Origin of the sequence: Actinokineospora auranticolor, from assembly GCF_002934265.1 — a bacterium.
Classification (GTDB): domain Bacteria; phylum Actinomycetota; class Actinomycetes; order Mycobacteriales; family Pseudonocardiaceae; genus Actinokineospora; species Actinokineospora auranticolor.
Map to the genome: position 1 here is coordinate 57,672 of NZ_PTIX01000024.1, position 51,491 is coordinate 109,162.

Annotated in this window: 48 protein-coding genes and 1 pseudogene (1 of these 49 only partly in view); 26 read left to right on the forward strand and 23 right to left on the reverse strand. The window is 71.2% G+C overall.

What is annotated here, in order from left to right:
- On the reverse strand, positions 1-30 hold the beginning of the coding sequence (locus CLV40_RS37515; protein WP_146108298.1) for a hypothetical protein. The gene continues 300 nt to the left of window position 1, outside the view; 30 of the gene's 330 nt are visible here — the first part of the coding sequence; its start codon is at positions 28-30; its stop codon lies off the left edge, out of view.
- 367 nt (positions 31-397) lie between these two features.
- Between CLV40_RS37515 and CLV40_RS30270 the strand changes: the two are divergent.
- Positions 398-589 (forward strand): annotated as a pseudogene (locus CLV40_RS30270) (DUF3072 domain-containing protein).
- Between the two features lie 49 nt (positions 590-638).
- Here the strand turns inward: CLV40_RS30270 and CLV40_RS30275 are convergent.
- A complete protein-coding gene (locus CLV40_RS30275) occupies positions 639-1,364 on the reverse strand; it encodes a hypothetical protein (RefSeq protein ID WP_146108299.1) in 726 nt (241 codons plus the stop codon).
- Between the two features lie 667 nt (positions 1,365-2,031).
- Between CLV40_RS30275 and CLV40_RS30280 the strand changes: the two genes are divergently transcribed.
- Entirely contained in the window at positions 2,032-5,202 is a 3,171-nt protein-coding gene (locus CLV40_RS30280) for a S8 family serine peptidase (RefSeq protein ID WP_146108300.1), read from the forward strand.
- Positions 5,203-5,625: 423 nt separating this feature from the next.
- Here CLV40_RS30280 and CLV40_RS30285 read toward each other — a convergent pair whose 3' ends face one another.
- The 3 genes from CLV40_RS30285 to CLV40_RS30295 form a co-directional block, all read right to left on the reverse strand.
- Positions 5,626-6,534, reverse strand: coding sequence for an SDR family NAD(P)-dependent oxidoreductase (locus CLV40_RS30285; protein ID WP_219824151.1), 909 nt, complete (start codon positions 6,532-6,534; stop codon positions 5,626-5,628).
- Positions 6,531-7,718 carry a zinc-dependent alcohol dehydrogenase gene (locus CLV40_RS30290; protein ID WP_104482428.1) on the reverse strand — a complete coding sequence of 396 codons (1,188 nt, stop codon included), beginning with the start codon at positions 7,716-7,718 and terminating at the stop codon, positions 6,531-6,533. Before CLV40_RS30290 ends, CLV40_RS30285 begins: the two co-directional genes overlap by 4 nt.
- 323 nt (positions 7,719-8,041) lie before the next feature.
- Positions 8,042-8,512, reverse strand: a complete 471-nt coding sequence (locus CLV40_RS30295; RefSeq protein WP_104482429.1) for a DUF3995 domain-containing protein — start codon at positions 8,510-8,512, stop codon at positions 8,042-8,044.
- A 336-nt stretch (positions 8,513-8,848) separates the two neighbouring features.
- Here CLV40_RS30295 and CLV40_RS30300 point away from each other — a divergent pair, with 336 nt between their 5' ends.
- Entirely contained in the window at positions 8,849-9,412 is a 564-nt protein-coding gene (locus CLV40_RS30300; protein ID WP_104482430.1) for a dihydrofolate reductase family protein, read from the forward strand.
- A gap of 83 nt (positions 9,413-9,495) precedes the next feature.
- Here CLV40_RS30300 and CLV40_RS30305 read toward each other — a convergent pair whose 3' ends face one another.
- Positions 9,496-10,503 carry an RNA polymerase subunit sigma-70 gene (locus tag CLV40_RS30305; RefSeq protein ID WP_104482431.1) on the reverse strand — a complete coding sequence of 336 codons (1,008 nt, stop codon included), beginning with the start codon at positions 10,501-10,503 and terminating at the stop codon, positions 9,496-9,498.
- Between the two features lie 144 nt (positions 10,504-10,647).
- On the reverse strand, positions 10,648-10,791 hold the full coding sequence (locus CLV40_RS38455; RefSeq protein WP_181043829.1) for a hypothetical protein: 144 nt from the start codon (positions 10,789-10,791) through the stop codon (positions 10,648-10,650).
- Positions 10,792-11,629: 838 nt separating this feature from the next.
- Between CLV40_RS38455 and CLV40_RS30315 the strand changes: the two genes are divergently transcribed.
- The 3 genes from CLV40_RS30315 (at position 11,630) to CLV40_RS30330 (ending at position 13,475) form a co-directional block, all read left to right on the forward strand.
- Positions 11,630-11,947 carry a hypothetical protein gene (locus CLV40_RS30315; RefSeq protein WP_104482432.1) on the forward strand — a complete coding sequence of 106 codons (318 nt, stop codon included), beginning with the start codon at positions 11,630-11,632 and terminating at the stop codon, positions 11,945-11,947.
- A 446-nt stretch (positions 11,948-12,393) separates the two neighbouring features.
- Positions 12,394-12,963, forward strand: coding sequence for an RNA polymerase sigma factor (locus CLV40_RS30325; protein WP_181043830.1), 570 nt, complete (start codon positions 12,394-12,396; stop codon positions 12,961-12,963).
- Positions 12,964-13,139: 176 nt separating this feature from the next.
- Positions 13,140-13,475 carry a hypothetical protein gene (locus CLV40_RS30330; RefSeq protein WP_146108301.1) on the forward strand — a complete coding sequence of 112 codons (336 nt, stop codon included), beginning with the start codon at positions 13,140-13,142 and terminating at the stop codon, positions 13,473-13,475.
- A 55-nt stretch (positions 13,476-13,530) separates the two neighbouring features.
- Here the strand turns inward: CLV40_RS30330 and CLV40_RS30335 are convergent, their stop codons facing one another.
- From CLV40_RS30335 to CLV40_RS30345, 3 genes are all read right to left on the reverse strand, one after another.
- The gene (locus tag CLV40_RS30335) at positions 13,531-14,220 is read right to left on the reverse strand and encodes a hypothetical protein (RefSeq protein ID WP_181043831.1); all 690 of its coding nucleotides are present in this window, start codon (positions 14,218-14,220) and stop codon (positions 13,531-13,533) included.
- Between the two features lie 263 nt (positions 14,221-14,483).
- The gene (locus tag CLV40_RS30340; RefSeq protein ID WP_104482436.1) at positions 14,484-15,857 is read right to left on the reverse strand and encodes a protein O-GlcNAcase; all 1,374 of its coding nucleotides are present in this window, start codon (positions 15,855-15,857) and stop codon (positions 14,484-14,486) included.
- A 15-nt stretch (positions 15,858-15,872) separates the two neighbouring features.
- The gene (locus CLV40_RS30345; RefSeq protein ID WP_104482437.1) at positions 15,873-16,415 is read right to left on the reverse strand and encodes a glycoside hydrolase family 20 zincin-like fold domain-containing protein; all 543 of its coding nucleotides are present in this window, start codon (positions 16,413-16,415) and stop codon (positions 15,873-15,875) included.
- Positions 16,416-16,489: 74 nt separating this feature from the next.
- Between CLV40_RS30345 and CLV40_RS30350 the strand changes: the two genes are divergently transcribed.
- From CLV40_RS30350 to purN, 10 genes are all read left to right on the forward strand, one after another.
- Positions 16,490-16,894 (forward strand): hypothetical protein, encoded by a 405-nt coding sequence (locus tag CLV40_RS30350; RefSeq protein ID WP_104482438.1) that lies wholly within the window; start codon positions 16,490-16,492, stop codon positions 16,892-16,894.
- A 730-nt stretch (positions 16,895-17,624) separates the two neighbouring features.
- The gene (locus tag CLV40_RS30355) at positions 17,625-18,488 is read left to right on the forward strand and encodes a bacteriocin fulvocin C-related protein (protein ID WP_181043832.1); all 864 of its coding nucleotides are present in this window, start codon (positions 17,625-17,627) and stop codon (positions 18,486-18,488) included.
- 136 nt (positions 18,489-18,624) lie between these two features.
- Positions 18,625-19,158, forward strand: a complete 534-nt coding sequence (locus CLV40_RS30360; RefSeq protein WP_104482440.1) for an RNA polymerase sigma factor — start codon at positions 18,625-18,627, stop codon at positions 19,156-19,158.
- On the forward strand, positions 19,155-19,922 hold the full coding sequence (locus CLV40_RS30365) for a zf-HC2 domain-containing protein (protein WP_104482441.1): 768 nt from the start codon (positions 19,155-19,157) through the stop codon (positions 19,920-19,922). The genes CLV40_RS30360 and CLV40_RS30365 overlap by 4 nt, the downstream gene beginning before the upstream one ends.
- A gap of 6 nt (positions 19,923-19,928) precedes the next feature.
- The gene (locus CLV40_RS30370) at positions 19,929-20,699 is read left to right on the forward strand and encodes an ABC transporter ATP-binding protein (RefSeq protein WP_104482442.1); all 771 of its coding nucleotides are present in this window, start codon (positions 19,929-19,931) and stop codon (positions 20,697-20,699) included.
- Positions 20,696-22,039 carry a hypothetical protein gene (locus CLV40_RS30375; RefSeq protein WP_104482443.1) on the forward strand — a complete coding sequence of 448 codons (1,344 nt, stop codon included), beginning with the start codon at positions 20,696-20,698 and terminating at the stop codon, positions 22,037-22,039. The genes CLV40_RS30370 and CLV40_RS30375 overlap by 4 nt, the downstream gene beginning before the upstream one ends.
- Positions 22,039-22,611 carry a hypothetical protein gene (locus tag CLV40_RS30380; protein ID WP_104482444.1) on the forward strand — a complete coding sequence of 191 codons (573 nt, stop codon included), beginning with the start codon at positions 22,039-22,041 and terminating at the stop codon, positions 22,609-22,611. The genes CLV40_RS30375 and CLV40_RS30380 overlap by 1 nt, the downstream gene beginning before the upstream one ends.
- Positions 22,612-22,894: 283 nt before the next feature.
- On the forward strand, positions 22,895-24,208 hold the full coding sequence (locus tag CLV40_RS30385) for a caspase family protein (protein ID WP_146108303.1): 1,314 nt from the start codon (positions 22,895-22,897) through the stop codon (positions 24,206-24,208).
- A 336-nt stretch (positions 24,209-24,544) separates the two neighbouring features.
- Positions 24,545-26,482, forward strand: coding sequence for a hypothetical protein (locus CLV40_RS30390; RefSeq protein ID WP_104482446.1), 1,938 nt, complete (start codon positions 24,545-24,547; stop codon positions 26,480-26,482).
- 120 nt (positions 26,483-26,602) lie between these two features.
- Positions 26,603-27,217: a phosphoribosylglycinamide formyltransferase gene (gene purN / locus CLV40_RS30395; RefSeq protein ID WP_219824153.1), complete on the forward strand. Its 615-nt coding sequence runs from the start codon at positions 26,603-26,605 to the stop codon at positions 27,215-27,217.
- Positions 27,218-27,471: 254 nt separating this feature from the next.
- Here the strand turns inward: purN and CLV40_RS30400 are convergent, their stop codons facing one another.
- The 3 genes from CLV40_RS30400 to CLV40_RS30415 all read right to left on the reverse strand — a co-directional run bounded on the left by CLV40_RS30400 (position 27,472) and on the right by CLV40_RS30415 (position 30,849).
- On the reverse strand, positions 27,472-27,732 hold the full coding sequence (locus CLV40_RS30400) for a hypothetical protein (RefSeq protein WP_104482447.1): 261 nt from the start codon (positions 27,730-27,732) through the stop codon (positions 27,472-27,474).
- A 311-nt stretch (positions 27,733-28,043) separates the two neighbouring features.
- A complete protein-coding gene (locus tag CLV40_RS30410) occupies positions 28,044-29,324 on the reverse strand; it encodes a cytochrome P450 family protein (protein ID WP_104482449.1) in 1,281 nt (426 codons plus the stop codon).
- 325 nt (positions 29,325-29,649) lie between these two features.
- Entirely contained in the window at positions 29,650-30,849 is a 1,200-nt protein-coding gene (locus CLV40_RS30415) for a cytochrome P450 (protein WP_104482450.1), read from the reverse strand.
- A gap of 137 nt (positions 30,850-30,986) precedes the next feature.
- Here CLV40_RS30415 and CLV40_RS30420 point away from each other — a divergent pair, with 137 nt between their 5' ends.
- Complete coding sequence (locus CLV40_RS30420) at positions 30,987-34,106, forward strand: ATP-binding protein (protein ID WP_104482451.1); 3,120 nt, start codon at positions 30,987-30,989, stop codon at positions 34,104-34,106.
- Here the strand turns inward: CLV40_RS30420 and CLV40_RS30425 are convergent.
- Positions 34,090-34,842 (reverse strand): ABC transporter permease, encoded by a 753-nt coding sequence (locus CLV40_RS30425; protein WP_181043833.1) that lies wholly within the window; start codon positions 34,840-34,842, stop codon positions 34,090-34,092. The two genes, CLV40_RS30420 and CLV40_RS30425, sit on opposite strands and share 17 nt — an antisense overlap.
- Positions 34,839-35,798 carry an ATP-binding cassette domain-containing protein gene (locus CLV40_RS30430; protein WP_104482452.1) on the reverse strand — a complete coding sequence of 320 codons (960 nt, stop codon included), beginning with the start codon at positions 35,796-35,798 and terminating at the stop codon, positions 34,839-34,841. Before CLV40_RS30430 ends, CLV40_RS30425 begins: the two co-directional genes overlap by 4 nt.
- 182 nt (positions 35,799-35,980) lie before the next feature.
- Between CLV40_RS30430 and CLV40_RS30435 the strand changes: the two genes are divergently transcribed.
- From CLV40_RS30435 to CLV40_RS30455, 5 genes are all read left to right on the forward strand, one after another.
- Positions 35,981-36,595 (forward strand): hypothetical protein, encoded by a 615-nt coding sequence (locus CLV40_RS30435; RefSeq protein ID WP_104482453.1) that lies wholly within the window; start codon positions 35,981-35,983, stop codon positions 36,593-36,595.
- A gap of 471 nt (positions 36,596-37,066) precedes the next feature.
- The gene (locus tag CLV40_RS30440; RefSeq protein WP_104482454.1) at positions 37,067-38,623 is read left to right on the forward strand and encodes a M4 family metallopeptidase; all 1,557 of its coding nucleotides are present in this window, start codon (positions 37,067-37,069) and stop codon (positions 38,621-38,623) included.
- A 420-nt stretch (positions 38,624-39,043) separates the two neighbouring features.
- Positions 39,044-39,364: a DUF6355 family natural product biosynthesis protein gene (locus tag CLV40_RS39140; RefSeq protein WP_245931662.1), complete on the forward strand. Its 321-nt coding sequence runs from the start codon at positions 39,044-39,046 to the stop codon at positions 39,362-39,364.
- Positions 39,365-39,475: 111 nt separating this feature from the next.
- Positions 39,476-40,102 (forward strand): ClpP family protease, encoded by a 627-nt coding sequence (locus tag CLV40_RS30450; RefSeq protein WP_104482455.1) that lies wholly within the window; start codon positions 39,476-39,478, stop codon positions 40,100-40,102.
- Positions 40,099-40,689 (forward strand): ClpP family protease, encoded by a 591-nt coding sequence (locus CLV40_RS30455; RefSeq protein WP_104482456.1) that lies wholly within the window; start codon positions 40,099-40,101, stop codon positions 40,687-40,689. The genes CLV40_RS30450 and CLV40_RS30455 overlap by 4 nt, the downstream gene beginning before the upstream one ends.
- A 221-nt stretch (positions 40,690-40,910) precedes the next feature.
- On the opposite strand, the gene CLV40_RS30460 is transcribed toward CLV40_RS30455, so the two are convergent.
- On the reverse strand, positions 40,911-41,210 hold the full coding sequence (locus tag CLV40_RS30460) for a helix-turn-helix domain-containing protein (protein ID WP_104482457.1): 300 nt from the start codon (positions 41,208-41,210) through the stop codon (positions 40,911-40,913).
- Positions 41,211-41,299: 89 nt separating this feature from the next.
- Here CLV40_RS30460 and CLV40_RS30465 point away from each other — a divergent pair, with 89 nt between their 5' ends.
- Entirely contained in the window at positions 41,300-41,623 is a 324-nt protein-coding gene (locus tag CLV40_RS30465) for a PadR family transcriptional regulator (RefSeq protein ID WP_104482458.1), read from the forward strand.
- On the opposite strand, the gene CLV40_RS30470 is transcribed toward CLV40_RS30465, so the two are convergent.
- Positions 41,620-42,234: a hypothetical protein gene (locus CLV40_RS30470; RefSeq protein ID WP_104482459.1), complete on the reverse strand. Its 615-nt coding sequence runs from the start codon at positions 42,232-42,234 to the stop codon at positions 41,620-41,622. The genes CLV40_RS30465 and CLV40_RS30470 overlap by 4 nt on opposite strands.
- 297 nt (positions 42,235-42,531) lie before the next feature.
- On the opposite strand from CLV40_RS30470, the gene CLV40_RS39145 reads away from it, so the two are divergent.
- On the forward strand, positions 42,532-42,786 hold the full coding sequence (locus tag CLV40_RS39145) for a hypothetical protein (RefSeq protein ID WP_146108304.1): 255 nt from the start codon (positions 42,532-42,534) through the stop codon (positions 42,784-42,786).
- Between the two features lie 28 nt (positions 42,787-42,814).
- Here CLV40_RS39145 and cydC read toward each other — a convergent pair whose 3' ends face one another.
- The 4 genes from cydC to CLV40_RS30495 all read right to left on the reverse strand — a co-directional run bounded on the left by cydC (position 42,815) and on the right by CLV40_RS30495 (position 48,389).
- Positions 42,815-44,467 (reverse strand): thiol reductant ABC exporter subunit CydC, encoded by a 1,653-nt coding sequence (cydC, locus tag CLV40_RS30480; protein WP_181043834.1) that lies wholly within the window; start codon positions 44,465-44,467, stop codon positions 42,815-42,817.
- A gap of 85 nt (positions 44,468-44,552) precedes the next feature.
- Positions 44,553-46,172, reverse strand: coding sequence for a thiol reductant ABC exporter subunit CydD (gene cydD, locus CLV40_RS30485; protein WP_104482462.1), 1,620 nt, complete (start codon positions 46,170-46,172; stop codon positions 44,553-44,555).
- Entirely contained in the window at positions 46,172-47,134 is a 963-nt protein-coding gene (locus tag CLV40_RS30490) for a cytochrome d ubiquinol oxidase subunit II (RefSeq protein WP_104482463.1), read from the reverse strand. The genes cydD and CLV40_RS30490 overlap by 1 nt, the downstream gene beginning before the upstream one ends.
- 10 nt (positions 47,135-47,144) lie before the next feature.
- Positions 47,145-48,389 carry a cytochrome ubiquinol oxidase subunit I gene (locus tag CLV40_RS30495; protein WP_104482464.1) on the reverse strand — a complete coding sequence of 415 codons (1,245 nt, stop codon included), beginning with the start codon at positions 48,387-48,389 and terminating at the stop codon, positions 47,145-47,147.
- Positions 48,390-48,514: 125 nt separating this feature from the next.
- On the opposite strand from CLV40_RS30495, the gene CLV40_RS30500 reads away from it, so the two are divergent.
- Together CLV40_RS30500 and CLV40_RS30505 are read left to right on the forward strand one after the other, a co-directional pair.
- Positions 48,515-49,579 carry a M48 family metallopeptidase gene (locus tag CLV40_RS30500; RefSeq protein ID WP_104482465.1) on the forward strand — a complete coding sequence of 355 codons (1,065 nt, stop codon included), beginning with the start codon at positions 48,515-48,517 and terminating at the stop codon, positions 49,577-49,579.
- A gap of 168 nt (positions 49,580-49,747) precedes the next feature.
- Positions 49,748-50,515, forward strand: coding sequence for a methyltransferase (locus tag CLV40_RS30505; RefSeq protein ID WP_104482466.1), 768 nt, complete (start codon positions 49,748-49,750; stop codon positions 50,513-50,515).
- On the opposite strand, the gene CLV40_RS30510 is transcribed toward CLV40_RS30505, so the two are convergent.
- Entirely contained in the window at positions 50,467-50,835 is a 369-nt protein-coding gene (locus tag CLV40_RS30510) for an ADP-ribosylglycohydrolase family protein (protein ID WP_104482467.1), read from the reverse strand. The two genes, CLV40_RS30505 and CLV40_RS30510, sit on opposite strands and share 49 nt — an antisense overlap.
- 29 nt (positions 50,836-50,864) lie before the next feature.
- Positions 50,865-51,278, reverse strand: coding sequence for a tyrosine-protein phosphatase (locus tag CLV40_RS30515; RefSeq protein WP_245931660.1), 414 nt, complete (start codon positions 51,276-51,278; stop codon positions 50,865-50,867).
- Positions 51,279-51,491 lie beyond the last annotated feature (213 nt).

The window sequence follows — 51,491 nt, forward strand, 5'->3', positions numbered from 1 at the left end:
ATCATCACCCGCACCGCGGACGAAGGTCACCTCGATTCCCCGTTGCCGGCCTCGTGATCACCATTTGCTTCCGGGACCGCAGCAGGTCCGTGTACTCGGCCCACGCGCGCCGTTGGCTTGCCCATCGTTGGCGCAAGTGCTTTTGTACCAACCGAATCCCGGTTGATCTCTCCGTCCTAATCAGGCGGACAACTCTCCTGGGGTCCTGACCGTCTCCAACCTCGCCGGTCGTGGTGGGCGGCCGGAGGTGGTGTCTGCGTGACGACCCCTGCCGACGCCGGCGCACTGTTCGCCATGCGCGCCGAGGTCCACCGCACCCGTCAGGGGGACACCCCGCGTTTGCGGCGAGCGTGGCGGGGGTATCTGCACACGTGTTCGAGACGAGAGGAGCAACGCCGTGACGGAGCGCACCCCGGAGAAGGACCCTGCCGACTGGACGACCGGCGACGAGCCGATGACCGGTCCGCAGGAGTCCTACCTGAACACCCTCGCCTAGGAAGCCGGGGTTGAGGTGGCCGAGGAGTTGACCAAGGCCGAGGCGTCCCGGCTGATCGATGAGCTGCAGGAGCGCACCGGCCGCGGTGTGTGACCGGGCACGGTGTCCGCTCACGGTGCATCGGGTCTGGAACCTCACGCGGTCACCCCGAACGCGGACGACGGCGTGCACCCAGTGACCGCCACGGCCACCTGCGTGCTGGAGGTGCGCTGATCGGTCTGGCGTAGCTGAGCACGGGCCGCGTGTGCGCCACGGCGGGAACGAACCGTTCTGGGACGTCCACCACTGCGGCGAGCGCCTCGTGGGCCTCGTCCGGCCTCATCTCCGACGGGTAGGTCACGTGCAGGGGAACGCAGTCGTGGAGTTCGGCGCGGAAGGCGTACTTGTACTCCTCGTCTCCCGCGTAGACCAACGCGATGCGGGCCGTCCAGTCGATGCGGTGACGGCCGTCCGGCTGGCGGGTGACGACGAAGCGGTGGTCCGCGCAGGTGTCGTGGCCGAGCAGTTGCAATTGGAACGCGTGCCGGGTATTCGGCGGCTCGGGCAGGGGGTCGAGCGTCAGCACGCGGGGTTCGGCGGCCGTGAGGCTGAACGGCGAGCCGGGGGTGGCAACGGGGAAGCCGTGGTAGTCCAAGGGCTCCATCAGACAGCCCACGTAGCCCGACCACAACTCCGGTGAGTCCCATTCCCGTTTGTCGTCGCTGTCCGGCGGTTCCGGCGGCATCCGCTCCGCGTCGTAGTTCCTGGTGATCAGGAGCGGATCGAACCAGAGGGCACCCTGTTCGTCCAGTCCCCAGACCCACTCGAAAGTCCTGATGCGATGGCCCTCCGACCACGGGTTGCCCTCAAACCACATGCGTCCGTGCACCGAGCCACTCTATACCCGATGATCACACCCGGCGTCGAGAATGGCCGCTACGTCCCCGTTCTCGGCCATCGCGAGTAGATCCGGATTCCCGACGTGGTGCGCTGCCCGAGTTCCACGTCGGGTTGCGGTGTTGATCTGTTCGAGTGATCGGGGGAACGCCGCAGCGACAACGGTGTCCCCAGTGCCGTCGGTCCCGGTCGGGACGTCCGGGTCGAGGGCGGGTTGGTCCTGGTCAAGAGCAAGCCGCTCGGCGCACCTGTCCCCGACCTCGTCCTGGACCCGCCGACGGCCGTCAACTCTGGGTGAGCCCGGGGACCACCACCAAGCGGGTCCGACTCGTCGACGACGTCGTGCTGATCTCCCACGACTCCGAGACCGTCGTGCTGGAGCGGAAAACCGGCGCCGAGCTGTGGCGGACCCATCACGAGTTCGGATGTCGATGTGCTGGTTGTGCTGTGCCCCAACGGCCCTGGCCGCAGGGCCGCCTACAGGCAGAAGCCGATCATTTCGTCGGTCGGGGCAACCTCGCGGCGCACTGGTGCGTGCCGTTGGTGGGCGGATCGCAGACTGTCCACGCGGTGGACGGCTCTTCCGCCATCGGGGTCCGGCATGGGGGGAACCGGCTTTCGGGTCCTCTGCTGTCGCCCGCTCACGACCGGAGGTATTCGTGCGAAGGCGCACGCATGTGGTCATCGCCAGCACCGCGGTGACACTCTTGTCCACGGGCCTGCCCGCCGCCTCGGCACCCGCGGTGGCGGTGGGTGGCTCGTCCGACCTGGCTCACACCGTGACTCTCCTCAGCGGTGACCAGGTACAACTGTCCGCTCCCGGCGCGCGGCCGGTGGTGCGGGCCGCCGCCGGGCGCGAAGGCGTCGCGTTCCGGGTCTTCACCGAGAACGGTCACCTGCACGTCATCCCGGCGGACGCGCAGGGGCTGCTGTCGGCGGGCAGGCTCGACCCGCGGCTGTTCGACGTCACCGGCCTGCTCGACCAGGGCTACGACAACCGGCGCGGCGACCTGCCGCTGATCGCGACCGGACCGGCGCCTCGCGCCGCGATGGCGGGGGTGCGCGCCACACGTGACCTACCCGCCGTGGGTGCCCGCGCGCTCAGCGCGGAGAAGTCCGCCCTCGCGGGTTCCTGGCACGCGCTGGCCTCGACCGGGAAGGTGTGGCTGGACGGCAAGGTGACCGCGGGCCTCGACCGCAGCGCCGCGCAGATCGGCGCACCACAGGCGTGGCAGGCGGGGGTGACCGGGCGGGGCGTGACGGTCGCGGTCCTCGACACCGGCGTCGACCAGACCCACCCCGACCTGGCGGGCCAGGAGATCGGCGAGCACAACTTCACCGACAGCGCGGACAACGTCGACCGGGTCGGGCACGGCACGCACGTCGCCTCGATCATCGCGGGCACCGGCGCCAAGTACCGGGGCATCGCGTCCGGGGCGCGGATCCTCGACGGCAAGGTCCTCGACGACCACGGCTACGGCTTGCAGTCCTGGATCGTGGCGGGCATGGAGTGGGCCACGGCGCAGGGCGCGGACGTGGTCAACCTGAGCCTCGGCGGCGCGGACACCCCGGGGATCGACCCGGTGGAGGAGGCCGTCAACCGGCTCTCGGCCAGTACCGGCAAGCTCTTCGTCGTCGCCGCGGGCAACAACGGCGCGGCGCGGACGATCGACTCCCCCGGCAGCGCCGACGCCGCACTGACCGTCGGCTCGGTGGGCCGTGAGGACAAGCTCTCGTCGTTCTCCAGCCGCGGGCCCCGCATCGACGGTGCCCTCAAGCCGGACATCACCGCGCCCGGCGAGAACATCGTCGCGGCCAAGGCCGCCCAGGCGACCATCGGCGACCCGGCCGAAGACGGCTACATCGCCCTGTCCGGCACCTCGATGGCCACACCGCACGTGACCGGGTCGGCCGCCCTGCTCAAGCAGCGGCACCCGGACTGGACCGGTCAGCAGCTCAAGGCGGCGCTGACCGCCTCCGCCCGGCCCGCCCCGGGCCTGGACGGGTTCGCCCAGGGCGCAGGCCGCGTCGACGTGTCCGCGGCGCTGGCGGCGACCGTCACCACCGAGCCCGCCTCGGTCAGCGTGCCGACCGCCCGGTGGCCGCACACCGACGACACCCCGGTCGCCCGGGCGATCACCTACTGCAACAGCGGGACCGCGCCGGTCACCCTGACCCTGACCGCGGACGTCCTCGGCCCGGACGGCAAGCCCGCCCCGGCGGGCCTGTTCACGGTCAGCCCGGCGCGGCTCACCGTTCCCCCGGGCGGCACGGCGGCGGCCACGGCCACCGTCGACACGCGGGTCGGCACGGCTGACGGGCTCTTCGGCGGCGCGATCGTCGCCACCGGCGGCGGTCAGACCACCCGGACCGCGATCGGCGTCGACCGCGAAGTCGAGAGCTACTCGGTGAAGGTGACCCTGATCGGCCTCGACGGCAAGCCGACCGCCAACGCGGGAGCGAACCTGTTCAACTACGACGGCGTGGGCGTCTACAGCGGCGGCGACCCGACCGGCGTGTTCACCCTGCGCCTGCCCAGGGGCAAGTACGAGTTCGACGCGTTCCTGGTCGACTCACCGACCAACACCGTGCAGACGGTCGTGTACCCGGCGCTCGACCTCACCGCCGACACCGAGATCGTCGCCGACAGCCGCACCGCCAAGCCGATCGACGTTCGGCCGCCCGACGCGGGCGCGACCCAGGTCGGGGGCACGGTCGGGCTGACCGGGAAGACGGCACGCGGCGACTACGGCACGTACACGACGGTCGACGACTTCAGCAGGATCCGCACCGCCAGGATCGGCCCGAACCCCCAGAACCCCCCGGCGGCCTCGTTCGTCGAGGGCACGTACACCTCGGACAAGGGCTTCTACGACCTGTTCTACGCCTTCCCCGGCGACTACCCGACCGGGCTGACCAGGCACCCCCGCGCGACGGACATCGCCACGGTGAAGACCACGTTCGCGAACGCGGCCCCGGACTCCTCCCCTTCCGTCAGTCCGTACGCCTCGGTCCCCGGCGTCGTGTCGTCCGGGGTCCAGACCGTCGTCCCCGCCGCGGTCACCGGGACCACGCAGTTCGCCAACACCGACGGTGGCGTGCTGTGGGCGACCTACGCCTACCTCGGTGGTCGGCTGCCGAGGGAGTACTGGACACCGCTGCTCAAGCTGACGCCGGGCACGACCACCCAGCGTCGGATGAACGCGGGGATCGTCGGCCCGACCGCGCAATCCGGTCCCCGGTTCGGGATCACCCGGTCCCAGGGCACCCTCCTGGTGTACCCCGGGCTTTTCGGCGACGGTGCGGGCAACTGGGGGTCCAGCGACTACACGGGCGCGACAACGCTGTCGAAGGACGGCACGCGCATCGGTGAGAACCCCGGGGGTGGCCTGAGCCGGTTCCCCGTCGGCGACGGCTCCGGCACCTACACGGTGGCCGCGACCGCCGACCGCGACCGGGGCTACGACCTGGCCACGCACGTCGACGCCACCTGGACGTTCAGGTCCGGTCCGGACAACGAGGCCGTCCCGGTCTCCGCGGTCCGCTTCAAGGGCGTGCTCGACGCGGCGGACACGGCTCCGGCTGGCCGCTACTACCTGCCGGTCACGCTGGAGAAGGAGACCGGCCAGGTCGAGCTCCCCAGGACCCTGACCGTCGAGGTCTCCTACGACGAGGGCAAGACCTGGGCCGCGGCCCCGGTCGTCGCCAAATCGCTCGTGGTCCTCGACCACCCGAAGGGCGCCGGTTCGGTGTCGCTGCGGGCCGCCGCGGAGGACTCCCGGGGCAGCACGGTGAAGCAGACGGTCATCCGGGCCTACAAGCTGCGGTAGCGCACCGACACCGATCGGTGCGGGGCTCGCCGACCTGACCCACCGGTCGCGACCACGGCGAGAGCCGAAGCGAACCGGGGACGGCAGCGGTCCGGGCGTGGGAGGACGCCCGGACCGCGCTGAACCCGGCCGAACCGGCTGCGGGAGGCCATCCCCGCACGCCGCGTTGGCGGCCACGCGGACAAGGATCGGCCTCCGGCGGCCAGGCGAGTGTGGGGGTCGCCTGGCCGCCGCTCCGCGCGGGTCGGGTCACCCAGGCGGACGAGGGTGTGGACAGCGAAATCGCGGCAGCACGGCCAGGCTGCCGGTGGGGCGTCGAAGAGTGCCGGCATGTGGAATGGTTCCCATCGGACGAGGCCGTGAGTCGCCACCGGCGCGACTGACCGCTACTTGGGCAAAGTTCGCCAAGCAGCGGTCGTGGCCTCAGCGGGTCCGACGTGATCCGCGCTCGGGTTCGGGCCAGCGCCCGTGGACGCGTTCTTGCCCCGGGACGGGTTCGTGGACGTTGCCCGGTGACGCCTGCCGCCCCTCTCGCGTCAGGGCCGCCAGGCGGAACAGCGGGTTGACCAGGAGGTCGAAGAGGAACGGCAGGAAGCGGAAGCCCGCGATGATGAGCGGGTTGGCAGGCCCGACCGCCGCCGAGACGTGCTTGCGCGGCTTGTCCGCCAGTTTGACGACGGCCGAGGCCACCCGCTCCGGGGAGAGGACGGGCCACGGCGGACGTGCTTCCCGTCCGGTGTAGTTCGCGCCTTGGTAGTAGACGGGGGTGTTGGTGCTGCCCGGACTGACGATGCAGACGTTCACCCGGGGCGCGTCGCGCGTCTCCTGCTGGAGGGTGCGCAACACGGCGCGCTGGCCCCATTTCGCGGTCGAATAGGCACCCATGCCGGGCACGGTGACGGAGCCGAGCAACGAGTTGACGCCGATGAACGTGCCCTTTCCCGCGCGCCGCATGACGGGCAGAACCGCACGCGCCAGATACAGGGTGCCATGCACGGCGGTGTCGACGATGGTGGTGAAGACGTCCGCGGGCATCGTCTCCACGGTGCCGTAACCCATCACCGTCGCGGTGTGCACGACGACGTCCAAGCGCCCGTGGCGTTCAAGCACTCGGGCGACGATTCGACCGGCAGCGCCCGGGTCGGCGATGTCGTCGGGGACGGCGTCCACGTGGGCTGCACCCGCGTCCCGGCAAGCGGCCGTGGCGACGGTGAGGGCGTCGGCGCTGCGCGAGACCAACACCAGGTGATCACCGCCCTCGGCGAAGGCGACGGCCGAGGCCAAACCGATGCCGCTGCTGGCACCGACGACGAGCACGACCCGGGCGGTCACGGTGCCAATACCACTTTCACGCAGCCGTCGCGCTTGTCGCGGAACATCTCGTAACCCGCCACCGCGTCGTCCAGCGGCAGGCGGTGCGTGGTGAGGTCGAGGGTGCCCAGTGGATCGGCGGGGTCGAGGACCAAGGGCAGGATCTCGTCGGTCCACCTGCGCACGTGCGCTTGGCCCATCCGCAACTGGATGCCCCGGTCGAACATCTCCATCACCGGCAACGGGTCGACCTCGCCACCGTACACACCGGACACGGACACGGTGCCGGCGCGCCGCACGCCCTTGAGGGCAGCGCGCAGGGCATCGAGCCGGTCCACGGCCACCCTGTCGGTGACCTTCTGGGCGATGGCGTCCGGGAGCAACCCGGTGGCCTTCTGCGCCAGCGCCACCAGTCGACCACCGTGCGCCTCCATACCCACGGCGTCGATGGTCGCGTCCGGACCGCGCCCGTCCACCATCTCGATCAGGGCGGCGGCGACGTCGTCCACCTCGTCGAGGTCCACCGTCTCGGCGCCGTGCCTGGCGGCCAGGGCCAGTCGCTCCGGCACGCGGTCGACCCCGATGACGCGGGACGCCCCGAGGTGCTTGGCGATGCGGGCCGCGAACTGCCCGACGGGACCGAGGCCCAGCACGGCAACCGATCCACCATCGGGCACGTCGGCGTAGCGCACGGCCTGCCACGCGGTGGGCAGGATGTCGGACAGGAAGAGGAACTGCTCATCGGGTGTGCCGTGGGGGATCTTGATCGGCCCGAACTGGGCCTGCGGCACCCGAAGGTACTCCGCCTGTCCACCGGGGACGGACCCGTAGAGGGAGGTGTACCCGAACAGGCTCGCTCCCTTGCCCTCCACGCGCACCTGGGTGGTCTCGCACTGCGCGAACAAACCCCGACCGCACATCCAGCAGTGCCCGCAGGAGATGTTGAACGGCACCACGACCCGGTCCCCGAACGACAGGTGCCCGGCCGCTTCCGGACCGACCTCTTCGACAACGCCCATGGCCTCGTGCCCCAGCACGTCCCCGGGAGAGAGGTAAGGGCCGAGGACCCCGTAGAGGTGCAGGTCGGAGCCGCAGATGGCGGTGGAGGTCACGCGGATGATGGCGTCGTTGGGCTGCTCGATGCGCGGGTCGGGGACCTCGGTGACCTCGACCTTCTCGTTGCCCTGCCAGGTCAGTGCTTTGATGTCGACTCCTCGATCGCCGGTGTGGGACGCGCCCCCGGGCCGTGGCCCGGGGGTGAGCGGGGTGGTCGGGACACAGCGCGGCCGCTCACGGCCGACGTCGGACCACCCATGTCCTCTGGTACCCGGCCTCCGCAGGCGGAAACCGAACTCCCCCGGACAGATGGCCGCACCCGCCTGAACTCGCTGGGAAACGGGTCAGCGCCCAGCAGCGGCGGAGCCGGTACCCGGACTTCGTCGAAAGCCACATTGGACAGACCGGAACCGCCGGTCGCGCGGAAGCGCTCGGTGGTCCCGGCCGAGGAGGACCTCGTCGAGCGGTGCGGTCACCGCCCCCGAGTCGCGCGCTGGTAGCCGAACGCGGCGAGCCCGGTCAGGACGCCGCCGACGAACCAGTACGGCTCGTAGCCGAAGAAGCTGAACCGCTCCGGAGCGGTCAGGGTGTCCGCGTCGCCGCTGACGAGCAGGAGCGCGGCCTGCAGCACGGCGGGCACCGAGTGCACCAGGCACAGCACGCTCATCCCCCAGGCGCCCACCAGCAGCGGTTTGCGGGCCAGTCGAGCCCCGAACGGGCGGACCAGCGCCAGCGCCAGGACCCCGCCCGCCACGCACATCGGCACCGCGATGACGTCGATCACAAACAGCGGGGTGTTGCCCCGCACCGATAACCCGGGTGGCAGCCCCAGGGACCCGCCCACCGCCCAGTACACGTGGACCGCGGCGAATGCGAACGCCCACGCCGCGGTGGCGTAGGCGAAGAACGTGGTGCGGCCGGTGGTGGCCAAGCTTCGCGGCATCGAGGTCCCCTTAGTCTCGTACCGGTGCGACACGGTCGGTGTCGCCCTGGGACAATTCGTTGTCGCCCCATGACAATAGGACGGCGAGCCCGGCGACGGTCGTACGCCTTCCAGCCACCGCAAAGCGCGGGCTACCCGCCGTCGGTGATGGCCAGTTGAGACTGAGCGGAGAGCACGGGCTCTCGACCACCATATCCGCCGAGCGGAAAGACCCGTCCGTGCTCCACGCAGGCGTCCGGAACCGGGGCTTGTCGGCAGACGCGGAACGCACACCGATGAGGTTTGCGCGCCGCGGCCGTCTGTACGGGTGAGATCGACTAACTGGAGGCGGGCACGATGCGGAAACTGATCTTCGGCATGAACGCGACCCTGGACGGCTACATCGCCGCGACCGGCGACGACATCGGCTGGAGCGTGCCGAGCGACGAACTGTTCCAGTGGTGGCTCGACCAGGAGTTGGGGATCGACACGATGCTCTACGGGCGGAAGCTGTGGGCGGCGATGAGCTCCTACTGGCCGACCGCCGACCAGCAGCCCGACGCCACTGCGGCGCGGCGCGAGTTCGCGCGGAACTGGCTGGACACGCCGAAGGTGGTCTTCTCATCGACCATCGACGGGGTCGGGTGGAACGCTCGTCTGGTCACCGGCGACGCGGTCGCGGAGATCACCCGGCTCAAGGCCGGGGACGGCGGGCCGATGAGGGTCGGTGGCGCGACGCTCGCCGAGGCGGCCGTGCGTGCCGGACTGGTCGACGAGTACGAGATCGTCACCCATCCGGTCCTGGTGGGCGGCGGTACGCCGTTGTTCACCGCGCTGGACAGCTGGGTGAACCTGAACCTCGTGGAAACCCGGACGTTCCCCGGCGGCGCGGTGCTGACCCGGTACGAAACGAAGCGATGAGCACGCGCCGCGTTCCGAGCGAGCCGTCGACCGGCTCGCTCGGAAGCAGGACGACGGCGTCGTCGTTCGCGCGCCCTGTGTGGTCACAGCGTCGGGGGCAGGTCCAGCCAGGGTTTGTCCGTGGCGTCGAACCCGGTCAGCTCGGCGATCTTCCCGTCGACGACGCGCAGGGCCGCGATGGCGAACAGCCGGTACTCCGGGGCGTCGGAGGTGCGCAGGTACAGCGCGGCGGCGGGCATGTGGTTGACCATGGTGGCGACACCGCGCCAGTCGTCGTGACCGCGCTGGAAGAGCCCACCGGAGACCCAACCGTCCACCGCGTCCCGGGCCGTCGTGGTCAGGGTGCCCGCCTCGGGCAGCATCGCGAAGCGCAGGTCGTCGCGCAGCAGGGACGTCAGCGCGTCGAGGTCGTTGCGCTGATGGGCGTCGATGTACGACTTCACCGCACCGCGCTCGTCGTTCGACAGCTCGTGGACGGCGGGTCGGCGCCAGTCGAGGCGGCGATCGGGCAGTTGCTCGCGCATCGTCACCCGCGCCCGCTGCAGTGCACTGGTCACCGATGCGGTGGTCAGCCCGAGGGCGTCGGCGGCCTTCGACGCAGGCCAGCCGAGGACGTCGCGCAGGATGAACACCGCCCGCTGCCGCGGCGGCAGGTGCTGGACGGCGACGACGAACGCCAGCTCGATCGTCTCCCGCACCACCACCGATTCCTGCGGATCCTCGGGGAGCATCCGGTCCGGGTACGGCTGCAGGTACAGCACCTCGAACCCGGCGTCCGGCAGCTCCGCGGGCACGGGTACGCGGTCTTCCCGCTTGTCCAGGAAGTCCAGGCAGGCGTTCGTCGCGATCCGGTACAGCCAGGTCCGCAGCGCGGCATCGCCCCTGAACGACTCCCGCTTGTTCCACGCCCGCAAGAAGGTCTCCTGCGTCAGGTCCTGGGCATCTTCGTAGTTCGCCAGCATCCGGTAGCAGTGCACCCGCAGCTCACGCCGGTAGCGCTCCGTGATGAGCGCGAACCGCGACGCGTCGCCCGAGCGCGCCGCCGCGATGAACGTGGCCTCGTCGGCGCCCAGCGGCCTGGCTTCGGTCATGGTCGTCAATCCTTCCACCGGTAAGAGGGGGTACGAGAACTGACGACGTGACGGGGGATTCCTGATCGGTGAAGCTGGTCACGGGTCCGTTCACCACACTGGACCGAGGTCGATCCAGGGAACGCGCAGCGGGTCCAGTGCCCGTCACCGGTCGGTTGGAGCCGTGATGCCTGCGGAACGCAGCAAGGCGGCGAAGGTCGCGTAGGTGCGGTCGAGGTCGACGGCTTCGGGGGCGACGCGCCACTGCTGGTGGATGCCGATCACGACCCCGAGCAGGACGGTGCCCAACTCCTCGGCGCCGACACCGTCGGGTAGCGGGAGTCAGGTGACGCAGGCGCGGACTTGGGCGCGGATGGCTGTGCTGGTCGAAAATGCTGTCACTGGCTGTGAGCTGCGGGTTCAGGCGGCTTACTGGTAGTGGTTGAGCAGTCCCGCGAGTCGTTGTGTGCGTCTGATCCGGTTGGTCGGGGTGGGCCAGGTGATCACTTTCGGGTCGTCGTCGGGTGGTCATAGTTTCATGCCGTGGCCTTGGTGGCTGCGGTTGGCGTTGTGGTGCTCGACGCAGGCGTCCAGTACGCACTTGAGTGTGATCGTGTCGACGTGGAAGAAGTCGATCGCGAGAAGGCCGTCGGCCTAGGCACGCAGGAATGCGCGCCATGCGTCACCGCGGCCCGAAGGCGGCGGAACACGACGAGTGCGCAGGATCCGACGGATGGTCGAGGCGCGAGACGATGCCCGAGTCGCCGCAGTTCGCCCTGGATTCGGACCACGCCCCAGGTCGAGTTCTCCCTCGCCAAGCGGACGACCAGCGTGATGATCTCGTCGCTGATCGGCGGACGGCCCGACGGTTTCGGTTGGCGCCATTTCCTGGTCAGTAGCCTGCGGTGCCACCGGAGCAAGGGCGCGGGCGTGACGAGCCGACGGGCCCGCAAGGACCTCGGCAGCAGCCGAGACGGGGCGGCGAGCACCGTCCGATCGACCCAGTCCAGCCGCAGGCGGGGGTTGGTACGACGCAGAACCGCCACCTCGTGGCGTAGCGCGAGTATCTCCGCGTGCTTGGAAACGGAGTCCCGACACAACAACGTCAGCCGGCGCAATACCTGGACCACGAGCCCGTACAACGGGCGTGGTCCTGCCGCGGGCACTCGCCACCGATGCCGAACACGAGTACCTGGTGCGCTTCACCTTCACCGACCGCGTCACCATGTCGCCGTACTACTTCTGCACGCCCCGGTACCCGTGCGCGCGGTTCGACCTGCACGTCCGGTTCGACCGCGACCGCCTTCCCGGCAAGGTGTGGCGGATCGATGGCGGGTACCCGATCGAGGTGGACGATGTCACCTCGCCGCGCCACCCGCTCGACGTCGACCCGGCGGGTGAGGTGCACCTCGCCTTCACCAACCTCATCCCGCGCCTGTCCTTCGGCGCCGCCTGGCAGGACTGAGTTCACCGCAGCCGACCTGCGGGGCCCAAGAGCGCGTTTGAGATCTTCACGTGGTGAGTGGGCGTGGTCCGGGGCGGGTGGCGGCGTGTCCGCGGGTGATGCGTCAGGTCATGGTGGTGATGGCGGCCCAGCGGATGATGGCCTCGGAGGTGGCGGGGTGGCGTTCCTGGTCACGGGCGAGGCGTCGGTGAACTATACGCGCGTTGACCTGTCGAAACCGCATTTCGACAGGTCAACGCAATATGCCGTACATAGTTCACGCCGGGTGGAACTCGGTCGTGTGTCTGCTCGACCGTGTCCGCATACCCGAGGACTCTTCCGTCTGGCCTCGCTGGTCCTGCGCGGCCGGACGGCCGGGGTGCTTCGGTCTCGGTCGTGTGCCGGGAGCAGGCTCGGAAGGGTGGGCGTGGTGGAACTCTTTGGGGTGGTGCCGGATATTTCCTCACGTGAGCAACGACGTGCAGGCCGGGCTTGGCTCGGACGCGGACCTGTGGGTGAGGGTCCGTGATGGCGACATGGTGGCGTTTCGGGCTGTCCACGATCGCCATGCTTCCAGGGTTTACCGGCACTGCTATGCCCGCCTCGGCGATCACGCCGAGGCTGAGGAGGCCGTGAACCAGGTGTTCTTGGCGGCGTGGTTGCGCAGGCACAGGATCACTGTCGGACCGGCTGGGTTGCTGCCGTGGTTGGTGGTCGCGGCGGGTAACACCGCGCGGAACCATCTTCGGTCGCTGCGCCGTCGTAGGGCCTTGGTCGACCGGGTGAACGCTGAGGCGGGCCGGGGTGATGGGGGTGATGGGGGTAACGCGGCGGTGCGGGGGGCGTTGGACAAGCTGAATGCCGCGGGCCGCGCGGTGGTCGGGTTGTGCCTTATTGAGGGCTACACCTATGAGGAGGCGGCGCGGGTGTTGGACGTTCCGGTGGGGACGGTTCGGTCGCGGTTGAGCCGTGCCAAGGATCGGCTGCGTGGCGAGTTGAAGAAGATGGGTATCGACTACCGGGACGGGAGTTTCTGATGCGGTCGCTGTTTCAAGGGGCACAGGAGTTCGATACCGCCAAGTCCTGGCGCGAGACGCAGGTCGCTATTGCCAAGCACCGACACACGTTGCGGTGGAGGAAGGTCGCGGTGGCGGTGGGAGCGGCGATCGCGGTGGTCGGCGGTGGTGCGGCCGCGGTGGTTTCCACGCTTCCCGTGACCGATTCATCGGGCGTGGAGTGCCGGGCTGTCGCCGACGACGGGGCGGCCATCCCGGGGACGTTCGGCTCGCAGGCCACGCCTTCCGACGGCGCCGCCGAACCGGTCACCCCCGTGGAGTTCTGCACGACGCTGTGGCGGACGGGGCTGCTGCGCCCCGGCGTCGAGGGTGTGGTGAGTCCCGAGCCCGGCAGCGATCCCAACACCGCGGGCCCGTACCCGGTCCCGTCCCTGGTGGCTTGCGTCGACCAGGCGGACGGCCACTCGGTCGTGGTGGTCGGGACCAGTCCGGCGGCCTGCGCGTCGGCCGGTCTGGCCGGTTTGGCGAGGTGAGTGATGGGGCGGGGCCGGTGCGGCGGCCCCGCCCCATCACCGGAACGCCGGGGAACTAATAGCTGAATTCGATCGAAGAGATCTCTTCGTCCAGGAGCCCGTAGCCGGACGTGCCATAGGTCCACCCGTAGTTCGCGCCCCAGTAGTACGCGTCCTCCCAGACCTTGTGCTTGCAACTGGAGAAGCTCTTACCGGAAGCGATGTCGTCGTTGGCGTAATCGCCGACGTAGCTCGTTCCGAAACCCAAGGTCGGCGAGCAGCCCGTCGAGGTGGTGATGGTGAGGATGGTGCCTCCACCGTAGTTGTTCGAGTCGTAGAACAGGCCGATGACCACGGCCAGGGCCCCAGCTCCGGTTTTGCCCTCCGCGGCCTCGACCAGCGCGCCTGCCTTGGCGGGCGTGTCGACGCCTGCCGCGGACTCGGCACTGATCGCGCCGCCGGTCGCGTAGACCAGCCCCGCGCCGATGGTGTCGAAGCACACCGGCTTGTGCGGGACCTTCGGGCCCTCCACCGGGACGCCGTTGACACTGACCACGTCGGCCTGGACAACGCAGTTCCGCACCTGGCGTTTTCCGGTGTCGGCCGACGCACTCGGCGCGAAAACAACGGCAACCAACGAAAACAGTGCGACAGAAACCGCCGCTCTGCGCAGGTATTTCATTTCTTGCCCCCAGTGACATTCCGCCTCCACGTGGGCGGGCAGTTCAGAACCTACCTGCATGATCACCTTCACATGCACCGGCAATCGAGTGAAATCCCCAGATTTCGGACTGCCCAATAATTCAATGACACCCCGGACCGGACCGCGCTCACACGGGGACCCACAAGCGCTCATTGTGGCGGCACCCATTGAGACGATTGGACGCATAAGCTGAACCGTGCGCGAAGTCGACAACGGACTGGGCCGTTGGCCGCTTGGTTCAGCGCCTGCCACTCCGCCACGCGTCCCCGCAGATGCGAGCCGCGGGCCCCGGAACTGGTCCGGGGCCCGCGGTGGTCATCGGGGGGTCAGGTGGACATGCTCTCGATGAACGTGTCCAGTACGCCGTCGCCGAGGCGGACGGGGCCCGGCAGGTTCAGCTGGCCCGGTGGCACCTGGATCGCGCGGGCCTGGGCGACGAGCTGGTTGGCTTCGGCGAAGTGGGCCTGCGCGGTCGTCTCGTCGCCGTCGACTTGGGCGGCTTCGCCGACCAGGGCGGTCTCGAGCGCGTCGGCCCACAGGGACAGGGCGTCGAGCCAGGCGTCGGAGCCCGCGTCCGTGGTGCCGGTTCGGATGAGTTGGGGTGCCGTGCGCGGGATCTCCGCGTAGTCCCACATGGTGTCGATCGCCTGGTGCGGGTCGGTCTGGAACGTCTGGCGGTACTGGGCCACCCGGACGGCGAGACCGGGAGTCTGCGGCAGCCACGGGTCGGCCGGGATGTCCTCGCCGGTGTTCGGGTCCTCCTGGTTGTCGGCTACCGGGGCGAGGTTGTTGAGGTCGAAGAACGCGAGCAGGGCCTGGGTGACCGCACCGTCGGGGCCGTCGCCGAGCCACTCGGCGAACTGGCGGGTGGCGCGGTCTGGCTCGTAGGCGTTCTCGTTCCAGGTGAAGTCGGCCATGCCGAACAGCACGACCTTGCTCGCCGAGGGCAGGTTCATCGGGTTGGCGGTGATCCCGGACAGGTGCGCGCTGATGCCCGCCTTGCGCTCGTCGTACTGACCCATCAGCAGCCTGCCGGTGGCCTGCTCGTAGTCGTTGGTCGGGTAGTTGTCCCACACCAGCGGTTTGCGGCCCCAGATCGCCTCGGCTGCGGCGGCCTCGGAGACCTCGATGGAGGTCGGGGTGACGCCGTACCCGGTCCACATCACCTGGACGCGGCTGTCCAGTTCGGCGCGGTAGGTGGACTTGTACGGCGAGTCGTCGATGTCGCAGTAGTCGGTGGGGACGGTGATCAGCGGGGCGGTGCCTGGCGACGTGTCCAGGAAGGAGCGCTGCACCTTGTTGAGCAGCTCGACCTGGGCGTGGGCCATGTGCGCCTTGGTCGGCGCGCCGTAGTGCTGCTGGTCGGCCGCGCACTGCCGGACGTAGTCGTTGTCGTCGTCGACCTCGATGTCGTCCACCGGCAGGGCGAACGAGCGGACACCGATGTCGTAGAGCTGTTGCAGCTTGGCGGTGATCGCGGTGTAGTCGGCGGCGTTCGAGTAGCAGACGCTGAGTCCGGGGGCGAGGGCATAGGTGAACCTGATGTGGTTCGCCTTCGCCTTCCGCACCAGCTCGGCCAGCTCGGCGCGGCGGCCCGCCGGGTAGAGCTGGCGCCAGTTGTCGCGGTGGTACGGGTCGCCCTTGGGCACGTAGATGAAGGAGTTGTACTTCACCCGGGCGCCGAACTCGATCTGATCCAACTCCTCCCCATGTGTCTACTGTGGACGGTAGGAGCCCTCGACGACGCCGCGGACCGGGAACGAGGGGTAGTCGGTGACGGTGACGGGAGCGATCTTGCCCGGCTGCATGAGCTGCCAGAACGTCTGCGTGGCGTGGAAGGTGCCGTCGGCGTCGGCGCCTGCCAGCACGATCTCGCCCGGCCGGGCGGTGAGGTAGTAGCCCTCGGCGGGCAGCGACGCGGGCAGGGTGACCGCGGCGGCGTGGATGTTCGCGCCGCTGAGCGCGCCGACCCGGACCTTGAGCGGGGAGGCGTGCTCGTGGCCGTACTCGACGACCTCGACGGTGCCCACTCCCCCGTCCCCCAGCACGTCTTCGACACCGTCGCGAGTGGACTGGTCGGTCCCCGCGTCGACGACCACCAGGGCGCTGGCCGGGAGCACGACGTCCGCACCGGAGCGGGTGATCTGGTGCGGCAGCGGCCACACCTCGGGCGGGGGCAGGCTGTCCCCGGCGTTGGCGGGCACCGCGAGCAACGGGAACAGGACGGCGACACCGGCGAGCAAGGCGTGAGTACGCATGGTTCTTCCCCTCTGGGTGACGACCCGGGGCGGGCAGGCCGCCCCGGGTCGGTGGCACGCGGTGGGCAGGCGACGTGGACGGGCTTGCCGAGGTCGGCGCCGATCTGGAAGGCGGTCACCGAGTCCGGGTCGACGGTGACCCAGCCCATGTCCTGCGGTTCGGCGATGTCGCCCTCGGCGACGTAGAGCTCGTCCTCGTACAGCACCGCGGTCCGGTCGCCGTCGATCTGGAAGCGGTGCGCGTTGTACGCGACCAGCTCCTGCGGACCGTCGATGGCCCCCGCGCGGACGAACAGGTCGGTGCCCTTGGTGAAAGCGATCCGGTCGCCGTCGAGTTGGAAGGCGTTGACCGAGTTCGGGCTCACGGTCAGCCAGCCCGGGCCGAGGTCGCCCGCCTTGACCTTCAGCGCGCCGTCGGTGGTCCGGACCGCGACGCGGTCACCGGAGAGCTGTGGACAGTGTGGAGACGATCGTGCTGAACGCCGCCCGATCACTCCTGGAATGAGCGGCCCCGGATGACGCCACCCGGACTTTCCTGTCGGGTACGACTTCCGCTGTTCGCCGCGGCGTCGACGGAGCACTCCGGGCAGGGGGCGGCGAGTTCGTCGAGCAGAAGACCGACCGCGCCGCGAGAGTGCGGCGGGATCGATCGCGGGCGGATTCGGGTGCGCGGCAGCGCGGCAACTCATCGTGGGCCATCTGGTGAGTCCTGCGTGCATTAATTCGATTCTCGAAATCATGTCTCATCGATGCCGACCCCCAAATAAATGTCGTTGCTTGATGATCGTCGCGTCGACTTGAGCATGACCGGAAAGTTCTACCTCATGCGCCGTGAACTGCGCCGACCCGGCTTCACTCGATACAGCTTTCCTACCAACTCCATTGCCGCCCGCGTTGTACCACGTTCACCCGGACGGTGGTTTCTGGGCAACCATGCGCTCACTAGTCTTGTGAAAGTCACACTGGGGTTGACGCGAGAATGTTCGTCCCGATTTCGTCGGGACGGGCCGATTTCGCGTTCGTCATCCGGAGTTCACGGATCAGGTTCACCATTTCCGACGCCGCGCGACGATTCGGGGATCGGCGCGCGTCCACGGCACGAGGAGCGCAATGAGTGGTACCGAGAGACGGTGGGTCCTTGCTTTCGACGCGTCCTGCGGGAAGTGTCGCAGGGTCTCGGCGGCCGTCGAGCGGGCGTGCGAGGGCAAGTTGGAGGTCCTCCCGCTGACCCACCCGGACGTCGCGCGGTGGCGGGAGCGGGCGTTCACCGACGCGCCGTGGGAGCCGACGCTGCTGCGGGTCGACGCGGCGGGGGTCAAGGGGTGGCACGGGCGGGGTATGACCGTGCCGCTCGTGCGCATGCTGGGCGTGCGGTCGAGCCTCAGGATCGTCAACGCGCTGGGCGAGCTGCGCTACGGCGCGGAGGAGGCGCGGGAGTCCGGCGACGTCGGGCGCCAGCGGTTCCTGCGGCTCGGCGCGGGCGTCGCGATCGCGACCGGCCTGGTCGCCACCGGCAACGTGCCCGCGTTCGCCAGTTCGGACGATGCCAAGGCCAGGGCCTGGGTGGCGGCCAACCGGGCCGCCCTGCCCACCACCTACGACGCGGTCGTCGCCCACCCGCTCGCCCACCGCAGGGCGATCGTGCAGGCGCTGCCCGCGAAGGTCCGCAGCGAGCTGTGGGTCGAGCAGCTCGACCGGTACCTGCGGTCCCGGTCGAACCTGTCGGCCGAGCAGGTCGCCTACGTCCGCGAGGCGCGGGCCGTCGCGGCCCGGGAGAGCACCTTCGCGGGAGTGGCCGCCGAGGGGTCCGCGCTCGCCGGGCGGCTCCAGCACCTGCACGACGAGGGCGTCCGCGTGCTCGGGCACCAGGAGGCCGCGCGGTTGATCGCCATCCTCGGACCCTCCGACCACGCGGGTATCGCCGCGGGCGTGGCCGGGGGCGGCTGCACCTGCAACCAGACGGACGACTGGTGCACCTGGGGCTACCACTGCCGCTCCGCCGACTGCAACTACGCCTCGACCGGGTGCGGTTCGTTCAACAACCAGGCGTGCAACGGGCTCTGCTTCGACTGATACTCAAGAACGAGCACACTTACTGGTCGGGCCGGGGGGTACACCTCGACCCGACCAGTAAGTGTGTCACGGGTCACACTGGATGTGAGAACCTGCGGGCGGTGACCGTTCGACTACAGGACATGCGGGTGGCGAGATGAGCGGTTGCGACGAGGCGGAGCTGATCCGGCGTGCCGCGCGGGGTGACAGGGGGGCTTTCGAGCGCTTCTACCGCGCGACGGCGCCGTGGTTGCTCGTGCGGCTGCGGCGGCGCTGCCAGGACGAGCAGCTGGTCGCCGACGTGATGCAGGAGACCTACCTGACCGTGTGGCGGTCGGCGGCCCGGTTCCACGACGTCGTCGAGGACGGGTCGGGGAACGCGCTGCTGTGGACCATCGCCATCAGGCGGTTGGTGGACGGGTTCCGGTGGCAGGCCAGGCAGGCCCGCCCCGTACCCGCCGACGCGGTCGCGGCGCTCTCCGCCGAGGACGAGCTGTTCGACCGGATCCTCGACGGCGACGTGGGCGCGGCCATGGCGGCCCTGCCCACCGAGCTGCGGGCGGTGTTGCACGCCCTGGTGCTGGAGGGGCTGTCCGTGCGGGAGACCGCGCGGGTGCTGGACCTGCCGGAGGGCACGGTGAAGACGCGGGCCCGGCGGGCGCGCCTGGCGATGGGGAAGGCGCTCTCGTGAGCCACGTTCCGTTCGACCACCTCCAGCGCTACGCCGACAACGTCACCACCGACGTGGAGACGGCGGTCATCGAGGCCCACCTGGCGGGCTGCGCCGACTGCCGCTCGGCGCTCGGGGCGGTGGCACCGCGGGTCGAGGACCTGTGGGTCGCCATGGCCCCGGCGCTGGCGATCGCGCGCAGGCGCCCGTCACCGCTGGTGCGGGCCGCCGCGTGGGCGTCCCCGGCGATGGTGCCGTGGGTGCTGATGACGTTCGCGGTGGCCGCCCTCGCCGTGGTGACCGACCTGCTCGGCACCGAACTGCCGTCGCTGGTGCTGCTGCTGGCCCCGATCGCCCCGGTGGCCGGGGTGGCGGCGGCGTGGTCGTCGGGCATGGACCCCGCCCACGAGATCGTCGCGTGCACCCCGCGCGCGGGGCTGTACCTGGTGCTGCGCCGCACGGTCGCCGTGCTCGGCGTGGTGCTGCCGGTGCTGCTGCCGCTGGGGTGGCTGGTGGGGGCCTCGCCCGCGCGGTGGCTGCTGCCGTGCCTGGCGTTCACCGCGACCACGCTGGCGCTGGGGACCCTGGTCGGGGTCCGGCGCGCCGCGCTCGGACTGGTCTCGGTGTGGGTGCTGCTCGTGGTCGGTCCGAGCCTGGTGACCGCCACGGTGCCCGCGCTGCTGAGCCCGGCGATGGCGGTGCTGTGGCTCGCCGCCGCCGCGGTGGCCTCGGTGCTCGCCGTGGCCCGCGCGTCCCTGTTCACCCGCTTGACCGGTGACCGCTGACAAGAGATGAGAACCGACATGGACAACTCCGCGCACGTGCGCGCGGCGGGTCTGCGCGTGCGCGCGGGCCGCAGGATGGCCGTCGACGGGGTCGACCTGGTGCTGGGGATCGGGGTGCACGGCGTGCTCGGGCCCAACGGTGCGGGCAAGACGACGTTGATGCGCGCCCTCGCGACCGTGCTGCGCCCGGCATCGGGTGACCTCAGGGTGCTCGGCTCAACCCTCGCCGACGGGGAGTCGCTGCGCCGGGTCCGCGAGCGGATCGGTTACCTGCCGCAGAAGTTCGGCTACTACCCGCGGTTCACCGTGCGCGAGTTCGTCGAGTACATGGCGTGGCTCAAGCAGGTCCCCGCCAAGGACATCCCCGCCGCCGTCGACCGGGCCGTGCACCGGGTCGGGTTGTCCGACCGCGCCGACGACCGGATGCGCACGCTGTCCGGCGGCATGGTGCGACGGGTGGGCATCGCCCAGGCCGTCGTCAACGACCCGGCGGTGCTGCTGCTCGACGAGCCGACCGTCGGCCTCGACCCGGCGGAGCGGATGCGGTTCCGGACGCTGCTGCGCGAGCTCGCCCGGACCTCGTGCGTGGTGGTGTCCACGCACCTGGTGGAGGACGTCGCGGCGGGCTGCGACGAGGTGCTGCTCGTCGACCGGGGGCGGGTGCTGTTCCAGGGCGGCACCGATGAACTCGCCGCGGCCGGGGCCACCTCGGACGTCGGCGACAGCCCGCTGGAGCGCGGCTACTCCGCGCTGCTGGAACAGGCGGCCCCCCGGTGACCGGTCCGCTGCGCCTGCAGCTGCGGCGATCGGCGGCCATCGCGGTCGGTGTCGGCCTCGCCGTGCTGCTGCTGGCCATGGCGCACCTGATGTCCGGGCCGTGGACCAAGGGCGACGCCGCGTGGAGCCGTGACTGGACCGGGCTCGCGGAGTGGTCGCGCTACCTGCTGCTGTTCGCCTGGCCGCTGGTGCTGGGCGCGGGGGCCTGGCAGGGCGCGCGCGACTCGCGGTCCGGAGTGGACGAACTGCTGTCGACAGTCCCGGTAGGACAGTGGAGGCGGGCGGTCCCGGTGGCGGGCGCGCTCGCGCTCGGTGTCGTCGCGGGCTACCTCGGTCTCGTCGTCGTCGGCGTGGTCAGGGTGCTCGCGGGCGGCGCCGACTTCCGCGCCGACTGGCTCGTGGTGGCGTTGGTTGGCGCGTTGGGCCTGATCGCGGTCGCGCTGCTCGGGTTGGGCATCGGTCGGGTGTTCCCGTCCGCGATGACCCCGCCGATCGCGGCCGTCGCGGGCTTGGCCGCGCAGGTGGCGATGGTGTGGCAGAGCAGCACGTCGGGTGCGGCGCTGGTGTTCTCCCCGGCGGCGGGCGGTGGCGGGGTCAGCGTGTTCACCCAGGTCGCCGCCCGGGTATCGGTGGCGCAGGTGGTGTGGTTCTCGATGGTGGCGCTCAGCGGTCTGCTGCTGTTCGCGCTGGCGTCGCGGTCGCGGCTGCTCGCGGTCGTCCCGGTGGCCGTCGGCGTGCTCTCGGTCGTCCTCGTCGCGCCGCCGGGGTCGGCCGTGCACGTCGCCGACACCCGCGCGCTCGCGGTGACGTGTTCCGACGACACACCCAGGCTGTGCCTCACCGAGGCGCACGAGGACAGGCGCGCGGCGCTGACCGAACCGGCGCGCCGGGCGGTCGCGGCGCTGGCGGTGCTGCCGGGCGCGCCGACCTCCGTGGTCGAGCACCCGACCGCGCTGGACCTGCCGCGCCGACCCGTCGCCCCCGACGCGGTCGCCGTCGACCTCAGCGACCCCGCCTTCCGGGACGGCACCCCCGAGGACCTGTTCACCGCGATGATCGCGGGCGCGGGAACACCCGTCTGCTCCACTGTGGACACCCCGTACGACCGGGTGCGGCGGGAGGTGGCGGCGCGAACGGTCACGGTGGGCTGGTTCACCGGGGAGCTCGGCCCGCTGCCGGGGTACGACTACCTGTGGAAGGACTCCCGCCCGCTCGTCGACAAGGCGTGGGGACAGCTGTCCGCGCTGCCGCGCGAGCGGCAGGTCGAGCAGGTGGCGGCGGTCCGCGCCGCCGCGCTGCGCTGCGACAGCGACCTGCTGGCAGTGTTGGAGGAGCGGTGATGCGAGCACTCGAACTGTACTGCCGGGAGAGAGGCGTACCCGCCGCCGTCGCGGTGATGGTCGCGGCGGTCGTCGCGCTCGCGCCCGTGGGCAGGCTCACCGGGTCGATGGGCATGTCGTTGGCCATGTCGGTGCTCGCGACCGCGGTCGCGGTCGGGGCGGCGTGCGCGGGCCTGGCGGGCGCCGACCCGGACCTGGCGCGGACCGCCGCGATCGCCTGGCCACCCCGCCGAGCCGCCCACCTGGTCGCCATCGCGGCGCTCGCCCTGGCGCTGGCGTTCGTCGTGGAACAGGTCAGCCCCAGCGGAATCCCCACCGAGGTGCTGCTGCGCAACGTCATCGGCCTCGCGGGCCTCGGCGCGCTGGGGGTGGCGGTGCTGGGGTCGAGCCGGGGCTGGGTGTTCCCCCTCGTCGTCGCCTCGGCGGCCATGACGGCGCTGCTGTCGGGAGCACCCACCGGGCCCGCGTTGGCCTTCTCCTGGCCGGTGCAGCCCGCCGACCTGGCGACCACCTGGTACATCGCGGGCGCTTTCGCCGCGATCGGGTCGGTCACCTACGTCATCCGGGGCTGAGCGAGACCGCACGGGAGGCGGCCGGGCCGAGCCCGGCCGCCTCCCGTGCGCGGGCCCTGGCTGGGACGAACTGCTCGGTAGGCGCGTGGTCGGCTGGTCGGTCGGCGCGGTGATCACCGCGCAGGCAGCGGGATCGCTTGGCACGCCCACCGGTCCTCGAAAATCACCTCACTGGTCAGCCTTCACAACAGCACGATCACCACATTGCCCAACTGCAGGCACACCCGCACAGCCGAGGGGCGGCCCGGGGAGCAGGCGGACCGAGCGGGTGTAACGCGGAGTAGTGATCACCCGACTTCCCGTTCGCCTGGTCGGAGTGGAGGGGCTGGTGCGCGCAATGTCTTCCCGTGCTGTTCTGATCGGGGTTTCGTCCTACCACGACGAAAGGTTGCCCGGTATCCCGGTTGTGCCGCGGTGCCTGAACGACCTGGCCCGGGTCTTCGCCGACCTGGCTCCGTCCGTGTTGCTCGACCAGCCTGATCTGTCGGCGCTCAGTGCCGGGCTCACGGCGGCGATGGCCGGGGTCGAGGACGTGTTGCTGGTGTACTACATCGGCCACGGGATCGTTGGGCGCAAACATGAGCTGTACCTCGGTATGCCCGGTACCGACTTCGACCACCCGGTGTTCGGGTCGTTGCCTTATGAGGCCCTGCGGGAGCGGGTGTTGGACAGTCCGGCCGCGACGAAGATCGTGATTTTGGACTGTTGCTTTTCCGGTCGCGCGCTCGGTGAGCCGCTGGCCGATCCGGCCGGTGCGGTTGTGGGGCAGCTCGCCATCGATGGGACCTACCTGTTGACCTCCACCGAGAGCAACCGGGTGTCGCTGATCCTCCCCGGGGAGTCGCATACGGCGTTCACCGGGCGGTTGTTGCGGATTCTCGACAGCGGTATCCCCGCGGCGGGCGACTACCTGACCATTGACGAGGTCTACCGCCAGTTGTTGGCTTCCATGATCAGCGAGGGGCTTCCCCGGCCGCAAAAACGCGGTACCCGCACCGCGGACCGCTATCCCATCGCGCTCAACCGGGCTGCCACCGCCGATACGGTTGAGGCCCTTCGCGATCGGTTGACCGGGGCCTTGGCCCATGCCCGTGCCGCTGGTTGGCCCGCCGCGGTGAGCGACCTCCAGGACATCTACACGCGGCAGTCCCGCCTCTTGGCCGCCGGGGACCTGGAGTTGCTGCGCACCCGCGCGCACCTGCTCTTCGCCCAAGCCGCCACCGGTGACCGCGAGGAGTACGGCGGTCTCATCAACGACCTCAGCAGCGTCCAGCAAGGTGTCCTCGGCGAGTACAAGCACCCGGATCTGCTGATCACCTACCTCTACATGTCCGTCTGCCTCGCCACGGTCGAAGACGGCCGCGACGAAGCTGTCCAACTCCTCCACGTCACCGTCCCCGCCTTCCGCCGCCTGTACGGCTACGGCACACCCCCCCACCAACCGCGCCCACCACATCCTGGCCCGCTGCCTCGCGCTCACGCCCGACGAGGACGGCGCCAACCTCCAAGAAGCGATCAGCCTGCTCGAGGAAGTGGTGGACATCCGCGCCGCCACCCTCTCCTCCACCGACCCCCTGCTCGTCCAAACCCGGGATGACCTGAAAGCCCTGGAGGCCGCCGAGTCGGCCACCACCCAGCCCACGTTCACCAGCGACCTCTGGGCCATCTCGTGAACGGCCGCCCGGCCGGGATCACGTCCTGACCGGCGCGACCGCGGCGGAAGCCGCACGGGAATCGCACTGGCGGACCACGTCCACATGAGACAGCATGTCCCCTGGGTTTACTGGGACTGAGGGGAAACATGCGAACTTCACGTGCGCTCGGTCGCGCCTTGCGACTGGGTGTTGCCACGCTGTGCGCGGTGGCCGGGACCGCGGTGGTGACAAATCCGGCACAAGCGACGAATCCACGGCAGCCCACGCTGGGCGGTCTGGTGCCCATCGGTTGGCTCAGCACCGACTCCCGGACGCCGCGATCGGCGATCACCACCGGGGACGCGCGGGTGGGCGCCTGGCTGGACGAGCAGGGGCGCAAGCACCTGAGCAAGTCCTACTTCGCCTTCGACATCTCGAACTTCCGCACCGCGACGGTGTTCTCGGCGCGGGCGGTGTTCCCGGAGGTGGCGGCGAACGACTGCGCCAAGCGGCGGCAGACCGAGGTGTGGGAGCTCGTCCCGCACGACCACACCACCAGTTGGGCGGACCAGCCGCAGGAGCTCAACATCCTGCCGTCGGTCAAGAACACCCAGTGCCTGGCCTCGATCACCTACGACGCCACCGACGCGGTCAAGCGGGCGATCCGCCGCGGGGACAAGACGATCACCCTCGCGGTGCGCATCGCCGAGGACCAGCAGGGGAACGTCGCGTTCGGGCGGACCTACAGCTCGTGGCGGCAGTCGGTGGGCGTGGAGTACAACACGCCGCCGAACACGCCGACCGGGCTCGGGTTGCAGCAGACCTACCCGGCCGCGTGCCCGGACTACGTCTCCGGGTCCGCGGTGACCTTCACCGCGTCCACTTCGGACCCGGACGGACACCAGGGGTACCGGGCGGCCCGGTGGGCGTTCTGGCCGGTCGACCGGCCCGCCCAACGGGTCGAGCAGGTGTACGAGGGGTCCGGGACGGTCCTCGGCACCGTGCCGCAGGGACTGCTGGTGTCCGGGACGAGACTGGCCGTGGCGGTCCGCGACGAGGACGGCTACACGGCGTCGGCGTGGACCGCACCGTGCGTGTTCACCTACGACAACCAGGCGCCCGCCGTGGCGCCCGGGGTGAGTTCCACCGTCTACCCCGAGGGGGCGGACTGGTCGGGTGGCGAGAACGTCCCCGGCGAGTTCGTCTTCACCGCGGGCGGGGTCGACGACGTCGTGTCGTACCAGTACGAGGGTTCGGGCGTCCGGGGCTCCGTGGCCGCCAACGGTCTCGGCGGGTCGGCGACGATCACCGTCACGCCGGAGTTCTGGGGCTTCCAGTACCTGGACGTGACCGGCGTCGACCGGGCAGGCAACCGCTCGCCCACGCGCCACTACACGTACATGGTGCGGCCGACCTCGCCGACGTTCGAGAACCGGGGCGTGAAGGCGGGTGAGCCGACCACGTTCACCCTGACGGCCCGGCAGCCGGGTGCGGTGTCCGCGACCTACCGCCTGGAGAACGGGCCCGAGACCACCGTGCCGCTGGACGCGAACGGCACCGCCCCGATGACGGTGACCGTGCCGACCCTGCAGCCGGTGCTCCGCGAACTCGTGGTGTGGACCACCGACGCGAGTGGGCACCGGTCGCGCACCATCCGGTCGACGCTGTTCGTGGACCAGGCGTTGCCCCAGGTCGAGGTGACCCCGGTCGACGCCGAGGCGGGGGCGGAGCGCGTGATCGGCTTCACCGCGGCCCGTGCGGACGTGGTGTCGTTCAGCTACCGGGTCAAGTCGTCGTTCCCCTATGACGAGTTCGTGGCGGTTCCGGCGGTGGACGGCAAGGCCACCGCCAAGGTGACCCCCGCGTTCGGGGGCTACTACGAGGTCGAGGCGTACAGCACGCTCGCCTCGGGTGAGCGGACCGGTGCCACGACGACCCAGTTCTACGTCACGTCGCCCGCGCCCACGGTGACCAGCGCGGAGTACCCGGAGAACGCCACGTCGGGTGCTCCCGGTCAGCCGGGCGCGTTCCGGATGTCCCTGCCCGGGGCGATGGACTTCGTGATCGTGTTCGAGGGCCGGTACTACTACCCCCAGGCCGACGCCGACGGCGCGGCGACGGTGGAGCTGACCCCGACCAACCCCGGCCCCACGTCGGTGTCGGTGACGGCGATGCTCGCGACGTGGGAGCAGTCACCCACGAAGGAGTACGCGTTCACGGTGGGCAACGGGTCGTAGCGCCCGGTTGTCCCGGGGGTGGCCTTCCCTTGTGGGAGGCCACCCCTTTCGCGTTGGTGGCGCTGAACTCCTGAGCCGGCGATCGCGCGGGACCGGCCTTGGTACCTTGACGGCGGTCGGATGGGTATCTGGAGAGGCATGGTCGTGGCGCAACTCGGTGTGGCTGTTCTGGTGTCCCACGGGGGATCCAACTTTCGGGCGCTCCACGAGGCGTCGCTGGTGCCCGGGGCCGGGTTCGCGGTTTCCTTCGCGGTCAGCAACAACAGCGGTTCCCAGGCGCTCGCCTACGCGCGCGAGCGGGGAATCCCGAGCAGGCACTTGTCGTCGCGCACGCACGGCTCGGTGGACGAGTTGGACGCGGTTCTGTTGGGGGAGTTGACGGATCGCGGGGTCGGGTTGGTGGTGACGGCCGGGTACATGAAGAAGGTCGGGCCGCGGACGTTGGCGGCGTACGAGGGGCGGATCATCAACGTGCACCCTTCCCTGCTGCCGCGCCACGGGGGGCAGGGGATGTACGGGATGGCCGTCCACGAGGCGGTGCTCGCGTCCGGGGACCAGGTCACCGGGCCGTCCGTCCACCACGTGACGGCCGAGTACGACACGGGGCCGGTGATCGCGCGGCAGGAGGTGCCGGTGCTGCCCGACGACACCGCCGAGAGCCTGGCGGCGCGGGTGTTGGCGGCCGAGCACCGGCTGCTGCCGGAGGTCGTCGCGCGCATCGCCCGAGGGGACTGAGCTTCGGCGGCCGACCGTGTTCACCTGCCGGGGTCGCGCAGGATCCGGCGTTCCCGCGCCACGGTGCGGTCGTCGACCCCGAGCTTGGTGAAGACCCGCACGAGGTGGGTTTCACCGTGGCCTCGCCGATTCCCGGGCCGCGGGCGATCCGCGAGTTGGTCGAGCCGCGCGCACCAGGGCGAGGACCGCGATCTCGCGTGCGATCAGGCGGTCCGGCGCGGGGCGCGCATGCGGGTCACCAGCCGCCCGGTGAGCTAGGTCAGGGCGCGTTCCCGACCGCCGAGCCCGACGGCGTCGATCACCTCGTCCGGGTCGCGCGAATCAGGGTGGTAGGTCGAGAAGTGCCGCAGGACCTCCTGGACGGTCAGGTCGGCGTGGTCCCCGGACTCCCGCAGCACGATGCCGGCGCGACCGCGCCAGGCCAGGTCTGCACCGAGGACCGAGACCGCACCGGAGTCGCGGTCGCGGCGCCCTTCGAGGATCTCGGTTGTCGTCGCCTTCCCTGTCGTCGGCATTCGTGGGCGAGGGCGGGAGCCTTCGGTTCGGCGCGGACTTCCACATCGCGGGTGGGGCCGGTGAGCGCGCGGGCCGAGGTCGCGATGGTCGACGCGGCGAGGGGGTTCGCCGTTGGTCGGGTTAGCTTCGTGGTGGAGTCGTCGGTGTTGTCTGGGGCGTTGTTGGCCGCGGTGGCCGAGGGTGGGGCTCGGGTGGTGGCGACCCGGATGTCACGGCGGTCGAGGCGGCTGCGGTCAGGGCGATCGGGATGAGTCCTGAGTAGACAAAAGGCCCGCGCATCCGGTGGATGCGCGGGCCCGGTTCAAGACAGTCAGGACAGGCGGACCGGGAGGGACTTGAGGCCGCGGATGGTGGTGCTGTGGGCCCAGCGGAGGTCGCTGGGGTCTACCGCGAGGGTGATGTCCGGGAAGCGGGTCAGGAGGGCGCGTAGGGCGACTTCGCCTTCCATGCGGGCCAAGGGGGCGCCTACGCAGTAGTGGACGCCGTGGCCGAAGGCGATGTGGCCCGCGGTGTCGCGGGTGACGTCGAGCTGGTCGGGGTCGGGGAACTTGCCCGGGTCGCGGTTGGCGGCGCACAGCGGCGCCAGCACCAGGTCGCCCGCCTCGATGGTGACCCCGGCCAGTTCGATCGGGGCCGTGGTGTGCCGCACGGTCGGCACGTTGACCGGCGACTCGAGGCGCAGGAACTCCTCGATGGCGCGGGGCATGAGACTCGGGTCGGCGGCCAGCTTCGCCAGCTGGTCGGGGGCCTGCATGAGCGCGAGCATGCCGCTGGCGATCAGGTTGACCGTGGTCTCGTGGCCCGCGAGCAGCAGCAGGAACACCATCGACACCAGTTCGCGGTCGTTGAGCCGGTCGCCGTCCTCGCTCGCCTCGATCAGCGACGTCACCAGGTCCTCGGCGGGCTCCGCGCGCTTGGCCGCGACCAGGCTCGCCATGTACTGGCCCATGTTGCTCCGCGCCTCGGCGATCACGTCCGGCGGGCTCGCGGACAGGATCGTCGAACCCCAGTCCCGGAACGCCTCCCGGTCGGTGTCGGGCACGCCCAGCAGCTCGCAGATCACCGTGATCGGCAGGGGGAACGCGAAGTCGCCGATCAGGTCGACCGTGCCGTCGCCGTCGGCGGCGCGCTGGGCCAGGTCGTCGAGGAGGGCCGCGGCGATGCCCTCGGTGCGGGGGCGCATGTGGGTGATGCCGCGCGCGGTGAACGCCTTGACCACCAGCTTGCGCAGCCGGGTGTGGGCGGGCGGGTCGGAGTTGAGCATGTGCGACGACAGCGCCGGGTCCCACTTCACCGGCGGCTTGTCGGGGTCGCGGTTGCGCTCGAACGCCTCACGGCCCGCGCCGACGTCGTTGCTCAGGTGGGTCTCGGCGAGCGCGGTGCGCACGTCGGCGTAGTGGGTGACCATCCACGCGTGCGTGCCCTGGGGCAGGCTCACCCGCTGGATCCGGCCCGCTTCGCGCAGCGCCGTGTAGGTGGCGTAGGGGTCTTGGAAGAACTGCTCGTCCAGCCGCACCGGGCACTGCGCTCCGCTTGGACTGTCCACAGTGGTCGAATCGGGCTGGCTGGTCTCGGCGTCCGGTACGGACATGGTCTCCCCCGGGGAGGCGTCGAGTGGACCGCGGTCGCGGCAGACCGTAGCCACGGGTGCCCGAAATCGCCCAATGAGACCCAGGTCACCAAACGCCGTGTTGGTCGGGGGATGACCTAGGATCGCCGACCGGTGCTCGGGCCCCGGTCCGCCACGCCGCCCGAGACCATTCCCCCACCGTGCTGAACTGCTTGAACACGAGCGTGACCGGTGGCGGGGAGGCCACACCGGACCGCACCCGCGCGGCGCCTCGGACACCGCCTTCGGAGACCGCGGCGATAGCGGTCTCCGATTAGGCGGTGACCAGGTGCTCAACGCCGCGGCCTCAGTCGGCCGTCCACGTGACCGGGAGTTCGTGGACGCCGTAGATGTTCATGTCGGCGCGCAGCCGCACGTCCTCGGCGGGGATGGCGAGGCGCAGCGTGGGGAACCGGCGGAGCAAGGCTTGGAAGCCGGTGCGCAGTTCGACGCGGGCCAGCTGCTGCCCCAGGCACTGGTGGACGCCGTGGCCGAAGGAGAGGTGCCCGCGGGCCTTGCGGTGGATGTCGAGGCCGCCGTCGAAGCGCTCGGGGTCGTGGTTGGCGGCGAGCAGGGACAGCACGACGGTGGAGCCCTTGGGGATCGTCTCCCCCGCCAGCTCCAGGTCCTCGGTGGCGTAGCGGTAGAAGATGTCGGCGATGGCGAGGTAGCGCAGGAGTTCCTCGACGGCGTTGGGCACCAGCTCCGGGTCGGCCCGCAGCTCGGCGAGCTGGTCGGGGTGTTCGAGCAACGCGAAGGTGCCCAGGGCGAGCATGTTGGCGGTGGTCTCGTGGCCGGCGAGCAGCAGCAGGAACGCGACGCCGGTCAGCTCCTCGACGGTCAGGTCCTCGTGGGCCGCCAGGTCGGACAGGATGTCGTCCTCGGGCTCCGCCCGCTTGCGGATCACCAGCTCGGCGAGGTAGCCGGTCAGCGCGCCCAGCGCGGCCATCTTCTCCGCCAGGTCCTGGTCCCGGACCAGGAACTTGGCCGAGTTGGCCTGGAAGGTCTCCCGGTCGGCGTACGGGACGCCGAGCAGCTCGCAGATCACCAGGGACGGCACCGGCAGCGCGAACTCGGCGACCAGGTCGACCGGCGGGGCCAGACCCGCCAGGTGGTCCAGCTGCCGCTCGGTGATCTCGGCGACGCGTTCCTCCAGCACCCTCATCCGCCGGACGGTGAAGGCTCCGGTCAACCGCTTGCGCAGCCGGGTGTGGTCCGGCGGGTCCATGGCGATGAAGACGCCGGGCATCGGCGGGGACGGTTCGGTGGCGGCGGGGATGCCGGGGGTCTCGTACGGCACGTGCACGACGTCGAGGTCCAGCCGCGAGCTGAACCGGGTGTCGGCCAGGACCTGGCGGGCCGCGTCGTAGCCGGTGACCAGCCAGCCGCGGTGGCCGTCGGGGAACACCAGGGGGCTGACCGGCCGGGACTCGCGCAGCCGGGTGATCGCGGGGGGCGGGTCGAACGGGCCGGCGTCGCGGGTGGTGGGCAGGCCGTGCGGGCTCATCGCGGTTCCTCTCGTGGTGGCTGTCGACGACCACGTTCGCGAATCGGGCTGACACCCGGCTGACACGACCCGGACACCGCCCGTCATGGACAACACCGCAGGTCAGCGGCCAGGGGTGGCGTGGCAAAATCCACCGGGTGCGGATCGGGCTGCTGGGGACGTTCGAGGTGCGCGCGGACGACGGCCGCCCGGTCGACGTGCCGGGCGCCCGGCTGCGGGCGCTGCTGGTCGCCCTCGCGCTCGAACCGGGGCGCGTGGTCCCGAAGACGGCGCTGGTCGACTGGATCTGGGGCGAGCGGCCACCGGCCGAGGCGGCGAACGCCCTGCAACGCCTGGTTTCCCGGCTCCGCAAGGCGCTGCCGGCGGGGTCCGTCGAGGGACACCCGAACGGCTACCTGCTGACGGTCGCGCCCGACGCCGTCGACGCCGTGCGGTTCGAACGCCTCGTCGGCCAAGCGCGGGAGGACGGCGATCCGCGACAACTGCGCGAAGCGCTCGCGCTCTGGCGCGGCGCCCCGATGCAGGACGTCGGACTCCAGGAGAGCGCCGCGTTCGACGCGGCGGTCACCCGGCTGGAGGCGCTGCGGCTGACCGCGTTGGAGGACCGGTTCGACGCCGAGGCGGCCAGCGGGCAGGCGGTCACCGAACTCACCGACCTGGTGGCCGCCCACCCGGTGCGGGAGCGGCTGGTCGCCGCGCTGATGCGGGCCCTCGTCGCGACCGGCCGTGACACCGAGGCGCTGCTCGTCTACGAGCGCACCCGGGAGGCCCTCGCCGACACGCTCGGCGTCGACCCGTCGCCCGAGCTGTCCGACCTGCACGTCGCGCTGCTGCGCGGCGAACTGGCGCGGCCGCGCGAGGAACCCCGGCGGACCAACCTGCGCGCCGAGCTGACCAGCTACGTCGGCAAGGACGACGACGTCGCCGCGGTCTCCGCGCTGATCACCGGGCACCGCCTCACCACCCTCGTCGGACCGGGCGGCAGCGGCAAGACCCGGCTCGCCACCGAGACCGCCCGCGCGCTCCTCGACGACCTGCCCGACGGCGCCCGGCTCGTCGAGCTCGCCGCCATCGGCGCCGACGGCGACCCGGACGCGAACAAGGTCGCGCAGGCGACGCTGGCCGCGCTCGGCCACCGGGACGCGCTGCTCGGCGGCGCGCCGGACGCGGAGCCGACGGAGCGGTTCGTCGCCGCGGTCCGCGACCGCGAGACGCTGCTGGTCCTGGACAACTGCGAGCACGTGATCGCCTCGGCGGCGGCCTTCGCGCACCGGGTGCTCGGCGAGTGCGGGCGGCTGCGGATCCTCGCGACCAGCCGGGAGCCGCTCGGCATCACCGGTGAGGCGCTCTGGCCGGTCGCGCCCCTGGCCCTGCCCGCGCCGACCGCCACCGCCGAGGAGATCGGGTCGTCGCCCGCCGTGCGGCTGCTGCGCGACCGGGCCGCCGCGGTGCGCACGGACCTGGGCTCGGACGCGGGGACCCTGTCCACCATGGCGCGCGTCTGCCGGGCGCTGGACGGCATGCCGCTGGCCATCGAGCTCGCCGCGGCCCGGCTGCGCACCATGACCCTCGACCAGCTCGCCGCCCGGCTCGACGACCTGTTCCGGCTGCTCACCGGCGGCAGCCGCACCGCGCTCCCCCGCCACCGGACGCTGCGCGCGGTGGTCGACTGGAGCTGGGAGCTGCTCACCGACGACGAGCGGCGGCTGCTGCGCGGGCTCTCGGTGTTCTCCGGCGGCGCGAGCCTGGAGGCCGCCGAGCACGTGCACGGCGGCGCGGACACCCTCGACCTGCTGACCGCGCTCACCGAGAAGTCGCTGCTCGTGGCGAGCGGCCACGGCGCGCCGCGCTGGCGGATGCTCGGCGTGATCAAGGAGTACGCCGCCCAGCGGCTCGCCGAGGCGGGCGAGGCGGACCGGGCCCGGCGCGCGCACCTGGCGTACTTCACCGGTCTCGCCGCGGCGGCGGACCCGCACCTGCGCCGCGCCGAGCAGCTGGAGTGGCTCGCCGGGTTGGCCGCCGAGCACGACAACATCAGCGCGGCGATGCGCGGCGCGATCGCGGCGGGCGAGGCCGACGGCGCGATGCGGCTGGCGGCGGCCGCGGGCTGGTACTGGTGGTTCGCCGGGCACAAGGCCGAGGGCAACGAGCTGGTCATGGCGGCCACCGCGGTGCCGGGCGAGGTGCCCGCCGAGGTCCGGGCGGTGGTGTACGCGTTCGTCGTGATGTTCGTGGTCTCCGGGCGCAGCGACCAGTACGAGGCGGCGGAGTGGATCCACCGGGCGTACGAGGTGAGCCGGGGCGTGCCGAGCGGGCTGCACCCGGCGGTGGGGTTCGCCGAGCCGCTGGAGCGGATGCTCGTGGCACCGGACGCGTACCTGCCCGCTTACGAACCGCTGCTGTCCGACGCGGACCCCTGGGTGCGCGCCCTGGCTCGGCTGAACCTGGGCAAGCTGCGGGGGATGCTCGGCGACGGGAGCCGGGAGGTGGACGAGCACCTGGCGGCGGCGCTGGCCGAGTTCCGCGCGATCGGCGACCGGTGGGGGATCTCGTTCGCCCTCACCGAGTTGGCGGACCGCATCGCCGCGCGCGGCGACTTCGCGGGCGCCGGCGCGCACTACGCGGACGCGATCGCCGTCGCCACCGAGGTCGGGGCGCTGGAAGACGTGGTGCGGATGTTGCCGCGTCGGGGCCAGCTGCGCTGGTTGGCGGGCGAGGAGGACGCCGCCGCCGAGGCGATGGCGCGGGCCCGGCGGCTGGCGGACCGCGTCGCCTGGCCGGAGGCGCTGGTCGAGCTGGCGCTGGTGGACGCGGAGCTGGCGCGGTGGCGCGGGGACACCGAGCGGGCGGGCGAGCAGCTGGACGCCGCGACCGCGATGCTCGGCGCGCACGCGGAGCGGGCCGGGATGCGCGCGGTGATCAACGACCAGCGCGGCTACCTAGCCGCCGACCTGGCCGCGTCCCGCGCGTACCGGGCCGCGGCGGTCGAGGCGGTGGCGGCGCGGGCCGCGGCGCCGATGGTCGCGCAGGTGCTGGTCGGCGTCGCGGATCTGGCGCTGCGCCAAGGGGAGCACGCGCAGGCGGCCCGGTTGCTGGCGGCGAGCGCGGCGGTGCGCGGCCTGCCGGACCGGTCCCAGCCGGACGTCGCGCGGATCGAGCGGGAAGCGCGGCGTCGCCTCGGTGACGCGGGGTTCACCGAGGCGACGCGGGCGGGGGCGGACTGGCGGGAGCTGGTGGCGGTCACCCTCGCTTGGTGAACTTGGCCAGCGCCCAGGCGTAGCCGACCACGCCGATCCCGACGCACCACCCGATCGCGGCGAGCGTGGACCCGGTGGACGGCGTGCCGTTGAAGAGACCGCGCACGGTCTCGATGATCGGCGTGAAGGGCTGGTACTCGGCGAACTGCCGGATGCCCGGGCCCATCTTGTCCGCCGGGATGATCGCGCTGCTGAAGAACGGCAGCATGATCAGCGGCACGGCGAAGAACCCGGCCGACTCCGGCGACTTGGCGGCGAGCCCGAACGCGATGGTCAGCCAGGTGACCGCGAGTACCGTCAGGACCAGGATCCCGACCGCGGCGAACCACTGGCCGAGGTTCGCGGACGGGCTGAACCCCATGGCGAAGGCCACGCCGACGATCGCGGCCATGCCGAGCACGGTTCGGACCACAGTGGACACCACGTGTCCGGTCAGCACCGCGGCGCGGGAGATGTTCATGACCCGGAAGCGGTTGATGATGCCCTTGGTCATGTCGGAGTTCACCGCGGTCGCGGTGCTGCCCATGCCGTAGCAGAGGGCGAGCATGACCATGCCCGGCGCGGCGTAGTCGACGTAGGCGCCACCACCGACGTCGAAGCCGTCGCCGAGGACGTAGACGAACATGAACATCATGACGATGGGGAACAGGATGGCGTTGAACAGCACGACCGGGTCGCGCAGGCTGTGCTTGGCGTTGCGGCGCAGCATGGTCAGGGAATCGGCGATGGCGCTCATGCGGTCTGGGCCTCCGTGCTCTGGTGTCCGGTGATGGCGAGGAAGACGTCGTCGAGGTCCGGCGTGTGCACGGAGAACTCCTCGACCTCGACGGCGTACTCGTCGAGGCGGTCCAGCAGGGACCGCAGGGATTTCACGCCGCCGTCGCTCGGCACGCGGAGGGTCAGCGCGTCCGGGTCCGGGGTGGCGCCGGGGAGGACCCGAGCGGCGGCGTCGAGGCGGGCGGCGTCGGCGAGGCGGAGGCGGACGTGCGTGCCGGGGACCTGGCGCTTGAGTTCGCCGGGGGTGCCCTCGGCGACCAGGCGGCCCCGGTCGAGCACCGCGACCCGGTCGGCGAGCTGGTCGGCCTCCTCCAGGTACTGGGTGGTGAGGAAGATCGTCATGCCGTCCGCGACCAGCTCGCGGACGATGTCCCACATGGTCCGCCTGCTGCGCGGGTCCAGACCGGTGGTGGGCTCGTCCAGGAAGATGATCTCCGGCCTGCCGACCAGGGTCATCGCCAGGTCCAGCTTGCGGCGCATCCCGCCGGAGTAGGTCGCGGCCTGCTTGCCCGCCGACTCCGCCAGGTCGAACCGCGCCAGCAGGTCGTCGACGACCCGCGTGCCCTCGCGCTTGCCGAGGTGGTGCAGGTCGGCCATCAGCCGGAGGTTCTCCGCGCCGGTGAGCAGGTCGTCGACGGAGGCGAACTGGCCGGTGACCCCGATCGCGGCCCGCACGGCCCTGGTCTCGGACGCGGTGTCGTACCCGGCGACGCGGGCCGAACCGGCGTCGGGGGCGAGGAGGGTGGTCAGGATGTGCACGGTGGTGGTCTTGCCCGCGCCGTTGGGGCCGAGGAGGGCGAAGACCGAACCCGCCCGGACGTCGAGGTCGACCCCGGCGAGCACGGTCTTGTGCCCCCGGGCCTTGTCCCCGTAGGCCTTCCGCAGGCCCGTGGCGGTGATCGCTGAACTCGTCATGGGAGCACTGTCACGGCCCACGCTGACACGGCCCCGCCCTCGCGCTGACACGGCTCCTGACACAGCCGTGCGCGGTGGGTACCGGCCGGTAAACGGGGTGGTCGGACGAGCGGCGGCGGGCCCGGAAGAAGGGCAAAGTCCGACAACGTCCCCGGAGCGGTTTCCGCGAACCGTTCGGCGCGGTGGGGAAGCTGTGGTTCCGCGCCGGTATCGCCGCGCCCTCGCCATTGGCCTGGTCACCGAATCGCGCCACCGCGCTGACGCTCGGGATCGTTTGCGCGTCACTGGTCGGGATCGCCGTATTCCTGGCGTCGCGCGTCACCGAGTCGGTCGCCGAGTGGCAGGCGATGTTCGCCGATCGCGCCGAGTCGGCCACCTCCGCCCACAGGTCCGTCCACGACGGGATCACGGAGGGGCGATTCCCGGTTGGGACGACTCAGAGCAGGCGGCGGCACAACGGTATCGGCGGCGTCGAAAACCGGACCATCCTGCGCGACGGCCACTACCGGACCGAGATTTCCGTATCCGCCTACGGCAACCGCCGCTATCTCGGCTGGGCGAGTGGCGGACCCCGCGCGGCGCGCGCCTGGTGTCCCGCCTCCGGTTCAACGGCCCGGAGCGCGGGCGGGCCGACCGCGCCGCGTCGGCGGCAGGTGGTCCAAGAAGCTGTCAAGGCGGTCGTCGCCGGTGTCGGGGTGCCCACGGGTTGCGGATTCCCGCAGGGGCTGCCCCCGCTCGAAGACACCCGGAGGGCACGCGGGGAATCCGATCTCCACGACTCCGGTCGGATCCGGTAGTCTCCGTGTCGGATTTGTACGAATCCGCCGAATGGGATCAATTGCCCGTACCTCGGACGCGAGTGCCGTGTTACCGGCCGGGGTCGCCGAAGTGAATGGCGCTCATCCTGTCGCGTTCCGGCCGACCGTTCCCGGCCGATTGGTGGCATATCACCGGCCGCACCCCGTTCGTACGCTTACATAACAGATTTCGCCAGTCCGGAATCCGCACCATGTTGTCCGGGGCATTTACCTGGCACTACGGCGGAATCGACGGCCGTGGCGCCGTTGCGCCGACTTGCCTGATGTTGACAAACAGCCATTCCCACCACGGATTCCGTTGACTGCCGACCGGCCGCGTCTCGATGCTTGGTCGCGCTCGGTGACGTGCGTACACCTCTGCGTCGCCAGTGTGAGCTGGCCGTAGGGGGCGGGTCGCCCACGAGGCGGCGGGCGGCACCGGGCGCGCAACCCTGCCCATGAGGAGCATGTATGAAGCGCACAACGATGACGGCCGGGGTAGCCCTCGCCGTGCTGGCCAGCGGTGTGGTCGCGTTGACCTCGTCGCCGGTGTTCGCCAGTCAGGGCCAGGAGCAGGCCCCCGACCGCCAGGCCCTCGCGGTCTCGGCCGCCGACCGCGCCGCGGTCGCCGGCCTGGACGCGCTGGCCAAGGGGCCGGACGAGGTCTACGAGCGGGGCATGGTCACGCCGTACCTCAACGACCTGTACTCGGTCAGCTACCAGCGCACCTGGCGCGGGATCCCGGTCGTCGGCGGCGACGCGACCGTGCTGGCCGACGGCCAGGGCCAGGTCCGGGCGACCGTCGCGGGCACCTCGGCGAAGGTGGCCGTCCCGTCCACCGGCGCCCGGGTGAGCAAGGCCGCCGCCGAGGCGACCGCCAAGGGCCTGCAGGGCGCGACCGCGAAGGTCGAGACCGGCAGGCTCGTCGTCAAGGTCACCGAGGACAAGCCCGCGCTCGCGTGGGAGCACCTGCTGATCGGCACGAAGAAGAACGGTGGCCCCAGCCACCTGACCGTGTGGGTCGACGCCACCACCGGCGCCGTGCTGGACAAGGTCGAGGACGCCGCCGACGGCTCGCTCAACAGCGAGTGGAACGGCAACGTCACCATCAACACCAGCGGGTCCAGCGGCAGCTACCGCATGGTCGACACCACCCGCCCGGGTCTGCAGTGCTCGGACTACAACGGCGGTGTCTTCACCAAGTCCACGGACTCCTGGGGCACGGGTAGCGCCTCGAGCAAGGAGACCGGCTGCGGCGACCTGCTCTACGCGGCGCAGCAGGAGTGGAACATGCTCAAGGACTGGATGGGCCGCAACGGCCACAACGGTTCCGGGCGCTCGTGGCCGGGCAAGGTCGGCCTGAACCAGCTCAACGCGTACTGGGACGGCTCGACCATCACCATCGGCCACAACCAGGGCAACAAGTGGATCGCGTCGATGGACGTCGTCGGCCACGAGTACGGCCACGGCCTCGACCAGAACACCCCGGGCGGCACGTCCCGCGAGGCCGGGCTGGGTGAGGGCACCGGTGACATCTTCGGCGCCCTGACCGAGGCCTACGCCAACAACCCCAAGGACAAGCCGGACTACACCGTGGGTGAGACGGTCAACCTCACCGGCTCCGGCCCGATCCGCAACATGTACAACCCGTCGCTGGTGAGCAACGACCCGAACTGCTACAGCTCCTCGATCCCCAACACCGAGGTGCACAAGGCCGCGGGCCCGCTCAACCACTGGTTCTACCTGCTCGCCGAGGGCTCCGCCCCCGGCGGCGGCAAGCCGAACAGCCCCACCTGCAACAACTCCACGGTGACCGGCGTCGGCATCAAGGACGCGGGCCGGATCTTCTACGGCGGCATGCTGCTCAAGACCAGCGGCATGACGTACAAGAAGTACCGGGTCACGACCCTGACCGCGGCCAAGAACCTGGACAAGACCTGCAACCTGTACAACAAGACCAAGGCCGCCTGGAACGCGATCTCGCTGCCCGCGCAGTCGGGTGAGCCGACCAGCTGCACGCCCGCCTGACGGGCCGCACTGACAGCTGAAAGCTGAAACCGGGTGGGGTGGGACATTGTCCCACCCCACCCGGTTCGCGTTCCCGGACACCGGCCCGCGGCGGCTGTCCACTCGGAACATCCCGGAGGGGTCCGGATTCGGGCGTGCTTGAAGCCGCCGTTCCCGCGGGTAGTCGGGTTCGAATGGGTGCCTACTACCCGAATTCCAGACCTCAGGAGAACCGGTTTCACGCGTGGACAAAAGGGTTCCGCATCCAGCGCAGTCGATTGCAATCCGCCGAAATTCCCGGTTATCCTCTGCGATGTCGCGCCACTGGGTTGCGCGGCGACCATCCACAACGGACTGCTCGGCCGCGCGGATTCGCCTCCGCCCCGGGCGTTGTGGTCGGTCTTCGGCGAACAATCCATCGTGAAGGGGAAATCTGTGCGCATGTTCGCGCGGGCGGCGGCTGCCGTCGCGGTACTCGCCGGGGGAATGCTGGCCGGGACCGGTACGTCCGGTGCCGCCGAGGCGGCACCGGCACCCGTTGTGGCGGCGCCCGCTGCCGTCGCGGACGATCCGTGTGGCTACTGGCGGGCCGGGAACTGGCTCTCCGGGTACACCTACTGGTACCGGCACTGCGGTTCGACCTACGTGTGGGTCCACATCTCCTACTACGACAACACCTACGACAGTTCCTGCTTCTCTCCCTGGGAGAAGCGGCAGCTGTCGTGGCGGACGACCAACGCCTACTACACGGGCCTCTGCTGACGCCGTGGGCGGCCACACCACCTCGGTGTGGCCGCCCGCCGCTGCTGAGAGCGGATCCGCTCACGGCGGAGTGGCGGGCGGATCCCGGTGTGCGCCCGGCATCGTGGGGACATGGCTAACGACGACAGGCCGCCGCTGTTCGGGCACCGGCTGCGGGAGCGGTTCTACGACCAGCGGGTGCTGGTGCTGGACGGTGTGCTCGACGACGACAACGGGACGGTGCTGGCCACCCAGCTGCTGTCGCTGGCGGGCGAGGACCCGAGGAAGGACATCGCGTTGTGGATCCACTCGCCGGGTGGGTCGGTGCCGTCCATGTTGGCCATTCGGGACGTGATGCGGCTCGTGCCGTGCGACGTGGCCACGGTGGCGCTGGGGTTGGCGTGCAGCGCGGGGCAGTTCCTGCTGTCGGCGGGGACGCGCGGGAAGCGGTTCGCGTTGCCGCACGCGCGGATCCTGATGCACCAGGGTTCGGCGGGGATCGGCGGGTCGGCGGTCGAGGTGGAGGTGCAGGCGGACGACCTGCGGCACACCCGTGACACCGTGCTCGGGATCATCGCGGAGGACACCGGGCAGCCGGTGGACCGGATCTTCGCCGACTCGCTGCACGACCGGTGGTTCACCACCGCGCAGGCCCGCGAGTACGGCTTCATCGACCACGTGGTGGCCGACCTCGACCAGGTCATGCCCGTGCGCGCCCACGACATCGGCCTGCACTCGACCCCGGGAGCCCCCGCGTGAGCACCTACACCATCCCCAACGTCATCACCCGCGGCCCCGGCGGCGAGCGGATCATGGACGTCTACTCGCACCTGCTGGCCGAGCGGATCGTCTACCTCGGCACCGGGATCGACTCCGGCGTGGCCAACGCGCTGATCGCGCAGCTGCTGCACCTGGAGGCGGACAGCCCGGAGCTGGAGATCAACCTGTACATCAACTGCGAGGGCGGCGACCCGTCGGCGATGCTCGCGCTGTACGACACCATCCGCTACATCAAGGCGCCGGTCGCCACGACCTGCGTCGGCCAGGCGGTGGCGGCCGGGGCGGTGCTGCTGGCGGCGGGCGCGGCCGGTCGCCGGGCGGTGCTGCCGCACACCCGGGTCGTGCTGCACCAGCCTGCGGCTCAGGGGCGGGGCACCATCCCGGACCTCATCCTGCAGGCGGACGAGGTGGTGCGGGTGCGGACGCAGCTGGAGGAGATCCTGTCCCGGCACACCGGGCGGGCCACCGCGGACCTGCGGCACGACACCGACCGCGACCGCGTGTTCGACGCGGCGGGCGCCGTCGCCTACGGCCTGGCCGACCGCGTACTCGACCACCGCGACTGAGGTGACCCGTGCCGGTGCGACTCGTGTCCCCGGACCGCGTCGCGCACCGCCGCGGTCCGGGCCGCGACGTCGAGCGGACCGCGCGGGCGGGCGCCGCCCGCCGGAACCGCCACGCGATTGTGGACACCGCCACCTGCCAACCGGTTGGCGGGACGACCGAATCGGGGCACCAGGCCAACGGGGAGTGCGAACCGGGGGCGTTGTCGGTCTTGTGCCGGGTCTCAGGCGGCCCGCAGCACGGGGCCCGCGGGTGCTTGGCGGATCTCGCCCGCGACGCCGATGAGCAGGTCGGCCAGGTCGACGCCGAGCGCGCCGGTCACCGCGGCGATCATCTCGCTGGACGGTTCCTTGCGACCGCGTTCGATCTCGGAGAGGTACTGGGGGGAGATGCCCGCCCGTTCGGCGGTGTCGACCAGGCGGTCGCCCCGTTCCTCCCGGGTGGCGCGCAGCCGCCGTCCCAGGGCCTCGCGCCACAGGGGTTCAGGGGTGCGGGCGCGGTGGAGGTAGAGGATGTCCGCCATACCGTCATCGTGGCACCGCGCGCGCCTCCGGGGGTGGCGATTCCGCTGCGGGCGGACACACCGGGTCCGCTTGTGTAGCATCACTGCCTATGCGGGCGGAGGAGTTGAAGGGCAACCTCGACGGGATGCTGCTCGCCGTCCTCAGCTCCGGCCCGCGGCACGGGTACTCGGTCATCGAGGCCCTGCGGGAGCGCAGCGGGGGCAAGGTGAACCTGCCGTCGGGCACGATCTACCCGGCGCTGCACCGCCTGGAGGCGGGCGGCCTGGTGCGCAGCGGCTGGGAACTGGTCGGCGGCAGGCGCAGGCGCGTGTACGAGATCACCAGCGCCGGCGAGCAGGCCCTCACCGCCACCCGCGCGAACTGGCGGGACATCATCGCCACGATCCGCGCCGTCGTGCTGAACGAGGGCTAGGCGCGGCGCAGCAGGTGGCGGGCGTGGGTGGCGACGCCGACCACCAGGGTGACGGTCAAGGCGGCCGACGCGACGGCGGCGGGCCAGAAGAGGTGACCACCCGCGGCCTCGATGCGGTTGACCAGCAGGACGGCCACGCACACCACGCCCACCCCGACACCGACGCACGCGGACACCACACCCGCGTTGGTCGGCCCGCCGCGGCGGATCAACTGGAGCGCCCCGATGAACGCGGCGGCGGTGGCCGCGAACAACACGGGCGCGACCCAGTGGACGACCGCGGGTTCCTGCGGCCACGGGTCGGGGCTCAGCGCCACGACCAGCGCCCAGCCGACGATCAGGAGCGGGAGCCGGACGAGCACGTGCTTCGCCAGCCGCCGGGCCCGAAAGACCTGCCCCGACTCGGCGAACCCGGCCGCCACCAACGACACCGGCCCCCAGGCCTCGATGGCAGCGGACTCCGAACCGAGCGCCTCAGCCTCACAGCGCAGTCCGTCCTCGACCTCGGCGAGCACCCGCCCCCGCCAGTCACACGGCCCGCGCAGAGCCGGGTCGAGAGCACGCAGGTACTCCACGATGGTCTGCGGCTCGCCGATGTGACGTGCGGTCATGGCACCCCCTTGGCCGAACGCGATCCTATCCGTTCCGGTCCACCGCCACGCCGCTCGCGCCGCGATCCACCCGGAGCACCCGGCTTGACCGGGTGCTCGCCGATGGCGGAGAGCAGCGCGCGGCGGCACGACCTACCGAGGCCGAGCGAAGACCACACCGTGCTGCCATCGCGCCATCGAGCGCCGCGGGTGTCTGGCCGCTGGTCGCGACCGCGGTGAACAAGGTGTGGCGACACGACACACCAACGCCGAGCGAAGATCGCGTCGTCCGCCACCACTGACCGGCGCCTCGCCGCGTTGGCCGCGTTGGCCGCGTTGGCCGCGTTGGCCGCGTTGGCCGCGTTGGCCGCGTTGGCCGCGTTGGCCGCGTTGGCCGCGTTGGCCGCGTTGGCCGCGTTGGCCGCGTTGGCCGCGTTGGCCGCGAGCAGGATCCACGTATCGGCACGACCGCCACCAGGGTCAGTGGAGACCTCCTTGTCTTGCCGCTCCTGCCTCGGGGCACCGCGCTGGTCGGGGTGGTGCCCCGATTCGGGGGTCGGCGGCTCGACGTGACCCGATCGGCTGGGTGTGGGTCGCGATGTCAGGTCAACGGTCGCGAGTCGTGAGGGTCGAGTTCGGCGAGGTAGTGGTCGCGGTAGTGGCCGGGGGTGGCGAGTAGGTCGTGGTGGGTGCCGGATTGCGCTATCCGGCCTGCCTGGAGGACCACGATCCGGTCGACCTGTTCCAGGCCGCGCAGGCGGTGGCTGACCAGGAGGGTCGTGTGGTGCCGGGTGGCGTTGAGGGTGTCGGTGAGGACGGCGTCGGCGGTGGTGGGGTCCAGCGATTCGACCGGTTCGTCCAGTACCAGCAGGTCCGGGGTGGCGAGCAGAGCCGTGGCCAGGGCCAGGCGTTGGCGTTCGCCGCCGGAGATCGTGCTGTCGGTGATCGGGGTGTCCAGGCCGTTCGGGAGGTCGCGGACCCAGTCGTGGGCGCCGACCCTGGTGAGGGCGTGCCAGAGGTCGGGGGTGTCGGCCTGGTGGTTGCCGAGTTCGAGGTTGGCGCGGACGGTGCCGGCGAAGACGGCCGGGTCTTGGGGTAGACCGCTGACCAGGCGCGGGCGGAGGGGCGCGGTGATGTTCGCTCCTCCCAGTTCCACGTGGCCGTGGTCGGGGTGCGTCAGGCCCAGCGCCAGGGCCAGCAGGGTGCTCTTGCCCGAGCCGCTGGGGCCGACGATCGCGACTCGGGTGCCCGCGGGGACCTCCAGGTCGATGTCGACGAGTGCGGGGCGGTCGGCGCCCGGATGGGTGTAGCCGACTCCCCGGAAGCGGAGGGATACAGGGGGTTTGGGGGCCGTGGTGGGTGGGGCCGGTCGCGTTGGGGTGCGGAGGATCGCGCGGACTCGGGTGAGTGCGTTGAGTGCACTGCCGAGGCGTTCCCCTCCCAATCGCAGTGGGAGGGTCACCTCCATGACCGCGAGGCTGCCGAGGAGGACTACCGCGGAGGCGGCATGGGTCTGCCACGCCACCACGGCGCAGGTCGCGAGTTGGGTGAGTACGGCCCCACAGGCAAGGGCGGCACGCGTGGCCGCTCGGCGTCGTTCCAGTCGGGCCACCGCGGTCGCCGCTGTCTGCTCTCGTTGGGCGGCAAGGGCTTCCGAGCCGTGAACGAGTAGGTCTTCCATGCCCTCGACCAGGTCGATGGCGCGGGCGGTCAGGTCGGCGCGTGCCGCGGCCAAGGGCGCGTCGGCGCGGTGGGCCGAGAGGGCGGCGGCGGTTGGCAGGAGCAGCGTGGTGATCAACAGGCCCGCGGCGAGGGTGAGCGCGGCGGCGGGAGCGAGGGTGGCCAGCCAGGCGACCGCGATACCGCCGACCGAGATCGCCGCGACGGTGGGGAGCGCGACCCGCAGCAGCAGGTCCTGCACGCACTCCACATCAGACACCAGGCGTCCGAGGAGGTCACCTCGCCGGTACTCGCCACCCGCGCGTGGGATCAGGGCGTCGAAGAAGCGGCCACGGATGGTCGCCATGGTCCGCAGGACCGCGTCGTGCCCCAGGATCCGCTCGGCGTAGCGGAACCCGCCCCGCCCGACGGCGAGTCCGCGCACCAGCACGACGGCCACGACCAACGCCGACAGCGGTGGTTGCCGCGCGGCTCGGCAGACCAGCCACACCGCCGCCCCGGTGAGACCGACCCCGGCCGCCTCGCACGCGACACCGGCCAGTGCCGCGACCACCAGCCTCACCACGGCTGCCACCACGGGACAACCACCCGAACACCAGCGACGACAACCACCATTTCCGCTCCGGCCTCGACATGCGGGCGGCGAGTCACCACCAGCCTCAGCACGGCTGCCACCGCGAGACGGCTGCCTGGCCGTCGGCAATGGTGATCACGGTGTCCGCGCGGGCCGCGACACGGGGGCGGTGGGTGACGACCAGGACGGTGGCGGGGAGGCGGTCGACGGCGTCGAGGATGGCGGTTTCGGTGGTGACGTCCAGGCGGGCGGTGGGCTCGTCGAGGAGTAGGACCGCCGGGGTGCGGATCAGGGCTCTGGCGAGGGCGAGGCGTTGGCGTTCGCCCGCGGACAGGCGGAGGGCTCGGTCGCCGAGTGGCGTGTCGGGGCCGGCGGGCAGGGCGCGGACGAAGTCGGCGGCGCCCGCTTGGTCCAGCGCGTGCCACAGTCGGTCGGGGGCGGCGTCGGGAAGTCCGATGTAGATGTTCTCGGCGACGGTACCCGAGAACAGGTGCGGACGTTGCGGAACCACGCCGAGGTGGCGGTTCCACGCACGTGGGTCGATGGCGCCCAAAGGCGTATCGCCCAGGCGGATCTCGCCGGCGAGTGGCGGCAGGAGTCCCGCGATGGTGCGCAGCAGCGTCGTCTTGCCACTGCCGCTCGGGCCGACGAGCGCGTACCGACCGCCTGGCTCCAACTCGAAGCGGATACCGGTGACCACCGGCTTGTCGAATCCGACCGCCAAGTCCCGCACCGAAATCGGGCCGGGAGTCAGGGGAGGCGCGGGAAGCCGGTCCTGGACGCGCACTGCCGAGCCTGTCGAGGAGAGGGCGGCGAGCACTGCGCGAATGTCCTCCGCAGCATGGAAACCCGCGCCCAGCGCACGTAGTGGGCGGAATGCTTCCGGGACGAGCACCAGTACCGCGAGACCGACGGCGAGGGTCAGGCTCCCTTCGAGCAGGCGGAAACCGACAGGGACGGCGATGAGCGCGACCGAGAGGCAAGTGATCGTTTCCAGTACCAGTGACGAGAGGAACGCCCAGCGCAGGGTTCGCACCGTCGCGACCCGGTGCGCGTCGGCGACTTCGCGGACCCGTTGCGCGGTATGGTTTTCCCTGCCGAGAACCCGCAGTGTGATCAGGCCGCTGACCGCCTCCAGGAACTGGGAGCCGAGTCGCAGGAGTTCGGCGAGTTGGTGGGCCGAGCGGTCCCGCGTGTAGGTGCCGACCAAGGCCAGCAGCAACACGACGAGCGGGACTGTCACCACCACGACCAAGGCGGACGGCCAGTCCAGCGCGAATAGCGCCCCAAGGACAGCCACAGGGGTGACCACCGCGTCCGGCAGCGCGGCCAGTGGTCCGGTGACGTAGTTCTCCGCCGCGTCGATTCCCTTGGTGAGCAACGTCCCCACCGAGCCCGCCCCGGCCGAGCCCCGCAACCCGCGCGCCCGCAAGCCCGCGACCGCCTCCACGCGCAGGATGTGTTTCCACTCCCCCGCAGCGGCTTCGGCGCTCCACCGGTCCCACCACGCCAACGCGACCCGTGCGACGGCAACGGCACCGAGCAGCACCAGCGTGCCATTGGTAGGTGTGGTGAGAACTTGGGCGAGGCCCACGGCTTGGGTGATCGTCGCTGCGGCACCGGCCGACGCGGCCAGTCCGCGCGCGATCAGGAACCGCCGCAGAAGCGGGTAGCGCTTCAGGAGGTCCCGGTCGAGGCCGCCCATCAGTAGAAGATCGGGGATTGGCGGGTGACCCGGCCGCGGAACACCCACCAGACCCAGCCCTGCACCGCGATCACCAGCAGCAGCAACGGAATCGCGGTCCACGTCACCAGGGCCAGCCCGGCGGGGTCAGCCGCGAGGTCCGCCAACGATGGCGACGTCCCCGGCGGGTCGGCGGTGATCGGTGTCGGGTACTTGGCCGCGAACACCGACAACGGCACGAAGGCGACCGCGACGACAGATGCCCCGGCCCAACGGCGCCAAAGTCCGGCGAGGCCGAGCAAAGCGACCAGCGACAAAGCCGACCCGAGCGCCGGATTGCGCACGCCGTCCAACTCGCCGCTCGCCCACCCGGTCGCCACGGTGAGGATCAACAAGGCCCCGGTCGGGAGCACCAACGTGACCACAGCGCGCCGAGCCCGTTCCGCTACGGCGCCTGTGGTGCGCGCGGCGAGGAACGCCCCGCCGCGCACCGCCAGCAGTGACACCATCGTCAACCCGCCCAGGATCGCGAAGAGGCTGACCGATGTTCCCGTGACGTGCCCGGACGCGTCCAACGGCAGCCCGCCCGCGAGCGAGGTGAGCACCGCGCCCCAACCGAAAGCGGCCAACGCCCCACCCAGGAATACCAGCGTGTCCCAGGATCCGCCCGCACCGCGACCTCGCAAGTGGACGGACACGATGAACACGATCGCGCCCACCACGGCGATCAGCGCCAGCGGCAACGCGCCCACGAGCAGTCGGGACTCCAATCCCGGCAGTGTGCCGATCAGGATCCCGATCGACACCACCAGCCAGACCTCGTTGCCCAGCAGGAAAGGGCTGATCGCGTTGAGCGCCAGTCTGCGCTCGCTCTCGGTGCGCGCCACGCGTGGTAGCAGTACCGCCACCCCGTAGTCGATCCCGGCCAGCGCCAGGTATCCGGTGAACAGCAACCCGAACGCCACCAGCCACAGCGTCGCCATCGTCCCCTCCTCAGACCAGGACCGCGTCGGCGGACGTCCACAGGTCGTTCGGCGCGTCCGGTCCGCGCCGGGCCAGGCGGGCCAGCAGCCACCAGTCCAGCACCAGCAGCACCAGCACGACGCCCGCCAGCGCGACCAGCGACACCGTGAGGTCGGCGGTGGTCAGCGACGGCGTGAGCGCCTGCCGGGTGCTCAGCAGCTCGTAGACCGTGTACGGCTGCCTGCCGACCTCGCGGAACACCCAGCCCGCGGTGTTCGCCAGGAACGGCAGGGCGAGGAACGGCACCAGCAGCGCGGGGAGCACACGCGCGGAGAGGATCCGGTCACGCCGGGTCGCCAGCAGCGCCCACACGCCCACGACCAGTGCCACCACGCCGATGACCATCATGGCCAGCGCGCAGCCGCGGACCAGTCCGGCGGGCGGCAGGTCCACCTGCCCGAACCTCGCCGCCAGCGCCGCGGCGTACTCGTCCAGTTTCTCGGCGGATCCGGTGAACGCGGCGAACTTGACCGGTTGCGCCTTCACCACCGCCTCCAGTTGCAGCGCGCCGACCGCCGCGGTGACGACGGCTCCCCAGCAGGCCGCGTGCGCGCCGATGCGGAACGAGCGGCGCTGGAACTCGCGGTCGACGCGGTCGCGGCGCTTGAGCACCGCCGTCACGCCGAGCACGAAGAAGCCGCCCGTGGTGATGGCGGCGCCCGCGATGTGCCCGATGGCGATCCAGGCGTTGGGGTTGGTGAGCAGCGCGCCGACGTCGGTGAGTTCGAGGACGTCACCGCGCCGCGCGTAGCCGACGGGGTGGTTGAGGAATCCGTTGGCGAACAACGCCCAGATCGCGGACAGGTACGCCGCCGCGACGACCACCCAGACGCACGCCAGGTGCAGGCGCTGCGGCAGCGCGCGCCACCCGAAGATCCACAGCGCCAGGAAGGTGGACTCGACGAAGAACGCGACCACGGTCTCGACGGCCAGCGGCGCGCCGAAGACGCCGGACGTGGCGTTCTCCAGTCCCGCCCAGTTCATCCCGAGCTGGAACTCCATGGCCAGGCCCGCGCCGATGCCGACCGCGTAGTTGACCAGGTACAGCAGGCCCCAGAACCTGGTCATCCGCTCGTAGACGGGGTCGCCGGTGCGCACCCAGCGGGTGTGCGCGACCGCGACCAGCACCACCAGGCCCAGCGTCAGCGCGACCAGCAGGTAGTGGAACACCACCGTGATCGCGAACTCCAAGCGGGCCAAGTCGACCGCTGCCACGCTTCCCCCCGAATCATATGCAGGACCGCTACACAAGCTGTAGGTAGGATGCTTACATGTCGGATGGCTACACGTCAATCGCGTCGAGTGGTGGTGACCTTTGAGTCCATTTGGTACGGTTGGGCGTGGGGACCTCCGAGCGGGCGATCGCGGCCGCGTACGACCAGGTCGTGGGCGACCGGATCGCGCGGCCCAACCGCGGGCCCGCCGCGTGGACCGCCGCGGGCATCGCGGTCGTGGTGCACGCGTTCGTGCTGGCGCTGGTCGTCGTCGGGGTGTGGCTGCTCACGCTGCCCGGCGGCGGACCGGGCATGGTGATCGCCGCCGTCGGGTGCGCGGCGCTGCTGTCACTGGCGGTGTTGATGCGACCCCGACTGGGCAGGCTCGGGCGGGACGAGGTGGTGCTGGACCGCGACAGCGCGCCGACGCTGTTCGCCGTGGCCGACCGGGTGTCCGAGGGGCTCGGGGCGCGGCGGCTGTGGCGGATCGTGGTCACCGCGGACATCAACGCGTCCTTTTCGGACATCGGCCTCCGCGGGCGCCCGCTGTTGCGGATCGGTTACCCGCTGTGGGCGGTGCTCAGCGACGCCGAGCGGATCGCGATCCTCGGGCACGAGCTCGGCCACGACGTCAACGGCGACTCCCGGCACGGCCTGCTGGTCGGGTCGTCGCTGCGCAGCCTGTACGAGCTGCACGGCGCGCTGAGCTCCGAGAACGGGATGGAGGACTCGGTCACGGGGGCCGTCAGCCGGGTGCTGATGGTGATCGCGGCGTCCCCGGTGCTCGGCCTCGCGTACCTGCAGAACCGCCTGCTCACCCGCAACGGCCACCGCGCCGAGTACTACGCCGACCACCTCGCCGCGACGATCGCGGGTGGCGGGGCGACGCGGTCCGCCCTGGCGAAGCTCACCCACGGCGAGACCATCACCCGCACCGCTCGTACCGCGCGCCTGCGCCGCGACCCGGACATGTGGGCCGCCGCCCGCGAATGGCTCGCCGCCAACCCGGCGCCCGCCGACGAGGAGCACTCCCCGGACTCCACCCACCCGCCGACCGGGCGGCGCATCGCGGCCATCGCCGGCCGCGGTTACTCGGGCGCCAAGGTCACCATGACCCCGCGGGAGAGCGCGGCGATCGAGGAAGAACTCCGCCCCGGCCTGCCCGCGGTCCACGACGCGTTCCGCTGGTAATTCGGCCCCGTCCCGTGGGCGTCGTACGTAGCCTTCGCGGGTGACGTGTCCGCATGGTTGGTTGAGTCCCGAGGTCGAGGTCGTGATCCGGTGTGCGCGAGAGTCGTCGACCGTGCGGTTCGCGGAGCGGCACGCCGCCTCGACTTCCGCGGGTGGGAAACTCTTGGCATGTCGGAAGATGCCTGGGCTCCGCTCGCCGATGCTTTCGTGGAGGGCGCGTACGCGACCGTCAAGGGGCGGGTGCGTACCTACGTCCTGCACCGGCAACTGCTCCGGTACCTCCCCGAACCGCCCGCCACCGTGCTCGACGTCGGTGGTGGGGCGGCGCACCAGTCGTTGCCGTTGGCCAGGTTGGGGTACGAGGTGACGCTCGTCGATCCGTCGCCCGCCATGCTCGCCAAGGCCGAGCAGCGGCTGGGGGCCGAGCCCGAGGCCGTGCGGCGCCGCGTGCGCCTGCTGCGGTCAGACGGCGAGAACGCGCCCGAGGCCGTCGGTGGAGAGGTCTTCGACGCCGTTCTGTGCCACGGCGTGCTCATGTACCTCCCGCGGCCGGAACCCCTGGTCGACGCGCTCTGCCGTTGCGTCGCCCCCGGCGGCCTACTGTCGATCATGGCGCTCAACGCGCACACCCTGGCGGTTCGGCCCGCCCTCGAACAGCGTTGGGGTGACGCCCTCGCGGCCTTCGACGCCACGACCGAGACCGGTGTACTCGGCACCCCCACCCGGGCCGACACCGTGGAGAACCTGTCCGACCTCTTGCGCGCCAACGACTTGCCCCCCACGACGTGGCACGGCGTCTGGCTCTTCACCGACTGGCTCGACCTCGACGACACCGCCGAACTCGACGCCATCGCCGCCGTCGAGTTCGAGTCGAGCCTGCGCGACCCCTACCGCGCCATGAGCCGCGTCTTCCACCTCATCGGCCACCGGCGGTAGATTGGTCCACTTTGGACTATTTCAGGCGAGCACGTCATGCCCGGCGCGCGGTTGTTGTCCGGGCTGTGCGCCCAGGCCACGAATCGCTTCCGCAGCCGGGGTTCCACCTCGGCGGGCGTCAGCTCACCGTTGCGCAGCGCCCAGGCGACGGCCAGTGCCATCTGTGTGTCGTCGGTGACGACAGCGGGGTCACCGTCCAGTTCGTCTGGTCCGACGGGTCCGTACCGGTCGTCGATCTTAGCCACGGAGAGGAACTCGGTCGGTTTGGCCGGCGCGTCGCCGAAGGCGGGACCGTAGAACGATGCGGCGGCGCGGTTCACGGTCCCACTCCAGGCGGGCGGGAGTTGCTTCAGGTCCCCGACAACCGGGCGCGGAGGGCGGCGAGTTCGGTGGTGGACAGGCCGTTGTCGAGGAGGTAGTCGGGCATGGTGAGGGAGTGGACGGTGGTGGTGACCCGTTCCGGGTGCTCGGCGAGCATCGCCGGGTAGTAGAGCGGGGAGGCCAGGCCGTCGATCGGCTGCCAGTGTTCGAGGAACGGTGTGCCGACGGGTTCGAGGGGTGTTCGCACGGTCGTGATGCCGGTGGGGCGTGGTGTCAGGTCGGGTTCGCCCTCGTCGACCTCACGCAGGTCCACGACGGTGCGCACCCCGTGCGCCCATACGGCCGCCCACCCCTTGGCGGTCAGGTGCGTCGGTGCTTCGAGGCGAACGACCGCGCCCGGTCGCGTGTTCCCAAGCCGCCTAGGTCGCGGGCGTTTACGCATCCGTCCCAGGAGAGGTCCCTTGCCGTCATATGCGGGAGACGCGCCACCGGGGTCGCGGGTTGGGTGGGTGCGTACTTGCCCTGGAATGCCAGCGAGCCCTCCCGGTGGGGAGGGCTCGCAAGGGCTGTGGTGGGGATGTGGGCCGGGGGGTTAGTTGGTGGTGGTGGTGAGGGTTTTGAGGCCGGCGTAGTCGCCTGCGCCGAGGAGGCGGCG

Excerpts from the sequence above, each read along its gene's own strand:
- CLV40_RS30295 (WP_104482429.1), bottom strand. The coding sequence starts at position 8,512 with ATGCCGCGAAGCTTGGCCACCACCGGCCGCACCACGTTCTTCGCCTAC.
- CLV40_RS30300 (WP_104482430.1), top strand. The coding sequence starts at position 8,849 with ATGCGGAAACTGATCTTCGGCATGAACGCGACCCTGGACGGCTACATC.
- CLV40_RS30305 (WP_104482431.1), bottom strand. The coding sequence starts at position 10,503 with ATGACCGAAGCCAGGCCGCTGGGCGCCGACGAGGCCACGTTCATCGCG.
- CLV40_RS30345 (WP_104482437.1), bottom strand. The coding sequence starts at position 16,415 with ATGCGTACTCACGCCTTGCTCGCCGGTGTCGCCGTCCTGTTCCCGTTG.
- CLV40_RS30360 (WP_104482440.1), top strand. The coding sequence starts at position 18,625 with ATGAGCGGTTGCGACGAGGCGGAGCTGATCCGGCGTGCCGCGCGGGGT.
- CLV40_RS30370 (WP_104482442.1), top strand. The coding sequence starts at position 19,929 with ATGAGAACCGACATGGACAACTCCGCGCACGTGCGCGCGGCGGGTCTG.
- CLV40_RS30380 (WP_104482444.1), top strand. The coding sequence starts at position 22,039 with ATGCGAGCACTCGAACTGTACTGCCGGGAGAGAGGCGTACCCGCCGCC.
- purN (WP_219824153.1), top strand. The coding sequence starts at position 26,603 with ATGGGTATCTGGAGAGGCATGGTCGTGGCGCAACTCGGTGTGGCTGTT.
- CLV40_RS30400 (WP_104482447.1), bottom strand. The coding sequence starts at position 27,732 with ATGCCGACGACAGGGAAGGCGACGACAACCGAGATCCTCGAAGGGCGC.
- CLV40_RS30410 (WP_104482449.1), bottom strand. The coding sequence starts at position 29,324 with ATGTCCGTACCGGACGCCGAGACCAGCCAGCCCGATTCGACCACTGTG.
- CLV40_RS30415 (WP_104482450.1), bottom strand. The coding sequence starts at position 30,849 with ATGAGCCCGCACGGCCTGCCCACCACCCGCGACGCCGGCCCGTTCGAC.
- CLV40_RS30425 (WP_181043833.1), bottom strand. The coding sequence starts at position 34,842 with ATGAGCGCCATCGCCGATTCCCTGACCATGCTGCGCCGCAACGCCAAG.
- CLV40_RS30430 (WP_104482452.1), bottom strand. The coding sequence starts at position 35,798 with ATGACGAGTTCAGCGATCACCGCCACGGGCCTGCGGAAGGCCTACGGG.
- CLV40_RS30440 (WP_104482454.1), top strand. The coding sequence starts at position 37,067 with ATGAAGCGCACAACGATGACGGCCGGGGTAGCCCTCGCCGTGCTGGCC.
- CLV40_RS39140 (WP_245931662.1), top strand. The coding sequence starts at position 39,044 with ATGTTCGCGCGGGCGGCGGCTGCCGTCGCGGTACTCGCCGGGGGAATG.
- CLV40_RS30450 (WP_104482455.1), top strand. The coding sequence starts at position 39,476 with ATGGCTAACGACGACAGGCCGCCGCTGTTCGGGCACCGGCTGCGGGAG.
- CLV40_RS30460 (WP_104482457.1), bottom strand. The coding sequence starts at position 41,210 with ATGGCGGACATCCTCTACCTCCACCGCGCCCGCACCCCTGAACCCCTG.
- CLV40_RS30465 (WP_104482458.1), top strand. The coding sequence starts at position 41,300 with ATGCGGGCGGAGGAGTTGAAGGGCAACCTCGACGGGATGCTGCTCGCC.
- CLV40_RS30470 (WP_104482459.1), bottom strand. The coding sequence starts at position 42,234 with ATGACCGCACGTCACATCGGCGAGCCGCAGACCATCGTGGAGTACCTG.
- cydD (WP_104482462.1), bottom strand. The coding sequence starts at position 46,172 with ATGGGCGGCCTCGACCGGGACCTCCTGAAGCGCTACCCGCTTCTGCGG.
- CLV40_RS30490 (WP_104482463.1), bottom strand. The coding sequence starts at position 47,134 with ATGGCGACGCTGTGGCTGGTGGCGTTCGGGTTGCTGTTCACCGGATAC.
- CLV40_RS30505 (WP_104482466.1), top strand. The coding sequence starts at position 49,748 with ATGTCGGAAGATGCCTGGGCTCCGCTCGCCGATGCTTTCGTGGAGGGC.
- CLV40_RS30515 (WP_245931660.1), bottom strand. The coding sequence starts at position 51,278 with ATGCGTAAACGCCCGCGACCTAGGCGGCTTGGGAACACGCGACCGGGC.